This window comes from Achromobacter sp. RW408 (genome assembly GCF_003184165.1).
Lineage (GTDB): Bacteria > Pseudomonadota > Gammaproteobacteria > Burkholderiales > Burkholderiaceae_B > Achromobacter > Achromobacter xylosoxidans.
Genome location: NZ_QHHO01000046.1, coordinates 473,219 through 528,584, shown reverse-complemented (window position 1 = coordinate 528,584; position 55,366 = coordinate 473,219). Strand labels below are relative to the sequence as shown.

Here is a 55,366-nt window from a genome sequence, read left to right as displayed (position 1 = left end):
GCAGCGGCTGACCGTCGAGCAATCCGAACAACTGCACACCGAACTCAGCGCCTCCAAGCTGGAAAACCAGCGCCTGCAAAGCCAGCTCGAAGAAGCCACGCAGCAGCGTGACGCCAACAAATCCGGCCATGAAAAGCTCACCGCGGACCTGGCCGACGCCCGCGCCAAGCTGGACACGCTGAACAAGGAACTGGTGCTGTTCCAGGACGCCATGCCGCCCGATCCGCGCGGCGGCAACCTGGGCATCCGCTCGGCCACCTTCAAGCGCCAGCCCGGCCTGCTCGACTACCAGGTGCTGGTGATGCGCGAAGAGCGCACCGGCGCGCCCTTCAAGGGCACGCTCACCTTCTCGATCGATGGCAGCTACTCCAATGGCCGCGCCGCCACCGTCACGCCGGAAGGCCCCGCCCTCAACGTCGACCGTTACGACTACGCCCTGGGCCAGTTGAAGTTGCCGGACGGCTTCACGCCCAAGGTCGTGGTGCTGCGCGTCATGGACGGCAACCAGAAACAGCAGGCGATGCGCATCTATTACGTGCGCAACTGAAGTGCGCAACTGAACGCCATCGCGCCACACGGAACCCGCCCTCGCCGGCGGGTTTTTTTTGGTCCAGTCGAAATGGTTGCGCACTCAACCATTTCGATCATATAGTTGCGCAAACAACCAACTATCGGAGACCTGATGACACTGCCTGCCCACGTGCCCGTCCTGATCGTCGGCGGCGGTCCGGTGGGGCTCACCCTGGCCGCCCTGCTCGCGCACTACGGCATCGCCTCGCTCACGCTGGAAGCCGACGACGGCTATTGCGACGGCAGCCGCGCCATCTGCATCTCGCGCCGCTCGCAGGAAATACTCGGCTGGATCGGCGCCGACGCGGCGCTCAATGCCACCGGACTGCCGTGGACCGGCGGCCGCAGCTACTACCGCGACCGCGAAGTGCTGCACTTCGAAATGCCGCACGACCCGCTGCAGCGCTTCGCGCCCATGGTCAACATCCAGCAGTACTTCGTCGAGGAATACGCCCATCAGGCCTTGCAACGCCAGCCAGGCCCGGCGGCACTGCATTGGTCCGCCCGCGCCGTCGGCGTGCGCTCGACGGCGGACGGCGTGCAGGTCGATGTGGACATCGCCGGACACCGCCATGCCTTGCGGGCCGACTGGCTGGTGGCCTGCGATGGCGGGCGCAGCAGCGTGCGCGAAGCGCTCGGCCTGAAGCTGGAGGGCATGCAATACGAAGGCCGCTACGTCATCGTCGATATCGAACAGGCGTCCCACCGGCCGGTGGAACGCCTGGCCTGGTTCGATCCGCCCTCCAATCCCGGCTCGACGCTGTTGATGCACCGCCAACCCGGCAATGTCTGGCGGGTGGACTACCAGATCCGCGACGACGAAGACGCGGCCGACGCCGTCGCCCCCGGCAACGTGCTGCCCCGCGTGCAGAGCCATCTGGACATGATTGGCGAAACAGCGCCATGGAAGCCGCTCTGGATCTCGCTCTACAACGCCAAATGCCTGACGCTGGAGCGCTACCGCCATGGCCGCGTGCTGTTCGCGGGCGACGCCGCCCACCTGGTGCCGATCTTCGGCGTGCGCGGCCTGAATTCGGGCCTGGACGATGCCGGCAACCTGGCCTGGAAGCTGGCCTGGGTCCTGCGCGGCCAGGCGCCCGACAGCCTGCTCGACAGCTACAGCGACGAACGCGTCCACGCCACCCGCCAGAACCTGGCCTACGGCGCCAAGAGCACCGAATTCATGGCGCCCCCCGACTTCGGCTTTCGGCTGATGCGCGAGGCCGCGCTGCGGCTGGCCTTGAGCGACGAGCGGGCGCGGCCGCTGATCAATCCGCGCCAGTCCGCCCCCATCTCCTACGAGGGCTCGCCGCTGAACCTGGCGGACGATGCCGCCGCGCAGCCCCTGGCCGCCGCGCCCGGCCAGCCGGCTCCCGACCTGCTGCTGGCCGATGCCGACGCCGTGCCACGCTACCTCAGCGCTTGTTTCGGCCAGGGCTTCGTGCTGCTGGCCTGCGCGCCGGATGCGGCGATGGCCGCTGGCCTGCAAAGACTGGCCGCCGCCACCCGCCAGGCGCCCTGCCCGCTGGTCACGATCGTGGTGGGCGGGCCCGCGCCGGGCGCCTGGAGCGATCCGCACGGGCATCTGCACGAGCGGTTTGGCGCGCAACCCGGCACGGTCTGGCTGCTGCGCCCGGACGGCTACGTGATGGGCCGCTGGGCCATGCTCGACGCAACGGCCCTGCGCGCCGCACTGGCGCCCTACTACCCCATGCTCGAATCGTCCCGCCAGGAGACACAACCATGAACGACGACCAACTGGACCAGGTCTACACCCGGATGGCGCAGGCCCTGACACGGGTGGGCGAAGCGCGGGCGCCGCTGTTCCTGTCGATCCTGGGCCTGTCGGCGCTGGCGCGCCTGCCCGACGCCCAGGCGGCCTGCGCCTTGCTGGCGCAGGCCGAGGCCGCCTGCGCCGCCCCTGTGGCAAACTATCCCGCCGCCACCGCCGACAGCCCGACGTGACCACGCCCGCCCTCGAACGATTCCTGACCTATCGCCTCCACGTGATCAACAAGATCACCGACCGGGACACGAATCGCGCCTACCTGGAAGATTGCGGCATCCCGCTGGGGGAAGCGCGCTGCCTGGCGGCCATCGGCCGCTACGCGCCGCTATCGGTCAACGACCTGGCCCGGGCCGCCAACCTGAACAAGGGCCAGGCCAGCCGTTCGGCCCAGGCCCTGGCCGGGCGCGGGCTGATCGAGAAAAAGGATTCGGCCGCGGACGGCCGCGGCGTCGTGCTGTCCCTGACCCCCACCGGCCAGGCGCAGTATCGGCGCATCATCGACCTGATCGCGCGCCGCAACCAGGATATCTTCGGCTGCCTGAGCGCCGAAGAGCAGCGCCAATTGGGCGACATGCTCGACCGCCTGATCGCGCACCAGCGCGAGCGCCCCGAGGCGCCGCAAGACTGAGCGCCGCCGGCTCGTCCGCCCGCCGGTGGGCGGGCGGACTGCCTTCCCGCCGCCTCCTAGAGGCCCGCTTTCGGCGCGGTCGCGCCCATCTGCGCGGCGGCCTCGTCCATGAATTGCGCCATGCGCACATCCAGCTCGGTCACGCCGCCCGCGTCATGCGTGGTCAACATGACGTCCACCCGGTTATAGACATTGGTCCATTCGGGGTGGTGATTGAGCTTCTCGGCGAACATGGCCACGCGCGCCATGAAGCCGAAAGCGGCGTTGAAATTGGGGAACCGGAAGCGCTTTTCGATGGCGTCGCGCATCGCGACCGCCTGCCAACCGGACAGGGCGGCGACCGCGGTGTCGGTGCCAATGCGGGCTGGGGGAAACATGCTCATGGTGAACTCCGCTACGACTTGACCGCGTACAGATAGACTTCGACCCGGCGATTCAGCGCCCGGCCTTCGGCGGTGGCATTGTCGCCGATCGGATCGCTGGGTCCGCGTCCCTCGACCGAAAGCCGTGTCGCCGCCACGCCCTGGCGCGACAGATAATCCGTCACGCTGCGCGCCCGGTTCACCGACAGGGTCTGGTTGTGCGCCAACGCGCCCGTGCTGTCGGTATGGCCCACCACCTTGGCGCGCAACTCGGGATGCTGGTTGAGCGAACGCGCCACGCTGTCCAGCACCGGCAGCAACGCCGGCTTGAGGTCGGTCTTGTCGGTGTCGAAGGACACATTGCTGGGAATATTGACCTTCAGGCTGCCATCCGGCATTTCGACCACGTCGATGCCCAGCGAAGTCGCGCCCGACCGCTGCACATCGTCCTTCACCACCTTCCAGTTGTAGCCGATCAGGCCGCCGGCCACCGCGCCGATGCCGGCGCCCACGGCCGCGCCGGTGCCATGGCCGATCAGGGTGCCGATGCCGGCCCCCACGGCGGCGCCGGCCCCGGTCCCCACGGCGGTATTGGTTTGCTGCTGGGTGGCGCAACCCGCCAGCAGGGCGCCCGATGCCGCGACTACAGCGATACGCTTGAGCATTGTTCTTGAGTGCATGACAACCTCCACGATCCTGTCGGTGCGCCGGCACCATGCCGGCAGGATCATGTTAAGCCCAGGTCCGTCCCCCGTGTCAGCCGGCTACGCGCAACAGTTTGTACCGTCGCGGCCGGCCTCGCCGAACCGGGCCAGCCACGGCAACGCATCTTCCAGTCGCGCCGACTGCGCGGCGGGCGCCGGCGCGCCCTCCGGCAATGCCAGGCCGACACGATTGTGCCAGTAGGTGGCCAGCCCCACCTTGCTGGTGCCGAACAGGTCATATCCGGAACCCGCCACGAACGCCGCCTGCGATGCCGGCGTTTCCAGGCGCGCCAGCGCCAGCTGGTAGGGCCGCGGGTCCGGCTTGTAGTAGCCCGCCTCTTCCGAGGTCACCACCACGTCCCAATCCACGCCCAGCAGGTCCGCCGCGCGGTGTCCCAGGCGCCGCGAACAATTGGTCACCACGCCCAGTCGGCAGTGCGGCCGCAAGGCCGCCAGCAACTCCCGCGCCCCATCCCACGCCGCAAGCTGATCCCAACCCGCCTCCAACGCCGCCGGCGCGCTGGCCGGCAATCCGACCGCCACGGCCGCCGCCTCGACCAGTTGCTCATACGGCTGGTAGGCGCCGCAGCCATAGGTCAGGCGCAGATATTCCGCGCGCCAGGCCCGGCCTCGCGCCTCGGACCCCGCGGCGGCATTCCACACCGTCCAGGAATCCAGCAACGCGGTCAACAGATCGAACAGCACGACACGGGGATAGGCGGCGGGCGCGGCAACGGCGGACATGGCAATACTCCTTGGAATTCGATGGCACCACTATAGAGACATGGCCGCTAGCCGTGATTTAGCCTGGATGCAAGCACCTTTAAGTTGAACCTTAATGCTGGCAGACCTGCGCGAAGTTGGCACGGCCGGCGTGCGCGGCGCGATCCAGGGCAGTGCGGGCGATCGCCACGATCACGAAAACGTGCCGTCCGGCGGCGCGCGAACGCGCGGAGCGGCCGGGCTTGCAATTGAATCGGGTCACGATAAAATTGCCATCGAAACAATTGCAATTGCAATTATCTTGCCCGGCGTGGCGTGATTGGCCGCGGCCGGCCCTTCCCGCCCTTCTCCGGATCACGCAGCATGCGTCTCTTGAACATCGAATCCTCCCCGCGCGGCCGCCGCTCCGCGTCGATCTCCATCGCCAACGCCTTCATCGATGCCTACGGCAAGGCCTGCCCCGCGCTGCAGGTCGATACGCTGAATGTCTGGGAGGAAGACCTGCCGGAATTCGACGGCAAGGCGATAGGCGCCAAGTACAAAGGCGTGTCGAAAGAACCGCTGGACCCTGCCGAAGCGTCGATCTGGACACGCATCGGCGCGCTCGCGCGGCGCTTCCAGCAAGCGGACCGGATCGTCCTGGGGGTGCCGATGTGGAATTTCGACTACCCCTACAAGCTCAAGCATCTGATCGACCTGGTCAGCCAGCGCGGAATGTTGTTCGGCTTCGACGGCAAAGCCTACGAACCGCTGCTCGGCATCCCGCGCGCCTTGGTCATCCACGTGCGCGGACAGAGCCACGATCCATCCACGTACGCGGCCAGCCCCGGCTTCGCGCATCAGGCCGACTATCTCGACTTCTGGCTCCGCTTCATCGGCGTCAAGGAGATCCGGCGCCTGATGGTGGAACACACCTGGGATGGCAGGGCGACGGAGACCATTGCGCGCGGCCGGGCTGACGCCGCGACGATGGCGGCGGATTTCTAGCCGGGTCCGCCCCGCGTCCGCTGGTTCCGGCGGCAGTGTCGTCCGGCGGAGTACTGCCAGGCGTCCATGGCTACCCTGCCTGTCGGTACTTCCTGCTGGCGAGTGCCGGTGACTCCGTGGCGGCGCTATGCCCGTTCCCAGACCAGCTTTTCATTGGACAGCGTGTCTTCTCCGTCCCAACGGTACGCCACGAGGGGACCGCCCGCCGCGGCCGACCAATCCAGGCATGCGAGCTTCCCGCTCTCGATCCTGGGCTGCCCCTTGAACCAATGATGGCCGATGAAAATGGGCGCGCCGGTGGTGGGAGTCCGGTTGAAGCCCTCGGGCAATGCCAAACCGTGAATCTGTGCTTCCTGGCCAGCCGGCACCAAGGCGACCTCATGCAAAGCGCTCGCCCAATCGCGCCAATTGGCCAGCCGCACCTCGTAATGACGGTGCCCCTCCTTGTCCTCTATGTAGCGGCCGTCAGGCAAAGCCAACTCCGCGCCTGAAGTGAGCAGCTTTCTCGCTCGCTCCAGATCCGAGCCCTTTTCATGAGTGGCCACCAGCATGGCGTCATCCAGCGGCTGGCCAGGCAGCCAGCCCGCATCGGCCAACGCCTTGACGGCGCCGTCGTCCCAGCATGCATGGGCAACGCGAATGCCGCCCAAGTCCATGTAGGGCGGCAACTGGCGGAACCAGGCAACCCAGGCGGCATGCTCCGGGCTGCCTTCACCTATCTGATTGATGAAGGCACTGTGCTGCTTGCGGTTCTTTCGGCTCTTCTCCGAATCGCCACGATTGGGACGCAGGAACTCGCCCGGATTGTGCGGGTCTGCGGTGACATAGCCGATGGCGTTGAATTCATGGTTACCCATGATGCACAAAGCCTGGCCGTCATCCATCATGGCGCGGACGATTTCCAGGACACGGCGCTGCCCCGCGCCTCGATCCACCAGATCACCAAGGAATATCGCCTGATGGCCTTGGGGGGCCTTGTAGCCCCTGCCCGCCGGCACGTATCCGAGGCAGCGCAGCAACCCCTCGAGTTTCAGGTCCTCTCCGTGGATGTCGCCAATGATGTCGTACATGCATCCTCCTGTATGGCTTCCCCCTCTGCCGATCTGCGGGAAGCGCCTGACAGGCTGGGGAGATGACGCCAATCCAACAGCCGCTGCAGCCTTGTCGAGGACGATGATACACACGCGAAAAGGTCGGCGTTGTTCCAGACAACCAGGGGGTGCAAGGCCAAAACATGTGAGGCCAGAAGATGTATAGCCAAAACTGCGCGGTCGAAATACGCGCGGCGAAACTCCCGCGGCCAAAATTCCCGAAAAGCAAAAAGCAAAAAGCAAAAAGCCCACCGTTTCCGGTGGGCTAAGCGCTTGGTACTACTAGAGAATTCTGGTGGGCTGTGAGTGGCTCGAACACTCGACCTACGGATTAAGAGTCCGCTGCTCTACCAACTGAGCTAACAGCCCTGCATGCTCATCCACATCTGCTTGGGACCCGGCGCTTTCGCGTCGTTGCCGCTGCGTTTCGTTGTGTTTGAACTGCGAAGAAGCGAGATTATAGGGAGCTTTTTTTAAATGTGCAAGTCGGTTGTCGATCCGCCGCAAAAAGTTGCCAGCCGGGGACAACTGAAGCGCCGCGATCAGGCCGCGTAGCCGCCATCCACCGCCAGGCTGGCTCCCGTCACGTAGCGCCCGTCCGGCCCGGCCAGGAAGGCGACCATGCCCGCGATGTCGCGCGTCTCACCGTAATGTGGCAGTGACAGCACCGCCACCAGGTCGCCGGCGCGTTCGCCGTCGGCCGGGTTCATGTCGGTGTCGATGGGCCCCGGGTGCACCACGTTGGCGGTGATGCCGCGCGCGCCAAGGTCGCGCGCCAGTCCACGCGTCATTCCCAGCAACGCCGACTTGCTGGCCGAGTACAGCGTCACGCCCGCGCGGCCCGAGCGTTCCGCCAGGCAACTGCCGATATTGATGATGCGCCCGCCATCCGGCATCGACGCCTGCGCCGCCTGGATGGCCACGAATGGCGCGCGCACGTTGATGTTCATGGTGCGCTCGTAGTCGTCCAGCGTGACCTCGCCCAGCGGGCCGGCGAGGAAGATGCCCGCGTTGTTCACCAGCACGTCCACCGGCCCCAGTTCGTCGATGGCCTGCTCCACCGCCTGGCGCACCTGCGCCGGATCGGCCGAATCCGCCTGGATGGCCCGCGCGCGGCGGCCGCCGGCTTCCAGTTCGCGTGCCAGCGCGGCGGCGCTGTCGCGCGACGACGCGCTGACATAGGTGAAGGCGACGTCGGCGCCATCCGCCGCCAGGCGCCGCACGATCGCCGCGCCGATGCCGCGGCTGCCGCCGGTTACGAAAGCCACTTTTCCGTTCAGATTCTGCATGGTTCAACCTTAATTTGTAGTGATCAGTACAAATATGATCCGACGCCCACGAACGGACGTCAATGATTTTTTTATCGATCAACACAAAATATCTGTCCCGAGTAAAATCATGCGCATATGGCAGAACGTGGGCGCCCCCGGAACTTCGACCGAGCCCAGGCCTTGCGCAAGGCCATGGAAGTCTTCTGGTCGAAGGGATACGAAGGAGCATCGCTAACCGATCTGACGGCCGCGATGGGCATCAACTCGCCCAGCCTCTACGGCGCATTCGGCTCAAAAGAAGGACTATTTCGCGAGGCCGTGCAGCTTTATCGCGACACCGATGGCGCCGCTTCGCGCCGCGCGCTGGCCGCGGGCGCCACCGCCCGCGAAGGGGTCTGCGGCATGCTGCTGGCGGCGGCCGAGCGCTTCACCGCCCCTGGCGCCCCGCCCGGTTGCCTGATCGTGCTGGGCGCGCCGTCCGGCGCGGAAAGCCACGACGGCGTGGGCGTCTTCCTGGGCGACAACCGCCGCGAAATGCAAAGCCGCATCCTCGCCCGCCTGACCGCTGCCGCCAGCGCCGGCGAGCTGCCCGCGGGGGCCGACCTGAAAGGCCTCGCGGCGTTCTACACCACGATCCTTCACGGAATGTCGATCCAGGCGCGCGACGGCGCCAGCCGCAAGACCCTGCAAGCCGTGGCGCGCCAGGCAATGTGCGCCTGGGATGCGCTCACGGGCAGCGCGCCCCAATCCGACCCGCCCTCCGGCCGGGCTCACGCCTGACGCCCCCTTCCATGCTCCGCATCGACCTACGGCGCCTCATCCTCTGGATCAGCCTGCTGTCGATCTTCCTGGTACTGGCGGCGGGCCTGCATGCCAGCTACCTGGTGCAGCGCGACCTGCTGCTGCATAACGCGCTCGAGAGCAACCGGGTCTACGCGGCCAAGCTGGCGGCCACCACCGAATATTTCCTGGGCGACCTGCGCCGGCACCTGGCCTATAGCGCCGATGTGCTGGCGGACATGGAGACCCATCCCGGACTCATGGCGTCGGAAACCCGCCGCCAGGAAGAGCAGCTGGGCCATTTCAACTCCAGCTTCGTGGTATCGGCGCAAGGCGAGGTGCTGGCGGTGTCGACCTCGTATCCGCAGCTGCGGGGCCAGCACATGACCAGCGACGCCGCCAAGACGGCGCTGACCACGCGGCGGCCGTTCATCAGCGAACCGTTTCGCGCCAGCAACGGGCGCTGGCTGATCCTGTACACCCATCCCATCTTCTCGCGCGACTACCGCTATCTCGGCTATATCGCCGGCACGCTCTACCTGCACGAGGACAACGTGCTGGACCGCCTGCTGGGCCAGCATTTCAACCGCGACGATTCCCTGTTGTACGTGCTGTCGCGCGATGGCACCCTGATCTACCATCCGGACCGCAGCCGCCTCGGCCAGGCGTCCGCCGACAAGGCCGCGCTGGCCGCGGCGTTGCGCGGCGAGACCGGCGAAATCCGTTTCACCGACGCCTCCCGCAACGCGATCCTGGCAGGCTATGCGCCCGTGCCCAGCACCGGCTGGACCATCATCGCGCAACGGCCGGTCGCCAGCACCTTGCTGCCGCTGAACGATCTGCTGATGGCGACGGCGCGCAACACCCTGCCGTTGCTGGTGATGTCGATCGTGCTGATCTGGTTGCTGTCGCGCTGGATCGCCCGCCCGCTCGGCGAGCTGGCCGGCATTGCCAAGCGCATGCAGGACCCCGATTCCGCCGAGCGCATCCGCAAGGTGCGCTCCTGGTATTTCGAGGCCTCGCAGCTCAAGCGCGCGCTGTTGATGGGACTGACGTCGATCCAGCACAAGATCCGCGACCTGCGCCGCGCGTCCACCACCGACACCCTGACCAGCCTGCTGAACCGGCGTGGCCTGAACGAGGCCATGGCGTTGCTGCAGGCGGCCGAGACGCCGCTGGCCATCGTGGCGCTGGACATCGATCACTTCAAGAACATCAACGACCGCTACGGCCACGCCGCCGGCGACCGCGCCCTGCAGATTCTGGCGGCGTTGCTGACCGAAGGTTCACGCGGCGGCGACACCGTCGCCCGCAGCGGCGGCGAGGAATTCGTGATGCTGATGCCCGGCGCGTCGCTGGCGGCCGCGGTGGGCGCCGCCGAGCGCCTGCGCCTGAAACTCGAACGGCTGGGGACCGACACGGGCCTGCCCGCCCCCATCACCCTGTCGGCCGGCGTGGCCTGCTACCCCGCCCATGGCGCGACGCTGGACGAAGTCATGCAACGCGCCGACCGCGCCCTCTACTACGCCAAGAACCACGGCCGCAACGCGGTCTGCGTGGCGGACAACCATGCCGCGGACGGCGCGCGCATGGCGCTGCCGCGCTGACCGCGCCTACTTGCCCTTGGGCGCGGGCGCCTTGGGCGGTGTCCGCATCTGCTTGAGCAGCGTGCCGCAAGAATTGTCGTCGGTCGTGCTGGGCGCGATCAGGGCCAGCAGGCCGGCGGCGGGCGTCAGGATCACGCCCAACGCCACCATGCCCGCGCCGCGCGCCGCCAGCGGTCCCACGTGCACGCCCACGTCCGGCGATCCGAAGGTGCCGCGCACGTACAGCGGCGAACGCAGCGAGAAGATGCGAAAACCCTTGCTGTCCGGCGTGATGTCCAGATCCAGTTTCTCGTTCTTGAAATCGGTGGTGCCTGTGATGTTGATCAGCGCGTTCTCGGTGTCGAACACGAATACGCGCGGTGTCATCACGCCGTTCTTCATCGACAGATCGGCGGCGCCGCAGTTGATCTTCACCTCGTCGTCACCGAACAGTTTGGAGACCACATAATTGCCGACATTGAGTCCGGCGATCTCCATCAGGCTGCGACTGATCACCCCATCGTTGACCAGCATCTTCACATCACCGCTGGCCGATCCCAGCAGCGCAGCCACCGAATTGCCGGTGCCGGACAACGCCAAGTCGCCATTGAGTTCGCCCAGCGTCTTCTGCATGGCCTGCGCGGAGGGAAACAACTGCTTCAGGCGCAGCCGCCGCGCATGCATGTCGACGCGTCCCGTAAGCGTCTGCTGGGAACCGTCCAGCCGCACCGTCGCGGCCATGCTGCCGCCCGCCATGCCGAAGCGCAGCGGGTCCAGCGTCAGCTGGCCGTCCTGCAGCACCAGATGGACCGACAGATCGGACAGGGGCAGCTTGGCGTCATGCACGATGCGGCCGGCCTCCAGCGCCACGTCGGCGTCCATGTCGCGCCAGCGATCGGTACGAAACGCCTGGGTCGGCAGGACCTTGCCGCCGGCCCGCTTGGCCGGCGCATCCTTGGGCTTGTCCTGGGCCGGCGCCTGCTTGCCCGAGGGCACGCCGATCAGCGGCCCCAGGTCTTCCATGCGCAACTGCCTGGACGTCAGCTTGCCGGTCAGCTTGGGACGCGGCGCGCTCAACGCGAACGACACGTCGCCGTGCAGGTCGCTGCCGCCGACCCGGCCGTTGAAGTCGCGGTAATCGAAGACGGCGCCGCCGGCGTTGCGCAGCTTGGCCACCAGATGGCCGTCGGTCGAATACGGCGGCGTGTCCGGCAGGGTCACGCCGGTCAGCGGATACAGTTGCGCCATCGACCCCCCGGAGAGTTTCAGCCGCAGGTCCAGCGCGCCCAGGTTCACCGGGTCGGTCAGCGTGCCGGCGACCGCTGCCTTGGTGCCGCCGATTGTCACATCGGCCTGCACCGGGAAGGGCTGCCTGGGGTCCTGCAAGGCGAGCATGCCGCCCACCTTGCCTTCGCCCTTGGTCGCCAGGCCCTTGTATTTGCCCTCGGCCTTCCAGCCGAAAACGTAGTCGCGCGGCGCCGTGGCGGCCGCATCCTCCGGCACGAAGGAAGCGCCCGCGACATCGGCGAAAGGCACCGGTTTGCCCAAGGGGTCGACCACCACGGTCAGGTCGGCCTGCAGGATCGCGTCCGACAGGCCGACCCGCCCCTTGTCGAAGCCGATTTCATTGATATCCAGCACCCAGGGCGACGGCTCGCCCGACTCGGGCAGCGTGAAAACCCAATTGGCGCGGCCATCCGCCAGCCGCTCCAGGTCGGCGGCGGGCTCGGTCAGCTGGATCCGGCGTATCACCACCCGCTGGCTCAGCAACGGCAGCGGCGACAGGCTGAACTCGCCGCGTTTCAGGGTGGCGAACTGCGGCGCCTTGCCCCATTCGGTGTTGGCGACGCTGATGTCATTGGCCACGACGCGCGGCCATGGCACCCAGGCACGCCAGCCGCCTTCGTCCGATTCCCGCGACCATTCCACGCTGAGATCGCCATTGATGGCGAAGGGACGGCCGATGGCCGCGCTGACCCGCTCGTTGATCATCGGCCGGGCACGGTTCCAGTCGAAGGTCGCGACCACCACCACCAGCACCGCCACCAGGAGGACAATGCCCCCCACGATTCCGCCCGCTATTTTTGTTTTGCGTGTCATCGTTATGATCCTTGCCGTTGCCGCCGGAACGCCGATACCGGCCCTATTTACCCTCAAGGGTAGCGCGCCCGGCCAGGCGGGTTAAGCTTGCCGGCCCCATAATGTGTACGGATTTTTCCATGTCATAGAGAGCCCGGTCGGCAAAAGTTACAAAGCGGCCGGGCGAAAGCGGAGGTTTCGCTGGCATGGCAGGAATAATCCATACCGAATTTTTGACGCCGGCCCTGTTCAAATGCGCGGGGCGATCGACCCGCCGCGCGTTCGGCGCGGAACCGCGGCACTACCTGGAGGCCCGATGCGGCATTCAAGCTTGATTTTCGTGGTGGCGGCCTTTGCGCTGCTCACCCTCAGCCGCCTGGCCCTGGCCGCATGGCAATGGCAGCGCGTACGCAACGCGGGCGGCCTGCTGCCGCTGCTGCTGGGCGGCCTGCGCATCGACGCCCACCAGATCGGCGTCATGGCGGCGCTGCCGGCGGTGTTGTCGCCATGGTTCGGGCATTTGCCATTTGCCGCCACGGCCGCCGGCATCTGGTATCTGGTGGCTTTCATCCTGATGGCGTTCCTCGAGGTGGCCACGCCGCCTTTCATCCTGGAATACGACACCCGTCCCAACCGGCTGTTCGTCGAATACCTGAAGCACCCGCGCGAAGTCTCCGGCATGCTGTGGCGTGGCTACAAGGGTGCGCTGCTGGGCGGCTTCGGCGCCCTGGGGTTGATCGGCTGGGGCGCGTATGAGCTGTTCGGCCACGCCGTGCCCGATGCGCCGCTGGCCTGGTGGCAGATGCCGCTGGCCAGCCTGGCGATCCTGGCCGTGGTGATCCTGGCGATCCGCGGCACGCTGGGCCACCGTCCCATCAATCCGTCATCGGTCGCCTACAGTTCGGACGGCATGCTCAACACCCTGGCGCTGAACTCGCTGTACAACGTGTTCTACGCCGTCTACAGCATGAAGAACGAGAAGTCGGCCTCGGCCGTGTATGGCGGCATGGACGACGACGACATGCATCGCCGCGTGCTGGCGCAAGCCGGCCTGCCTTACCCGCCGGCCAATGCCGACCACCCCAGCCTGCATCGCCAGCCCGCCAGCCGTAAAACCGCCCGCCCCCTCAACCTGGTCATCATCCTGGAAGAGAGCCTGGGCGCCCAATACAGCGCCGGCCTGGGCGGCATGGACCTGACGCCCGAACTGGACGCGCTGGCGCGCCAGGCCTGGACCTTCACCCGCGCCTACGCCACCGGCACGCGCTCCGTGCGCGGCCTGGAGGCCGTGGTGACGGGTTTCCTGCCGACTCCGGCGCAGGCGGTGCTGAAGCTGCCGCGATCGCAGCGCGGCTTCTTCTCGCTGGCCGACCTGCTGGGCCGCCACGGCTACCACTCGCGCTTCATCTACGGCGGCGAATCGCACTTCGACAACATGAAAGGCTTCTTCCTGGGCAACGGTTTCAAGCAGATCGTCGACCGCGAGGACTTCGTCGATCCCGCCTTCGTCGGCACCTGGGGCGCGTCGGACGAGGACATGTTCAACCAGCTCGACCGCCTGCTGCGCGAAGATGGCGACCAGCCCACCTTCACCCTGGCCTTCAGCGTGTCGAACCATTCGCCGTGGGAATATCCGGCGGGCCGCATCCAGACCGACGGCAATCCGGCCACGGTGGAAAACACCGTGCGCTATGCCGACTGGGCGCTGGGCCGCTTCTTCGAGCGCGCCAAGGACGCGCCGTATTGGGAAAACACCGTATTCCTGATTGCCGCCGACCATGACTCGCGCGTGTTCGGCGCCAGCCTGGTGCCGGTGCGCCATTTCCATATACCGGCGGTGATCCTGGGCGCGGGTATCGAAGCGCGGCGCGACGATCGCCTGATCAGCCAGATCGACCTGGCGCCGACGCTGCTGTCGCTGATCGGCGTCGACACCGAGCACCCCATGCTGGGCCACGACCTGACCCGCAGCACCCCGGGCCGCGCCATCATGCAGTACGACAACACCTATGGCTACCTGAAGGAAAACGACCTGCTGGTGATGGCGCCGAACAAGACGCCCGTGCAATACCGCTACACCGCGCCCGAAGACTACGCGCCGGTGGCGCTGGACCCGGAACTGGCCGAGGAAGCGCTGGCACACGCGCTGTGGCCCAGCTGGGCCTACCGCGAGGGCCGCTACTGCATCCCCGCCGCGGCCGCGCCCGCGCAAACCGCGTCCGCGCCGCTGACTGCCACGCGCTGAGCCACGCGGCGGCCGATCACGGGCCGGCTGCCCCGCCCTTGTCCGCGGCAGCCTGGGCCGGCCGCCGGAACGCCTTGCGGGCCCGCTCACTCGGAGCGTGGCAATGGCAGTCGGGATGGTGGTCGTTGACCATGCCCACCGACTGCATGAACGCATAGACGGTGGTCGGCCCCACGAACTTCCAGCCCAGCTTCTTGAGCGCCTTGGACAAGGCCTCGGATTGCGCCGAGGTCGATGCGCCGCGCGTGGACGCGGCCCCGGCCGGGGCCTCGAAGCGCCACAGGAACGCCCCCAGCGAGCCCTCGCGCTCGATCATTTCGAGCGCGCGTTGCGCGTTGTTGATGACGGCCTCGATCTTGCCGCGATGGCGCACGATGCCGGCATCGGCCAGCAGCGCCTGGATCTGCGCTTCGCCGAAGCGCGCGACCTTGGCCGGATCGAAGCCGGCAAAGCCGCGGCGGAACGCCTCGCGCTTGTTCAGGATGGTGCGCCAGCTCAGGCCCGACTGGAAGCCTTCTAGGCACAATTGCTCGAACAGGGCGCGGTCGTCGCCTTGCGGGAAGCCCCATTCGGTATCGTGGTACGCCATGTATTCGGCGGATGTGTCGACCCAGCCGCAGCGGGCAAGGCCGTCGGAGAAGTCGGAATTGGCGTTCATGGAAGCGTCCTGGCGGCTGTCGGGTTTCCGATGCTACCGCAGCAACGTCCCCGAAAAAAGTCGTAGCGGCCGCAAGCCGAATCCAGCTACTATTTCCCACCCTGATCCCGCGCCGGCCGTGCCCGCGCGCCGTCCCGGATCGGCCTGGCGGGCTTGCGGCATGCAAGCCCGTTTTGCGTCCATGCCGGGGCCCGGACGGGGCTTTCGGATCCACCGCCATGTCCCTGCTCGAGACAGCCGCCCTGACCCTGGTGTCGCCCGCCCTGCTGGCCGGCGACAACAACCCCGCCACCAATCCCTGCCTGGACTGCGGCGCCTGTTGCTCGCATTTCCGGGTGTCGTTCTATATCGGCGAACTGGCCGGTGAAAATGGCGGCCAGGTGCCGCTGGATCTGGTCACCCAGATGAGCCCGCTGCGCGCCTGCATGAAAGGCACCGAAATGGGCGGCGGCCGCTGCATCTCGCTGCGCGGCGAACTGGGCCGGCCGGGCATCCATTGCGCCATCTACGAAAACCGCCCGACACCCTGCCGCGAATTCGACATCTGGCAGCCCGACGGCTCGCCCAACCCCGATTGCCAGCGCCTGAGGCTGGCCCTGGGCCTGCCGGCAGTGCCGCCGCGCCCCGATGCCGAAAACGACCCGCAGGGCCCTTCGCATCCCAATCAGCCCGACCAGCCCGCGGCCGCCTGAGCCCCCGCGCAAGGCGTCCCGGCCCTGCGCAGACAAGCGCCGCTAGCGGGCGGCCACCAGCAGGCCTTGCGCCTCGTCCGGCGCGGTTGCGCCGCGGGTCCGCCGCGATTCTGCGGCGCGCCGCCGCACACGCACGATGCCCGGATCCTTGCCCAGGAATGCCAGCACGCTCTGCATCACGCGCTCGCGCTCGTGATCCACGCAGATCATGTGGTAACTGTCCTGCAGCAACACCACCGACGCGCCGGGAATCCGCGCGCCCAGCAGGCGCGCCGAGCGCGGGCTGGTCAGCTCGTCCTCGACCGCGTGCATCACCAGCGTCGGGCAGCGCATCTGCTCCAGCCCGCGCTTGACCATGCCGCGCAACCGGTCGACCTGGCGCACGCAGGCCAGCGGCACCCATTGGTAATGGAAGCCGTCGCCCCGCGCGAAGCCGGCCTTGATGAAGGCCCGCACCAGTTCGCTCTTGACGCCGTAGGGGTCTTCTTCCTCGACCCGGATGCGGCGCGGCACCCCCGGCACGTGGTAAAGCAGGTAGCGCAGGCCGCGATACCACGGCGTGCTCCAGCCATCCAGGAACACGGGCGCGGACAGCGACACCAGCGCGCCCCGGGTATGCGATTCGCGTTTGCACAGCTCCACGGCCAGCAGCGCGCCCAGGCACATGCCGATGACGTGCACGACTTCGTACTGCTCGCACAACTCGCGGTAGCGGCGCGTCACCACGTCCATCCAGTCCTCGACCCGCACGTCCAGCAGGTCCTCGGGCCGGCCGGCGTGGCCGGGCAACGTCACGCCATGGGTTTCCACTCCCGCGCGCGCCAGCACCTTGTGCAGCGAGCCCATGTCGAATTCGGTGCCGCCCAGGCCATGGATCAGCAGCGCTCCGGTGCGAGGCGTCGTCACGGCGCGCTCCCGGCCACGGCGTCGAGCTGCCAGGCGTTGCGCGTGGCGGCCAGCAGGCGCGCCAGGACGTGGGCGAAGGCGATAACCGGGGCCGGCGCCGCGGCGCCGCCGGCGCTCCCGGCCGGCGGGAAAGCGAAGATTGGTTGGCAAGTCATGGAACACCCTTGATGCATGGAGGGCGGGACGAGAAGACCTGTCCTACCCTGGCGCCATGGTAGGCAAGGGGCGCGCGGGAAGATCCGCAAATCTGTCGGGAAAAAGTGAAGATGCGTAAAGGCTGGACGGCCACCGCGTCCGGGCATGGCCGGGGCAACCGGCTCGGCGGCCGGACGCGGCCGGCGGGAAATGCCGGCGGCCTATTCCCGGCCGGCCAGGTAGCGCGTGGGCGTCATGCCAAAAGCGCTGCGGAAACTGCCGATGAAGGCGCTGGTGCTTTCGTAGCCCACAGACAGCGCCGCCTCGGTCACCGACCCGCCGCGGCAGAGCATTTCCAGAGCGCGCAACAGCCGCGCCTGCTGGCGCCATTGGCCCAGCGTGACGCCGGTCTCCTGGCGGAAACGGCGCATCAGGGTGCGCGACGACATGTTCAACCGTTGCGCCCATTCGTCGATGCCGGAGGTGTCGTCGGGCGTGCCCAGCAGGGAATTGGCCAGGTCCTGCAGGCGCGGATCATGCGGCATCGGCAGCAACACCGGCGCGTGCTCGCGTTGCGTGATCTCGGCCAGCAGCACGTCGAACAGCTGTTCCAGGTAGACGTCGGACAGCTCGCCCGACTGGCTGGTGGTGAAGCGCTCGATCAACGCGTCGATCAGTCGCGACGATGGCCAGGAGCGGCAATGATCCGGCAGCCGGGCGCAGGCGTCGGCCCGCACGTACAGGAACGAACCACGCGCCTCGCCGAACCAGCGCGCGGCATGCTGCACCCCGGGTGGAATCCAGCCCAGGCTGCCGGGCAGCACCGTCCAGACCTGGGTGCCGACCTGCACCAGCACCAGACCCGCATGCACGAGCACCAGCATGCCCTCGTTGTGGGAATGGTCGGGCACGGAGATGCCCTTGGACGCCCGGGGGTGCTGGATGCTGAAGGGCGTCAACAAGACATCGGGGATGGCGTGGTGGACCACGACCAGGTCGGACATGGTTGGCAGATTTGAGCTACAGGTTGACGGGTTCCCGTTAGCGGGACTTTTTGAAAATGTACATCATTCTCATCATTCGGGCAGCAGCCCCGGAATGGAGAATCATCATGGACCATACCCGCCTGCGGGTGGCCGGCATCAAAGCCACCTTCCCGCGCCTGAAGATCCTGGACATCTTCCACCAGCACGCGGACCAGCACCTGAGCGCGGCGGACATCTACCGCAGCCTCATCTCGGAACACAGCAGCATCGGCCTGGCCACGGTTTATCGCGTCATCACGCAACTCGAGGACGCCGGACTGCTCAAACGTACTCAGCTCGACTCGCACTCCACCGTGTACGAGTTGAATGACAAGGGACACCACGACCACCTGGTCTGCCGCCATTGCGGCCGGATCCAGGAGTCCAGCGACAGCGCAATGACGCAACTGGTGCGCAAGATCGCCAGGCAAAGCGGCTTCGCGCTGGACTCCTACAGCCTGGTGCTTTACGGCGGCTGCGGCTGCCACAAGGGCGGTCCCGCCCTTTCCATCGGAGAATTCGAATGAACCGCGACCAGTTTTTCTTCCACGACCTATCCCAGTTCCCCATCGTCACCGCCAAGCACGGCAGCGCCCCGGCGGGCTATTCCGCCAGCTGGATCCGCGAGATGGAGATGCTGGTCAACAACCCGCAGACCTTCGTCATGGTGGTGCCCGACATGCGCAACGAAGCCAGCCACGACGATCGCAAGGCCATGATCGAATGGCAGACCAGCAACATGTCGCGGCTGAAGGCGCGCTGCCGCGCCTTCATCGCCGTCGAGCGCGACGCCGGCGCGCTGGACAAGATCCGCAAACGCGGCGAGAAAATGGCGCGCGCCTTCGGCATGCCGTTCCTGGCCGTGGCGACGGCCCACGAGGCGGTGCAATGCGCCCGTGAACTGCTGGGCCAGGCCGGCCCCGGCGGCTTCGTGCTGGACTGATCCGCCCTCCGCCACGGTCCACTTTGCAGGCGCGCCCTCCGGCGCGCTTTTTTTCGTCTTCCGCCCGCGCCCGGCCGCAACTCCAGCCACAGCGTCTTATTGCCGAAATTAGAATGCAATATTGATAAATTTGCGATTGTGGCAAAAGGTGTTGCTGGAATAAATTCCACCTCTGGCCCAATCGCCTGTCCCGCAGGCCCCGGGACTGGCATCCCCGCGCACCGGGCTCCCCGGACGGCGCACCCGTCCCGCCGGCCGCGCAACCCGCCATCGCTTCCGTGGTCCGACGCCGTTGGCCGCGGCGTTCACAAGACGCCACGGCGCGCGGCCGCCCCCGACGGGTATCGGTACGCTTTGCTTACCGGTATGTCAGGGGCCACCGTCTCGCGCGCTGCTTTTACGGTTGCCAGCCGCCCGGACTCGACACTGCGATTTACGGCACTCATATCAATGAAGCGATTCCAATTCGACAGCACCGCGCTTCGTTACTTTCTCGCCGTCGTCGACACAGGATCCGTCAATGGCGCCGCCGCGCGGCTCAATGTCGTCAGTTCGGCGGTCAGCCGCCAGATCGCCGGCCTGGAACAACGCCTGCACAACCAGTTGTTCGAACGCCATCCCAAGGGCATGCGGGTGACCGAAGCCGGCCGCATCCTGGCGGATCATGCGCGCCGGGTGGAAGCCGACGCCGCCCGCACCTATGCGGAGATCGACGGCCAGAACGGCCGCTATACCCAGACCGTGAAAGTCGCCGGCGCTCCCGGCTTTGCCACCTATGCGCTGCCACGCAAATTCGCCGCTTTCCAGGCCGAGCACCCCTCGGTCCGCTTCAACCTGCATATCCTGGACGCCGGCCAGGTCTCCGAGAGCGTCCGCTCGGCACAGGCCGACATTGGCGTCACCTATAGCCACATCGCGGAAAAGGACATTGCCGTCTTCTACGCGCATCCGGCGGAGATCGTCGCCGTGATGCGGCCCGACCACCCGCTGGCCGCCTGCGAATCCCTGCATCTCACCCAGCTGTCCGCGTATCCGCTGGCATTGCCCGACGGAGGCAGCGCCCTGCGCCAGATCCTGGACACGGCCTGCAGCCTGTACAACATCACGCTGTCGGCGGCATTCACCTCCAATCTGCCGGAAGCGGCCTATCACTATGTCCTGACGGGCGACGCGATCACCCTGTGCGCCCGCCTGACGGCCGCCGATCACCTGGCAAGCGGCCGGCTCATCTGCCGCCCGCTCAACGATGCCCTGCTCAACGCCGGCCAGCTGCAGTTCCAGACGCATGCCTCGCGTCCCTTGTCCGATGCCGCGCACCGGTTCCTGCGCTTCATCCGCAACGACACGCACCGGTTTTTCTAGCCGGCCGGCTGGCATTGCCGAAACCAGAATGCCCCGATGAAAAATGATCAATTGTTAAATATGTAATTCAAATTTACAGTCAATCCGGATTTTTCCGACACCGCGCTTTGACGGGTCAGCACCAAGACATACATAGGAGCCTGCGAGCATGCTGAAGAACCTGAAGATACGCACCGGCCTGCTGGCCGTCCTGGCCATCTTCGTCCTGGCGCTGGCGGTCGCCACCGGCATGGGCTGGCTGTATGCGCTCGACGCCGACACGGCGGTGGACGACCTGAACTCAGTCGCCACCGAGCAGACCCGCCCGCTCTATGACACCCAGACGTTGCTGCTGCGCAGCCGGCTGACGCTGGTGGCCGCCTACCTGGACATCGTGTCCGGCAAGGGCAGCCAGGCGCAAGGCAGCATCGACCAGGCCACGCAATACCTGCGCGAGGCGCGCAAGCGCTTCGCCGTCTACCAGCAGGTGCCCAAGAACACCGAGGCCGGCGCCAGGCTTGCCAGCGAACTGGACAGCGTCTTCAACGGCTACGTGCGCAGCATCGAAACCCTGGAGCAGGCGCTGCAGAAGCAGTCGGCGGAAGGCTACGCGGCCGCGGTCGCCGACACGCGCGGCGCCGACGCCCGCTTCGTCGAGCGGGTCAATGGCTTCCTGGAGCACACCGAACGCCGCAGTGCCGCCATCAACACGGCTTCCGACCAGCGTTACGACCGGGCGGAACTGTCCACCATCATCATGTTGGCCCTGGCCGCCGTCCTGGCGCTGGGCTGCTGGCGCTTCATCAGCCGCCAGGTGCTGCAACCGCTGAAAGACGCCGCCCTGCATTTCGACCGCATCGCGTCGGGCGACCTGACCCAGCGCGTCGCGGTGAACTCGGACAACGAAATCGGCGTCCTGTTCACGGCGCTCAAGCGCATGCAGGAGAGCCTGACCCGTACTGTCGCCGAGGTGCGCCGCAGCGTCACCGAAATCAATACCGGCGCCGCCGAGATCGCCTCGGGCAACACCAATCTGTCGTCCCGCACCGAGGAACAGGCCGCCTCGCTGGAGGAAACCGCCGCCTCCATGGAAGAGCTCGCCACCGCGGTCAAGCAGAACACCGAGCATGCGCACCAGGCCAACGGCCTCGCGGCCGAAAGCCGCGGGGTCGCGCTGCGCGGCGGAGTAGCGGTCGGCCAGGTGGTGGAAACCATGGCCCGGATCTCGGAAAGCTCGCGCCGCATCGCCGAGATCGTCTCGGTGATCGACGGCATCGCCTTCCAGACCAATATCCTGGCCTTGAACGCCGCGGTCGAGGCGGCCCGCGCCGGCGAGCAGGGCAAGGGTTTCGCCGTGGTCGCCGGCGAAGTGCGCACGCTGGCCCAGCGCAGCGCCCAGGCCGCCCGGGAAGTGAAAGACCTGATCGAGCAATCCTCCAGCAATGTCGACAACGGCGCGCAGCAAGTGCGCGTGGCCGGCGACACCATGCAGGAAATCGTCGCCTCGGTGCAGCGCGTCACCCACATCATGGCGGAGATCACCGAAGCCTCGACCGAACAGTCCCTCGGCATCGACCAGATCAACCGCGCCGTCACCCAGATGGACGACGTCACCCAGCAGAATGCGGCGCTGGTCGAGGAAGCCGCGGCCGCGGCCGCATCGCTGGAAGAGCAGGCCAAGCGCCTGGCGGCCACCGCGGCGTTCTTCAAGCTGCCGGCCGAGACCGTCATCGACGTGACGCCGCAGGCCATCGCCGCGCCGCTGCGCGCGGCCTATGTCGCCTGAAACACGCCTGGGGAGACGGCGATTTAAGACTTCGCCGAATCGGCCGTTGTCCTGTAGGTCAGGCCCGCCGCAGCCCTTGCCGCGGCGGGCCTCCACCCGACCACGAGCCCCGACGCATGAACCGCGCCCTCGCCTGCCATTTCTGCCTATCGACGCTGGCCCAAGGCGCGCCGCTGCTGGAAAGAAATGGCTCGTCCATCTGCAAATCCTGTGTCGACGCCTTCTCGGCCGAATTCGCCGAGCGGGCCTGGGCCATGGCGTCGTCGCTGGACGAGCAGCTCGACGTACTGCTGATCGAAAGCAAACGGGCGCTGGAACAAAGCGCCACCCTGGCCGAACGCGCGCGCGGCTGTGGCCTGAGCCTGGCCGACCTGTCGGCCATGCCGCCCCGCACCCTGTCCTGATCCTTGGGGCCCGCCGACGATTGCGGGCGATCGCTTGACCTCAACCGCGGTTTAGGTTCGATACTCCGGCTTCGCCAATACGGTTGTTCCCGGAGTCCCGCATGTCGTCCCGCATCACCCCCGCCTTGTCCTCGCTCGCCTTCATCAACCCGCCGGGCCTGTACGACCCCCGCCCCAATGGCTACTCGCATGTGGCCGTGGCCGACACGCCCGCCCGGCTGGTGTTCGCGGCCGGCCAGGGTGGCGAAAACAGCCGGGGCGAACTATCCCCTGACTTCCTCGTCCAGGTGCGCCAGGCGCTGGACAACGTGCAGACCGCCCTGCACGCGGCCGGCGCCACCCTGTTCGATGTGGCCAAGCTGACGGTGCTGGTGGTCGACCACACCCAGGAACGCCTGGCGCTGTTCTCCAACGAGATCAAGTCGCGCTGGGGCATCCACCTGGCGCCCGCCTGCACCCTGATCCCGGTGCCGCGGCTGGCGCTCGACGGCATGCTGGTCGAGATCGAGGCGACGGCGCTGCTGCCGCTCTGATCCCCCTGCCTCAGAAAGTGTATTTGGCGGTCAGCAGGAACGACCGCGGCGCGCCGAAATGGTTGTTGTCCTGGGTGCTGCCGATCGCCTGGTAGTAGTACTTGTCGAAGATGTTGTACACGTTCAGGCGCAGATCCAGGTTGCGGCTCGCCTGGTACGACACGACCGTATCGACAATGCCATAGCCCGCCTGCCGCACGTTGTAGCGCGGCAGGCTGATCGGACTTTGCAGGCGGACCGCGCCGCCCACGCGCCATGCGTTCAGCGCGCCGGGCAGCGTGACCATGGTGGACAGCTTGAACAGGTGGCGCGGCGTCTGCGTGTCATAGCGCGTGCCGGCGGGACCGTTCTCCGAATCCTTGAGGTACGTGGACTGGTTGTAGGTGTAGCCGGCCATGACCTGCCAACCCGGCGTCAAGGTGCCGGCCAGTTCCAGCTCCACCCCCCGGCTCCGCACCTCGCCCGCTTGCGAATAGCACGACTGGGTCGGATTCGCGCAGGTGGACTGCAACTGCGTGACCGGCAGGTTGCGCTGGTTGATCTGGAAAATCGCGGCGCTGGCGTTTAGCCTGCCGTCGAAGTATTCGCCCTTGATCCCGGCCTCCAGATTGGTGCCCGTCACCGGATCCAGCAACGCGCCCGTCGCCGTCTGGTAGTTCTGTGGCTGGAAAATCGAGGTCCAGCTGGCATACACCGAGTGGTGGGCGTCCAGGTCGTAGACCAGCCCGGCGTAGGGCGTGATCTCATTGCTCACCTTGTAGCCGGCCGGATCGACGTAGTCGCCGGACTTCAGCGTCATGCGGTATTCATACGAATCGACCCGCGCCCCCAGCATCAGCGTCAGGGGATCAGCCAGGCTGAGCCGGGTGGTGGCGTACGCGCTGGACAAGCGCTGGTGGCCCTTGCGCGACCACGGGTAGGTGAACGCGGGCTTGGGCACCGCGCTGGAATCCCAGTTCATGGGATCGACGATCACGTTGTAATCCGTGGGCCAGCCGCCCGGGCCGTCATCGTCCTTGTTGCGGCGAAAGCTGCCGCCCAGCACCAGTTCGTGGGTGCGGCCCAGCAGCTGGAACGGACCGCTCAGGTAGCCGTCGATGCTGTGCTGCGTCTTGTCGTAGGCGTATTGGCCCGCGCCCTGGCCGAAGTCCTCGGAATCCTCCAGGGGATAGAGATATGTGCCCAGCATGTCCAGCTTCGAGCGCAGCACGCGGGCCGTCACCCGGCCTTTCCAGCCGTTCGCGAAACGGTGGTCCAGCTCGGCGAACAGGCTGGAGTTCTCCTTGTTCCAGTAGGCCCAGTCGGGGGTCAGGCGGGTCGACCGATTGAAGTCATAGAACGAGCCATCACGCCGCGTCGGCAGGCCGTTCCAGTCGGCGCCCGGGTTGTCCTCGCGGTTGTAGTAGCCGCCCACGCTCAGCGTGGTGTTCGCGCCCAGGTCGGCCTCGATCGTGCCGTAGTACAGCTGCCGCTGATGCTCGTACGCCTTCTTGAAGGTGCGCGAATCCTGGTAGGCGACCACGCCACGCGCGCGCACGCTGCCGCTGGCGTTCAGGGGCCCCGACCCATCGACCTCGCCACGGTAGTTGTCCCAGCTGCCCGCGCTGGTCGTCACCGAGAATTGCGGCGTGGAGGTCGGCCGCTTGCGCACCAGATTGATCGTGCCCGACGGATTGCCCACGCCGGTCATCAGCCCGGACGCGCCTCGCAGCACCTCCACGTGGTCATACATCGCCAGGGTGGCGACGCCCTGCGTGTCGTAGTCATAGGCCAGCGGCACGCCATCGGCCAGGAAGGAGCTGATCTCGAACCCGCGCGAGAAGAACTGGGTCCGCTCGCCGCCGCCGATCTGGCGCGTGGTCAGGCCCGTGGTATCGCGCGCCACCTCATCCAATGACTGGAAGCCCCGGTCATCCATCTGCTGCCGCGTCACCACGCTGATCGACTGCGGCGTCTCGCGCTGGGACAACTGGAACTTGGTCGCGGTGCTCATCGAACCGATCGTGTACGCGCCCGAGCCCTCGGTGACCGGCCCCAGCGTGGCGCCTTCGACATTCACCGGCGCCAGCGTGGCAACGCCTGCCGCGCTCCGCCGCAGCGTCAGGGTGCCATCCGCCGCCGTGGACAGCTCCAGACCCGAGTCGGCCAGCGCGCGCCCGGCGGCCTGCCGCAGCGTCAGGTCGCCAGCGACCGCTGGCGCCATCTTGCCGGCCACCAGTTCGGGCGAATACGAGATCACCGCGCCCGCGGTCCGCGCGATCTGGGTCAGCGCGACGTCGAGCGGACCGGCCGCGATGCGATACGACCGGACCTCCTGGGCGACTTGCGCCTGGACCGGGACGGCGCTGGCGAAGGCGAGCGCGGCCAGCGCGCGGGAAGCCGGGGACCTGAAGCAGAACATGGAGCACTCCGTGATTGCGTGAAGACGCGTTCCATGTATGTGCAATGGCATCGCCAAAAAAACACCCGGCGCGGAAAATTTCCTGTGGCGCGGCAAGCGCGCCTCAGGCCTGCCGCGCAGCGACGTCGATCATCACCAGCCAGGCGCCGAAGCGGCGCAGGGTGATCGGCTGCGTGTGGCGCAGGGCCTCGAGGGCGCGCTCGGTATCATCCAGCGGGAACAGGCCGGACACCCGCAGGCGGCTGGCGGCGGCAGACACCCGGATCCAGCCCGGGCGATAGCGCGCCAGCGCGTCGACCACCCGTTGCAGCGGCTCGTCGTGGACCTCGATCCGCCCTTCCTGCCAGGCGGCCGCATGGGTCTGCGCCGCCTGGACCGGGTCGATCCTGTGCGCGTCGAACCACGCGCCCTCCCCCTCGGCCAGCAGGCGCTGCTGGCCGCCCACGCTGACGATCCCGGCCTGTCCGGTCAGCGCCACGCACTGGCTGCGGTCCTCGGCGCATCGCACCAGCACGCTGCCGCTGCGCGGCAGCACCGTGCCTTGCGCGGTCTGGATGCGCAGCGGTGACGCTCCGCCAACCGCGTCGGCGCCGTCGGCCAACCTCACGACGATGGCGCCCGCTTCCAGTCGCACCCGCCGCCGCCCGCCCGAAAAATCGACGCTGGCCGCGGTGCGCGCGTCCAGTTCCATGATGGCGCCATCGGGCAAGGCCACGGTACGGCGCTGTCCGGTGGCGGTCAGGTAGTCCGCCGCCACGTGGGTCAGCGGCAGGAACCGGTCCAGGCAGACGGCGCCGCCGACCAGTCCGCCAGCGGTCAGGAGCAGCTTGTTCAGCCGACGCCGCTGGGCCTCCTGCGGCCGCAGCAAGGAGCGCCGCAACGCGCCGGAAGCGCTCAACAGACGGGGATCGATGGCGTGCAGCGCGCTGCCGAGCGCCGCCTCCAGGTGGTGCCAGGCCGCTTGGTGCGACGGACTGGCGGCCAACCAGGCCTCGAATGCGCGCTGGTCGGCCTCCGTGGCCGCGCCCCCGGACAGACAGAGCCGCCAGGCAATGGCGGCTTCGCGCGCCGCGGCGGCGGGCGTGGCGCTCATGCGTCGAACACCGCGCAGCAGCGCTGCAAGGCCTGGGCGATGTACTTGCGCACCATCGTGGGAGACACATCCAGGCGGCCGGCGATATCGACGTGCGTCATGCCGTCGAGCTGGCTGTAGAGAAACGCCATGCGGGCCTTGGAGGACAGGCCATCGAGCACGGCGTCCAGGGCCTGCAATGCCTGCAAGGTCTGGTAGCGGCTCTCCGCCGAGGGTTCCACCAGTTCGGGCTGGATGCGCAGCATGTCGAGCCAGGCCCGCTCCAGTTCACGCCTGCGCCAGAGCCGCCAGGTGATGCGCCGCGCGATCGTGACCAGCATCGCGCGCGGCTCGTGCAACTGGTGCAGCGCCGGCGCCTGCAGCAGCTGGGTGAAGGTCTCGCTGGCGACGTCCTGCGCATCTTCCCGGTTGCGCAGGCCATCGCGCAAGCGCCGCTCGAGCCACGGATGATCGTCTTTGTAGATGCTGGCGAAGCGGGCGTTTCTGGCCAGATGGGAGTCCACGGCGCACAAAATAGGGAAATAGGAATCGTTATTGATTATGACACGATTCCCCCGCCGGGATGCGATGCTGGCCCTGCCAGAAGAAAACCGCGGCAAGGCCTGCGTCGCAAAAAAAAAACGCCGCTATGAAAGCGGCGTCTTTTCGATGCGGCGGCGCCAGAGGCAATCTGGCCGCCAGGAACAAAGACCTGAACAACCTCGCAGGCACTTGGCTCCAACAAATTTGGGGTGGTGGGCTGAGCGAGACTCGAACTCGCGACCAACGGATTAAAAGTCCGCTGCTCTACCGACTGAGCTATCAGCCCGACCGAAGCCAGAAATTATGGCTGATTTCGCAGACCTTGTCAAAAAATGGAGACGAGGCGCCTCAATGACGCAACATCCGTTCGCGCCCCGCCCAACGCGCCAGTGCACACGTCCCCGCGGTCGCGCCGGTGGGACCATGAAAAATGGCCGTCCCGCGCGCGCCAACGAAAAACGGCCGCTTGCGCGGCCGTTCTGCATCGGAGAGGCGATCCTGGCTTACCAGGCGGCGACCACCGCGCCCTTGAACTTGGTCTCGATGAACTGCTTCACGGCCGGGCTGTGGTAGATGCTCACCAGCTTGGCGAACTCGGGACGGTCCTTGTCCTTTTCACGCACCACCAGCACGTTGGCGTACGGCGAGTTGGGCGATTCCTGGGCGATGGCGTCGGTGGCCGGGTTCAGGCCCGCTTCCAACGCGAAGTTGGTATTCACGGCGGAGGCGTCGGTATCGTCCAGCGAACGCGGCAGCTGGGCGGCGTCCAGTTCGATGAAGCGCAGCTTCTTCGGGTTCTCGATGACGTCGATCGGGGTGGCCTTCAGGCCCGCTTCCGGACGCAGCTTGATCAGGCCATTGGCCTGCAGCAGCAACAGGGCGCGGCCGCCGTTGGTCGGGTCGTTCGGCAGCGCGATGCGGGCGCCGTCCTTCAGCTCGGACAGCGACTTGATCTTCTTACTGTAGATGCCGATCGGGAAGATCACGGTCTTGGCGATGCTGACCAGCTTGTAGCCGCGATCGGCGTTGGCGTTGTCCAGGTACGGCTGGTGCTGGTAGCTGTTCAGATCCAGGTCGCCCGAGGCCAGCGCGACGTTCGGCTGCACGTAGTCGGTGAACTCGATCACCTGGATGTTCAGGCCCTGCTTGGCGGCTTCCTGCTTGACCACGTCGAAGATCTGGGCGTGCGGGCCGGCCGTGACGCCGACCTTCAGCGGCTTGTCCTGGGCCAGCGCGGGCTGGGCGAATACGGCGGCGCCGAGGGCGAACGCGGCCAGCGACTTCAAAACCTTGATGCTCATGTTGCGAATTTCCCGAATGTCGGAAGGAGGAGAAGAATGTTCGGTGTGCTCAACGGTGCGAGATGCGGCGCACGTAGCGATCGCCCAGGCTCTGGATCAGCTGCACCAGCACGATCAGCACGATGACCACGGCGGCCATCACGTCGGACTGGAAGCGCTGGTAGCCGTAGCGGATCGCCAGGTCGCCGAGGCCACCGCCGCCGATGGCGCCCGCCATGGCCGAGTAGCCGATCAGGCTGACCACGGTGACGATGGTGGCGGCGATCAGGCCGGGCAGCGCCTCGGGCAACAGCACCTTCATGATGATCTGCATCGGCGAGGCGCCCATGGCGCGCGCGGCGGTGATCAGGCCCGGATCGACTTCGCGCATGGCGTTCTCGGCGATGCGCGCCATGAACGGGATCGCGGCCACCGACAGCGGCACGATGGCGGCGGTGGTACCGATCGAGGTCTGCGCCACCAGGCGCGTGAACGGGATGATGGCGACCATCAGGATCACGAACGGCACCGAGCGGGTGGCGTTGATGACCGCGCCCAGCGCGTGGTTGACGGCCTGGTTCTCCAGCATGTTGCCGCGCGCGGTGACGGTCAGGATCACGCCCAGCGGAATGCCGACCAGCACCGCGATGGCGCTGGCCACGCCCACCATCAGCAGGGTGTCAAGCAGCGACGTAATAAGCAGGTCGATCAGTTGCGGACTCATGGGCAATTTCTTCAACGGTGATGTCACGGGCGGTCAACGCGGCGATGGCGTCCCTGACCGCGGCGGGCGTGCCTTGGGCCAGCACGAACATCGTGCCGACGGCCACGCCCTGGATGTCTTCGACGCGCGCCTGCACCAGGCCCACGTCCAGCGAATACTGCGTCGACAGGTCGGACAGGAACGAGCCCGACGCGTCGGTGCCGGTCAGCGACAGGCGCAGCAGGCGCACGGCCTGGCCCGGCTTGGCGGCGGCCAGCGTCTCGATGCGCTGCTTGACGGCGGCCAGCGTGGCGTCGGTCAGGTCCGACGCGGTCGCGGCCGACACCATGGCGCGGGTCACTTCGTGGCGCGGCTGCGCGAACACTTCGCGCGTGCTGCCCATCTCGACCACTTCGCCCTGCGACAGCACGGCCACGCGGTCGCAGACCTCGCGCACCACTTCCATCTGGTGCGTGATCATGACCACGGTGACACCGGTCTTGCGATTGATGTCGCGCAGCAGCGCCAGGATGTTGTGCGTGGTCTCGGGGTCGAGCGCGGAGGTGGCTTCGTCGCTGAGCAGCACGTCCGGATTGTTGGCCAGGGCGCGCGCGATGCCGACACGCTGCTTCTGGCCGCCGCTGATCTGGCTGGGATAACGGTCGCGCAGGTGCTCCAGGCCCACCAGCGCCAAGAGGCGCTCGACGCGGGCCGGGATCTCGCTCTTGGCGACGCCGGCGATTTCCAGCGGCAACGCCACGTTGCCATACACCGTGCGGCGCGACAGCAGGTTGAAGCCCTGGAACACCATGCCGATGCGGCGGCGCTGGGCGCGCAACTGCGCCTCACTCAGCCCGGTCAGGGCCTGGCCGCCGATGGCGATGGAACCTTCGTTCGGGCGCTCCAGCAGGTTGATGCACTGGACCAGCGTGCTTTTACCGGCCCCGCTGGGGCCGATGATGCCGAAGACCTCGCCCTGCTGGATATGCAGGTTGATGCCACGCAGCGCCTGGAACTGGCCGTGCGGCGTGGCGTAGGTCTTGGATAGGTTCTCGATCTGAATCATGGCAAGCGATTTTGTATCTTTTCTCTTCTAAAGAGAACGACCGTTTTTTCCATTTTTAATAACTTACAGTAATATAAAAGACGTCCGCGCAAAGACGTAAAGGGCAGTCGGGAAGGAAAGCCTTCCTGACTGCCCTTTTTTTATCGGCGGCCGGCGCGCCGGCCTCGCCTGGCTTCAGCGAGCGCGCGAGATGCGGACTTCCGCGCCGCGGCGCTTGACCTCCAGCCCCTCGGACGGCGAAATGCGCAGGCCTTCCAGCCCCTTGATGTAGCTGGAGCCCTGCATCTGCATGACGCGGATCTTGTTGCGCATGACCACCGGGTTGTGCACCGGCATGCCGAACATCCAGACTTCGTCCAGGATGCGGGCCGAATTGAATTCGCCGGTATGCTGCGCCGCCGGGCCGAGACAGAGCATGTGCCCTTCGCGCCCGAACACCGGGTATTGTCCCGGCTCGCAGTCGATGGTCCAGGTGGTGCCGCCTTCATAGCGATGGCCGGTGTTCAGGTCCCACCACGCTTCGCCCTTGGGCAGATACACCCGCACCTGCTTGCCCGGCGCGGTGATCGGCGCCACCAGCAAGGCCGGCCCCAGCAGGTATTGCAGGTCCCATTCGTGGGCATGCGGATCATTCGGGAACGACAGCGCCATGGAACGCTGCACCGGCAGGCCGGTGCGCGCGGCATCCTCGATGGCGCCCAGCACGTAGGGCACCAGGCGGTAACGCCACTGCATCCAGGTCTTGACGTGGGCCAGGGTCTCGTCACCGAAGTCCCACGGCAGCAGGCCGGCCACGCCCTGGAACGAGAAATTCGCCGAGAACACGCCGGCGGTCAGCCAGCGCAGGTACAACTCGGGCGTCATGTCGGCGGTGCCGCGCCCGCCCGTGCCGATGCCGTGCACCTGGACCGGCAGGCCCGAGGCGCCGATCGACAGCGCGGTACGCAGGGTGTGGCGCAGGCCTTCCCAGGTGTTGTCGACCTGCGGCCCCACCTGCCACGGCAGGCGTTGCGCGGCCGGGAACAGGTCAGTGCTGGGCACCACGCCTTCGGGCGGCACCTTCAGGCCGGCGACGGCGTCGAACAGCGCGCGGCGCACCAGCAGCGGATACATGCTGCGCAGCGCCGGGCCGGTCTCGCCATTGCGGGCGGATACGCCGTCGGGGATGGCGATCTGGGCGTCGCAGGCCGGCGCGTCCAGGCCGTCCTCGACCAGTTGGCGATGGCGCTCGACCCACAGGTTGTAGATGTCGCGATAGGTCAGGTCCAGCAGGCCATAGGGCTGGCCCGAGGTGGCGGCATTGCCGTCGAACACCTGTGCCGAACCGTCTTCGCGCGTCAGCAGCCAGCCACGGTCCTCGAGTTCCTCGAACAGCGGACTGGTCTTGATGACACCCGGGAAACCCGAGGCCGCCACGTGCACGTTGTGCTTGTGGAACAGCGCCAGCATCTGCTTGGCGTCGGGGAAGCGCTGGGCGTCCCATTCGAACACGGTCTTGTCGGCCTGGAAGCCCCAGGCCGCCGGCTGCGCCAGCGTCACGGCGTCGACCGGGATCTGGTTCTCGCGCATGCGGCCCAGCAGCGCCACGGTCTGCGTCGGCATTTCGCCGCTGGCCTGCTGCAGCCAGGCGCCCATGGCCCACAGCACCGGCTGGCCGGCGCGGCCGGTCAGCGCGGTGTACTGGTTCAGGATTTCGGCGGGTTCGCCGGCGAACAGGAACACGTCCAGCACCACGTCGTCGACACTGACGACATAGGCAGAATCGGCCGGCGCCACGCCGACCGAGTGTTCGACCCGGCGCATCGTGTTGACGTACAGGCCCCAGCCGCGCGGACTCCATGCCAGCGGCAGGGCGCGATGCTCGGGGTCGTCGGACACGACGGATTCTTCGCGGCGATTCAGGTCGCCCGGGGTTTCGCCCAGGCCGTAGACGCGTTCGTCCGGCAGCAGGGTGAAACCGGCGGTCCAGGCTGCGGCGTCGGCCTGGTCCAGCGCGTTGTGCCCGAATGCGGGCGTATGCGCGGAAACCTCGGACTCGAACACCCGCTCTTCGTTGCGGTAGAGCGCGAAGCGGACGGGATTGGATTGGATTTCCAGGGCCACGTCGCCCTGGGTGATGCGCCAACCGTCGCCGCCGTCGCGCGGGGCGATGGCGGCCTCGCCCACCGCCTCCTGGCGCGCGAGCAACATCTCGGCCACGGCGCGCGCGCGCGCGCCGGGTTTGTCATCGGTAAGGTGGTTCGCCTCGCCGCAGCGCAGGCGGAACACACCAGGCGCATGCGCCTCGACTACCAGGTGCAACCCATCGCCCGCGTCGAAATCGATGCGACTGGGGCGGGACGTCAGCAGCTCGATGTTGTCGAGCTGGGTAGTATGGGCAAAGTCGAACTTGGGCGGCACAGAGCATCCCCCGGCTTAAGCCAAAAACCATCAAAAGACGCTATTTTGACGGATTTGAGCTTTGAAATAAACTCGGTCCCTCTTTTGGACGGCGATATCATCCAAAAAAGGGGTCACAAAGCCCCGGCGGGCCGGCATCCAGAGCGTTGCCGACGCGCCGCCGAAACGCCTGGTTTGTCCGCAACGCGAACCCATTTGGCGCCAAATCCTGGCATTTGCCACAATTCTACGCTAGCGGACGCAGCGCCCCGCGCCAGCCCGAAGTTTTTTTCAGCGGGGCGCGATCAGGCCAGCCAGATCCGTTTCAAGAGGTGACGGCTCGCCGCAGAGGCGGGCCGCGATCAGGTCGCCCATCAGCGCCGACCACGACAGGCCGCGCGAGGCATAGCCGACGGCCAGCCACAGGCCTGGCGCATGCGGCAATTCGCCCACCGCCGGCAGGCGCCCCGGCAACACCGCGCGCCACCCCGCCCAGCCCGGCAGGCTGCCCGGCGCCAGGGCATGGAAGGCGGCAAAACCTTCGCCGAGCAGGCCGGCCGCCTTGTCCAAGGTAACGCGCTGGCCCTCGGCGCCGATGCGCGCCTCGCTGGCGCCATGCACGTAGGTGCTGCCCGCCACGCAGCCGCGACCGGTGTCCGGCAGCAGATAGCCTTCGCCTCCCACCACGCAACGCGGGCCGCCGCCCAGCGCGGCCGCCGGCACCAGCGTGACTTCACCCGCCAGCGCATGCATCTGCGCCACCCGCGGCAAGGGCGCCAGCAGATTGCTGGCGGCCAGCACCTGTTGCGCGCCAAAAGCGTTGGCGAGGATCACATGATCGGCCCGCGCCAGCGTCGCCCCCGCCGCATCCAGCGCGCGCCAGCCGTCGGCGCCGCGCTCCACCCGGGCCACACTGCCCGGCACCGCCCGCACGCCCGGCGTTGCCAGCAAGGCCGGAATCAATTCGCTGGGCTGCACCAACATGCCCTGCCCAAAAAACACGCCGCCGCGCGCCAGCGGCAGGCCCGCCAGCGCGCTGGCTTCGTCGCGGCTCACCGCGCGCGCCCAGTCGGCGGGGAAGGCCAGGGTTGCCAGGGTGTCCGCCAATGCCGCCGCGCGGCCCGCATCACGCTCGAGCTGGACCGTGCCGCAGACCCGCGGCGCCGCGCCACCCGGCAGGCCGGCCCAACGCGCCAGGGCGCGGCCGCTGCCGGCGCGCGACAATCGCGCGCGGGCATTGTCGTCACGCGCCAGCACCGGCGTCAGCGCCGCCGCCACATGGCCGGCATGGGCCGGCACGCCCCGCGCCAGGCCGGCGTCCAGCACGGTCACGCCCCAGCCACGCAGGGCCAGCGCTTGCGCGATGCCCGCGCCGGCCAATCCGCCGCCCACCACCAGCGCATGCCGGGCGTTTTCGCCGACCGCGGCCGGCGCGGCGTCCGCGCCCGCAGTCGCCGTGCCCGCCGTCATGTGCCATTTGCCGCCGTAGCCCGGCGCGCGCCGCACCGCGAAACCCGCCTCCTGCAAGGCCCGCCGCAGCTCTCCCGTGCAGGCCCAGGTGGCGACCGTGGCGTCCGGCGCAGCCAGCCGCGCCAGGTCCTTGAGCAAGGGCGCTTCCCACATGCGCGGGTTGCGCTCGGGCGCAAAGCCGTCCAGGAAATACGCGTCCACGCGCGCCGACAGGCGCGGTGCCAGCGCCTGCGCGTCGCCGAACCCGAGCGTCAGCGTCACCGCGCCCCCCTCGAATTCGAGCCGGTGCAGCCCGGGCAGCAAGGGCGGCCATTGCGCCGCCAGCTGCGCCGCCAGCGGCGCCAGGGCCTCGGGCGCATGCCGCGCCAGCAGCGCCGCCAGGTCTTCACGACCGAAAGGATGCGCCTCCAGCGATACGACGTGCAGGCGATGCGCGCGTTGCGGGTCGTCGCGCCACGCGCGCCACAGCGCCAGGAAGTTCAGGCCCAGGCCAAAGCCGGTTTCGCACACCGTGAACGCATCGCGCCCGCGCCATCGCTCCGGCAGGCCGTTGCCGCGCAGGAATACATGCTCGGCCTGCCCCAGGGCGCCGGACGGCGAATGGTAGACATCGCCATACGCGGGACTGTAGAGCCGGCCCTGCTCGTCGAATCCGGCAACGGCGGGGGTCAGGGGCACATAGGACGAGGACATGGGACGGCGGCTCAAGTAAAAATCGGGAATATCGGCAAGGCGGGATTATCTGACGACGTGGCCGCGTGCGTTGGATGCGCACCACGCGCGGCGCGGCTTTTGCCCCGCCGCAACGGTCCTGACGCATACCTGGGCTTACACTGGTTTCATGGAAACCTACGACACGCCCCGCTCGCTGACCTCGCCCATCGACCTGTGCGCGGCACTGGACGCCGCGGTCACAGCGGCCCATGCCGGCGCGGCCATCCTGCAATCCTACGCGCACCACCGCGCCGACCTCGTGATCGATCGCAAGGCGCGCAACGATCTCGTCTCGCAAGCCGATCGCGAGGCCGAGGCGGCCATCATCGACGAACTGCGGGCGCGCACGCCCCGGTTCGGCATCGTCGCCGAGGAAACCGGCGGCCAGGCGCAGGGCGCCGCCACCTGGTACATCGACCCGCTCGACGGCACCACCAACTTCCTGCACGACATTCCCCACTACGCGGTCTCGATTGCCCTGATCGCGCACGCCGGCACCGCCATCTCGGCCAATGAACGCCTGGCGCAGGACATGCCGGTGGCCGGCGTGGTCTACGATCCCAGCCGCGAGGAACTCTTCACCGCGGTGTATGGCCTGGGCGCCTGGCTCAATGGCCGCCGCATCAGCTGCTCGCGCACCCGCACGATCGAAGACTCGGTGCTGGCCACGGGCTTCCCTTTCCGCGATTTCTCCTTCGCCAGCCAGTACATGCCCATGCTGCACGACGCCATCAACCGCGCCCGCGGCGTGCGGCGCATGGGCGCGGCGGCGCTCGACCTGGCCTGGACCGCCTGCGGCCGCTACGACGGCTATTGGGAAATGGGCCTGGCGCCGTGGGACGTGGCCGCCGGCACCCTGATCGTGCGCGAGGCGGGCGGCGCCTGCAGCGATATGCACCAGCGGGATTCCTGGCCCATCGGCGGACGCGTCGTGGCCGGCAACCCTGACATCGAACGCGCCCTGCACGCGATGATCGCCCCGCACCTGGACCCGCCGGACTGACGCCCGGCAGCCCACAGGGTCAAGCCGCCTGGCCCTGTCCGGCAGCGGCTTCGGCATCCGGACGCAACTCGCGCCGCAGGATCTTGCCGACATTGCTCTTGGGCAGCTCGTCACGGAACTCCACGAAGCGCGGCCGCTTGTAGCCGGTCAGCTTGTCCTTGCACCACTGCTGCACCTGGGCCTCGGTCAGCGCGGGATCCTTCTTCACCACGAACACCTTGACCGCCTCGCCCGAGTGCTCGTCCGGCACGCCGATGGCCGCGCATTCGAGCACGCCGGGCATCTGCGACACCGCCGCCTCCACCTCGTTCGGATAGACCTTGAAGCCCGACACGGTGATCATGTCCTTCTTGCGATCGACGATGCGCGTGTAGCCCTTGTCGTCCATGATGCCGATATCGCCGGTGCGGAAATAGCCGTCCGCCGTCATGACATGACGGGTCTCTTCGGGCTTCTGCCAGTAGCCGGCCATGACCTGCGGCCCGCGGATGCAGACTTCGCCGCGCTCGCCCAGCGGCACCTCGTTGCCCGCATCGTCCAGGATGGCGACATAGGTGGACGGCAACGGCAGGCCGATGGAACCCGAATACGCCGTGGCATCGCAGGGATTGACCGTGGCCACCGGCGAGGTTTCCGACAGGCCATAGCCTTCGATCAGGGGCCGCCCGGTGATCTTCAGCCAGCGTTCGGCCACCGCCTGCTGCACCGCCATGCCGCCCCCCAGCGCCAGGCGCAATCCCGAAAAATCCAGCCTGGCGAAATCCTCGTTGTGCACCAGCGCGTTGAACAGCGTATTGACGCCGGGGAACACGTTGATGGGCGTGTTGCGCCAGGCGTTGATCAGCGACGGCTGGTCGCGCGGATTGATGATGAGCACGTTGCGCATGCCCGCGTACATGCCATACAGGCCGCAGACCGTCATGGCGAACACGTGGTAAAGCGGCAGCGCGCTCAGCACGGTGATCTGCCGATCCGCCATGTCGCGCAGCGCCGGCGCCGCCACCGCCTCCATCTGCTTCACGTTGGCGGTCAGGTTGCGATGCGTCAGCATGGCGCCCTTGGGCACCCCGGTGGTGCCGCCGGTATATTGCAGCACCGCCAGGTCGTCCATCGAGATGGTCGGCGCGGTGAACGGCAGGCCGGCTCCCTTGGCCAGCACTTTCGGCAGCGTCAGCGCGCCATCGATCCGCCAGGGCGGCACCATCTTCTTGATGTAGCGCGCCGCCAGGTTCACCAGCGGCGCCTTCAGCCCGCCCAGCAGATCGCCCGGTCCGGTCACCACGATGTGCCTGAGCTGGCCGCGGTCGGCCACGCTCTGCAGCGTGTGGGCGAAATTCTCGAGAATGACGATGACCGCCGCGCCGCTGTCGAGCAACTGCCGCTGCAATTCGTCGGCCGTGTACAGCGGGTTGACGTTGACCACCGCATGACCGGTGCGCAAGGTGCCCAGCAGGGCCACCAGGTAGGCCGGCACGTTGGGCATCATCAGCGCGACCCGCGACCCCTTCGGCAGCCCCAGGCCCTGCAACCAGCCTGCGAATCCGCGGGCGTGCGCATCCAGCTGCGCATAGGTGATGTCGCTGCCCATGGCGGTGCAGGCGACGCGTCCCGCGTACTGCTTGCAGGCCCGGTCCAGCAGGTCGGTCAGCGATGCATAGCCGTCGATGGAGATGTCGGCGGGAACCCCTTGCGGGTAATGGGCAAGCCACGGGCGAGTCATGGTGTTTGTCTCCATTAAATTGGTTTTTGAATGATGATAACCTTGTTGCGTTCCCAAATTCCGCCTGGTTCTTCCCATGAAACTGCTCGATCCCATCGTTGCCTGGCGCGACGATATCTCCCAGATCCGGCGCGACATCCACGCGCATCCCGAATTGGCGTTCGAGGAATTCCGCACCGCCGACGTGGTGGCGGCCAAGCTCGAGGAATGGGGCATTGAAATCCATCGCGGCCTCGGCGGCACCGGCGTGGTCGGCATCATCCGCGGCGACCGTCCCGGCGAGCGCGCCGTCGGCCTGCGCGCCGACATGGACGCCCTGCCCATGCAGGAAGCCAACACCTTCGCCCACGCCAGCAAGCACGCCGGCAAGATGCACGCCTGCGGCCACGACGGCCACACCGCCATGCTGCTGGCCGCCGCGCGCTACCTGGCGCAGCACCGCGACTTCGCCGGCACGGTCTACGTCATCTTCCAACCCGCCGAGGAAGGCGGCGGCGGCGCCAAGCGCATGATCGACGACGGCCTGTTCACGCGCTTCCCCATGGAAGCGGTGTTCGGCATGCACAACTGGCCCGGCATGGCGCCCGGCCAGTTCGGCGTGACCGCCGGCCCCATCATGGCTTCCAGCAACGAGTTCTCCATCGTCATCAAGGGCAAGGGCACCCACGCCGGCATGCCCAACCTGGGCATCGACCCGGTCATGGCGGCGGTGCAGCTGGCGCAATCGCTGCAGACCATCATCACGCGCAACCGCAACCCGCTCGACGCGGCGGTGCTGAGCATCACGCAGATCCACGCCGGCAGCGCCGACAACGTGGTGCCCAACCACGCCGAACTGCGCGGCACGGTGCGCACCTTCACGCTGGAGGTGCTGGACCTGATCGAACGCCGTATGGAAGAGATCGCGCGCCACACCTGCGCGGCGATGGACTGCGAAGTGGAATTCACCTTCCAGCGCAACTACCCGCCCACCATCAACCATCCGGAAGAAGCGGCTTTCTGTGCCGAAGTCATGCGCGACATCGTCGGCGACGACAAGGTCAACGACCACGTGCAGCCCACCATGGGCGCCGAGGACTTCGCCTTCATGCTGCAGGAATTGCCGGGCTGCTACGTCTGGATCGGCAACGGCGTTGGCGATCACCGCGCCGCCGGCCATGGCCTGGGCCCGTGCATGCTGCACAACGGCAGCTATGACTTCAACGACGAACTGCTGCCGCTGGGCGGCACCTACTGGGTACAGCTGGCGCTCAAGCGCCTGGCCAAGGCCTGACGCGGCGCCGGGAAAGGCGCCTGCCTCACGAAGAAGGCAACGGCTTCCCCGCGCTAGATGACTCCCTGCCCCGCCCGCACTGCCTGGCACATCGCCAGGAAGCGCTGGGCGGCGCGCGCGGCCGCGTCGGCATGCGGCACCAGGATGCTCAAGGTGCGCGTCAATGGCCGCGGCAACAGCCGCAGCGCCGCCAGCGCGCCATCCTCGTGCCGCATCGACATGGCCGACACGAACCCCACGCCGAGGCCGGCGCGCACGGCCTGCTTCACGCCTTCCACCCCGGCCAGCTCCAAGCCGACCGAGGGCGCCAGGCCGGCATCGGTGAAAGCGCGCTCGACCAGCCGCCGCACGCCCGAACCGGGTTCGCGCATCACCAGCGGCGAAGCCGCCAGATCCCGCAGCGTGACCGCGCCCTTGCCCGCCAGGGCATGGTCGGCGCGCACGATGGCCACCACCTCGTCCTGCCGCCAGGCATGCACGGCGGTCTCGGCCGGCAGGCCCGCGGGCACGTCGCCTTCGATGAAGGCCAGGTCCAGCGCCGGCAGGCGTTCGACGATTTCCCGGGTATTGCCATCGGACAGGTGCAGGCTGACGGCCGGAAAGGCATGGCGGAAATCGGCCACCAGGCCTGGCAGCAGGTAGCTGGCCGGCGTGGTACTGGCCCCCAACCGCAGCACGCCGGTTTCCAGGCCGCGCCACGATTCGCGCACGGCCTGCGCCTGGCGGTACACCTGGCGCAGCTGGCGCGCCTGCTCGGCCAGGCGCTCGCCTGCCTCGGTCAAGGCGATGCCGTGGCCGCTGCGGCGATACAGCGGTTCGCCGAACCATTCCTGCAAGGCCCGCAACTGGCCCGAAACCGCCGGCTGCGACAGATGCAGCTGCTGGGCGGCGCGGCTGATATTGCCGGCGTCGGCCACGGTGGCGAAGGTGAGCAATTGATCGGGAGTCATGAGTTCCTGGCGAGCCGGCGGCCATGGCGGCATTGATATCAGAATTCTTGATATTTCATATCAAAAATAAAAATTTTCCAAATAACAGCGCCGAAATTAATATTTCGCCTAGTTATTTAGATATGCAGAAAGGCCCGCCATGAGCACCGCCACCACGACCGCCCCGCCACCCGCCGCCGCGCCTGCCGCAACTCCCGGCGCGTCGGCCGCCACCGCCACGCCCTGGCGCGACAAGCTCAACGGCGTCCTGTTCGTCGGCCTCATGTCGGCCGCGGTCATGCAGCTGGCGGACTTCCCCGCCATCCGCCAGCTGGGCTTTTCGCCGCTGGTGGTCGGCATCGTCTGCGGCATGCTGTACGGCAACTTCCTGCGCGGCACCATGCCGGTCGACTGGGGCGTGGGCGTCAACTTCACCGCGCGCCGCCTGCTGCGCATCGCGGTGGCCTTCTACGGCCTGAACATCAGCATCCAGCAGATCGCCGCCGTCGGCCTGCCCGGCCTGGCGGTGTCGGTGGCGGTGGTGGTGGGCACGCTGCTGCTGGGCACCTGGGTCGGCCAGCGCATGCTGGGACTGGACCGCGACACCGCCATGCTGACCGCCGCCGGCAGCGCCATCTGCGGCGCGGCCGCCGTGCTGGCCTTCGAGCCGACCCTGCGCGCGCAGCCGCACAAGAGCGCCGTGGCGGTGGCCACCGTGGTGCTGTTCGGCACGCTGTCGATGTTCCTGTATCCGGTGCTTTACCACGCGGGCTGGCTGCCTTTCGACACCCAGGCGCTGGGCATCTACATCGGCGGCACCATCCACGAAGTGGCGCAGGTGGTCGGCGCGGCCAGCAACATCGACCCCGCCACCACGGAAGTGGCCACCATCGTCAAGATGACCCGCGTCGCCCTGCTGGTGCCGGTGCTGCTGATCCTCGGCCTGTACCTGCGCAGCGCCGCCAGCCACGCCGGCGGCAACGCCAAGGGCGCCAAGCTGCCGATCCCCTGGTTCGCGGTCGGCTTCCTGGTCCTGGCCATCGTCAACTCGCTCAACATCATCCCGGCCGACGTCGTCGCCGCCATCCGCCGCCTGGACGTCTTCGCCCTGACCATGGCCATGACGGCGCTGGGCATCGAGACCCGCTTCGCCAACATCCGCAAGGCCGGTCCGCGCGTGATGGCGCTGGGCCTGATCCTGTACGCCTGGCTGCTGGTCGGCGGCTACGGCATCGTCAAGCTTGCGTCCTGATCCGCGCCGGCTTCGATAAAGCGCCTCGGCGGGGCGCCGGCCCGCGCCGGCGCCCCGTTTTTCCTGCATAATCGGCTGGTTGCCTTGCATTGGAGCCGGCCGCATGACCTCCAGCACCAAAACTCCCTTCACGACCTTGCCCGCCAATCGCGACGCCGTATTGCGCGTCATGCCGATGCCGGCGGATGCCAACATCCACGGGGACGTTTTCGGCGGCTGGATCATGTCCCAGGTCGACATCGCCGGGTCCATCCCCGCCGCCCGCCGCGCGGCGGGCCGCGTGGCCACCGTCGCCGTCAACGCCTTCCAGTTCAAGCAGCCCGTGTTCGTGGGCGACCTGCTCAGTTTCTACGCGTCCATCGTCAAGACCGGCAAGACCTCCATCACCGTGTCGGTCGAGGTCTACGCGGAACGCCAGCGCCTGGACGCCGAAGTCGTCAAGGTCACCGAGGCCACGCTGACCTACGTCGCCACCGACGAAGCGCGGCGCAGCCGCCCTCTTCCCATTCTTTGAGTCGTAACGCATGACGCAGTCCGCCGCCGCGCAGAAACCGCCCGCGACGCCCCGCCGCCTCGACCCGGAAGACGCGCAGCACGCCCTGGCCGAAGTCCAGGAACGCCTGCGCCGCCAGCAATTGGTCGCCGACCTGGTGCATCGCCAGGAAGAAGGCGACGCCAAGGCCAACCTGGTCGAGGACCTGGTGCACCGCCAGCACGAGGCGGAACTCAAGACCCTGCTGGACGGCCTGCATCCCGCGGATATCGCGTTCATCCTTGAGTCGCTGCCCAAGGACGAACGCCAGTCCATCTGGAAGCTGGTGAGCCCCGAGCACGACGCCGACGTGCTGCTCGAGGTCGAGGACTGGGTCCGTGAATCGCTGATCGAAGCGATGGACCGCCAGGACCTGGTGGCCGCCACCGGCAACATGGATGCCGACGAGCTGGCCGACCTGGCGCCCGACCTGCCGCCGGACGTGGTGGCCGAGGTGCAGAAGGGCCTGACCGAGGAAGAACGGGCCCAGTTGCTGGAAGCCATGGGCTATCCGGAAGACAGCGTCGGCGCCATCATGGACTTCGAAATGGTCCGGGTGCGCGAGGATGTCACGCTCGAAGTGGTGCTGCGCTACCTGCGCCGCCTGCACGAACTGCCTGACCACACCGACCAGATCTTCGTGGTCGACCGCCAGGACAAGCTGCAGGGCATCCTGCCGCTGTCGCGCCTGCTGGTCAGCGAACCCGAGACCGAAGTGCGCGCGGTCATGAACTCGGACTTCCTGACGCTCAACCCGCTCGACTCCGACGCCGACGCCGCCGGCGCATTCGAGCGCTACGACCTGGTTTCGGCCCCCGTGATGGACGACCAGGGCCGCCTGATCGGCCGCGTCACCATCGCCGACGTGGTCGACGTGATGCGCGAAGACTCCCAGGAACAGGCGCTGTCGCGCGCCGGCCTGCAGGAAGAGGACATCTTCGCTCCGGTCAGCACGGCGCTGCGCAACCGCGCGCCCTGGCTGCTGTTCAACCTCTGTACCGCCGCCACGGCCTCGTTCGTGGCCTCGCAATTCGAGGGCACGGTCAGCCAGATCGTGATCCTGGCGTTCCTGATGTCCATCGTCGCCGGCATCGGCGGCAATTCGGGCAACCAGACCATGACGCTGATCATCCGCGCCCTGGCCATGGGCCGCATCACCGGCCGCAACCTGTGGCAATTGGTCAAGCGCGAACTGTTCGTGACCCTGATGGTGGGCCTGTGCGGCAGCCTGGTGGCGGCCTTGTTCGCCTGGGCGATCTCGCACTCGATCTCGATCGCGCTGGTGATGATGGCCGCCATGGTCTGCAACATGCTGGTGGGCGCCTCGGTCGGCGTGCTGGTGCCGATGGTGCGGGCCCGCTTCGGCAAGGATCCCGCCATGGGTTCGTCGGTGCTGTTGACCTTCGCCACGGACTCGCTGGGCTTTTTCATATTCCTGGGACTGGCCACCATTTTCCTGCTGTAGCGCGTCCACAACGGACCTGCACGTGATTGTTTCACGGCATGTCCCAGGCCCGCATTTGACAGCTGCGTGACAGTAAAGATGACAGGCGCTCCGTTACAGTAACGGGGTTGTCATCATCTTTCGTGTTTCCGCAATGACCGCCAGACTCCGGGCAGTGCTTTTTTGCCTGCTGCTCTCGACCTTCAGCGCCGCCGCGCATGCCTGCGAAAACCTGCCCTCGTGGGCCCAATCCGCCTGCAACCGCCTGGACCAGATCTGGACGGAAGGCGGCAATGACCTCTATTTCAGCGGCTACGCCTGGCACAACCGCGCCATGTACAGCCGCGACAAGATCAACAGCTTCAACGAACTGGCGTGGGGCGGCGGCTACGGACGCAGCATCTACGACGAAGACGGCGACTGGCAGGGCCTGTACGCCATGGCGTTCCTGGATTCGCACAGCAAGGTCGAACCGATCGCCGGCTACGGCTTCCTGAAGATCGGACGGGTCAGCGAGAATTTCCGGCTCGGCGCCGGCTACACCGTGTTCCTGACGGCACGCCACGACATCATGAGCTACGTGCCGTTCCCCGGCGTGCTGCCACTGGTCTCGGCCGGCTACAAGGACACCATGCTGTACGCCACCTACATCCCCGGCTCGCGTGGCGCCGGCAACGTGCTGTTCATGTTCGGCCGCTGGTCCTTCTGACGGCCAGGCACCGCCGCGCCGGCGGCAGCCCGCGCGTTCAGCAGGGCTGCATGCCCAGGCGGCGCACCAGCTCGCCCAGGCGCCAATCGTCGATGCCGTGGGCGCGCAGCGCCTTCTCGGTCTCCACCACGTAGTCCAGGCACGGACCCGAATGTCCCACCGCATTGCGCACCGACGCCAGCAGGCGGTCATCGGTGAGGTCGGCGGCGTATTCCTGGCAGGCGCGATTGAGCAGGAACACCAGCCCGCGCACTGGCGCCTGGTCGGTATGGCAGGTCAGCCAGCGCGGCGTGTAGGCGCCGGTCACCATCTCGCGGCGCCACAGCGCCGCGAACACCGTGGGGACATCGCAGGCCGCGATCTGGAAGGCCACGCCGCGGCAGCAGCCGCCGCGGTCCAGCCCGAACACCAGGCCGGGATTGTCGGGCGAGCCGCGATGGTCGTGCGACCACAGGCAGAGCGAACGATGGTAGCCACGCACGGTGGCCAGGCGGCGTTCGCGCCACGCGAAGCCGGGATGCCAGATCAGGGAACCATAGGCGAACACCCACAGGTCGTCGGTGCCATTCCATCCAACCAAAAGATCTTCCACCGACGCGGGTAGCGTCTTCGCCAGTCCGGCGCAGCCGGCGGGTACTGCCAACGACATAGGGTCCTCTGATATCCCGGGTTCATTCCCATGGCGGGAACGATGGATATGCTACGCCGCCTGCCGCGCAAAAGAATTGCGAGATGGGGCGCCTGCAACACGCGGAAAGAAATTTGTATTCGCGGCGGCCGCGCGCCGGAGAAAAAAATTGCGTCCGGGCGCCAGGCCGCCGCCACGGGCCCGCGCGGCGCCGCGGCGCGGGGACACGCCGCCCGCGGGCCGGCAGCCGGTCAGAGCGCGTCCAGCGGCAGCTCGGTGGTGCTCTTGATCACTTCCATGGAAAAGCTGGCGCTCACGTCCAGCAGGTCCACGGCGGCGATCAGGCGGCGGTAGAAGCGGTCATAGGCCGCCATGTCCTCGACCACCACCTTGAGCAGGTAATCGATATCCCCGGCCATGCGATGGAATTCGACCACGTTGGGCAGCGCCATGACCGCGTTGATCAGGCTCTGGGTCCACTTCTCGTTGTGCTGGCTGGTCTTGATGGACACGAACACGGTCAGGTTCAGGCCCAGCGCGCGGGGATCCAGCAGGATCGCATTGCGCGCAATGACCCCGTCGTCCTTGAGTTTCTGGATGCGGCGCCAGCACGGCGTGACGGACAGGTTGACCTGCTCGGCGATTTCGGCGACCGAACAGGTGGCATCCTTCTGCAACAACGCCAGGATCTTGATGTCGGTCTGGTCCATGGAGGCTCCTCAAGCGGTATCGGCGCATCTTGCCTTGGCGCCTGCGCGCCGTCCACCCGAGGAACACCCTAGGCGGCCCTTGGCGCGGCGTCAGTACGTGCCCGGGTAGCCGCCGCCATCGAGCAGGATGTTCTGCGCTGTCATGTAGCCGGCCTGCGCCGAACAGACGTAGGCGCACAGCGCGCCCAGCTCCTCGGGCTGGCCATAGCGGCCGGCCGGGCTGGCGCGGCCGCGCTCGTCCCACAGCTGCTCGAAGGTCTTGCCGCCCTCTTCCAGCATGCCGCGGATGTGGCGAGCCTGCGCATCGGTGGCGAAGGCGCCGGGCAACAAGTTGTTGATGGTGACGTTGTGCCTGACGGTCTGCCGCGCCAGGCCGCTGACAAAGCCGATCAGCCCCGCCCGCGCGCCATTGGACAGCCCCAGTTCGGCATGCGGCGCCTTGACGCTGCGCGACACGATGTTGACGATGCGGCCGAAGCGCCGCTCGATCATGCCGTCGACCACGCGGCGGATCATGTCGATCGGGCCCAGCATCATCGCGTCCAGCGCCGCGATCCAGTCGTCGTGCGACCAATCGCGGAAATCGCCCGGCATGGGACCGTCGGCGTTGTTCACCAGGATGTCCGGACGCGGGCAGGCGGCCAACGCGGCATCGCGCCCTTCGGGACGGGTCAGGTCGGCCGCGACCCAGCCCACGCCGATGCCCGCCACGCGCGAGATCTCGGCCGCCGCCTGCTCCAGCGTCTGCGGATTGCGGGCGGCGATCGTCACCGCCACGCCCTCGCGCGCCAATTGCAGGGCGCAGGCGCGGCCCATGCCGCGGCTGCCGCCGAATACCAGTGCCGTCTTGCCGCTGATCCCGAGATCCATGCCAACCCCCTCCAGAGTGGTACCAAGAAGCGAACCAGTATAGGAGCCGGGGCGGCGCGCGGGGGTGGAATTTTTTTCTAAACATCGGTTCGACACGGGCCAATTTGGCAAAGGCATTCCAACCCGAATCCCTAAGATGAAGGCTTGTCCTTCAGGCGTGCCACCATGCCCAACCTTCCACTCGCCACCGCCGACCTGCGTACGCTGTGTGAATCGGTGCAGGCCGCCCAGATGAGCGCGGCGCGCGCCTTCCTGCGCGAGCTTGCCGCCAGCGTCGCCAATGCGGGCGACATGCTGCGCGCGCTGCCACCAGACCTGCGCGACGGCCGGCCCGAGCACTACACCCGCCACATCGCCTATGCCGATCCGCATGGCGCCTTCACCGTCGCCTACCTGATCTGGCGCCCGGGGCAATTCAGCCCGGTGCACGGCCACAAGACCTGGTGCACCTACCAGGTGCTGCAAGGCGAGCTGGTCGAAACCCATTACCGCTGGGATCCGGCGGCGGGCGCGGCCCGGCCCTGCGGCCAGGTCAGCCGCCGCCCGGGCGACATCGTCACCGCCACCCAGGGCCTGCATCAGATCCACCGCCTCGGCAACGCCGGCCCGGGCGTCGCCGTGTCGCTGCACATCTACGGAGTCGACCAGGCCGACCTCTGCACCGGCGTCAACCATCTGGTGCCCACGCCGGCGCCCCACTGAACGCGCGCCACGGCGCCCGTCCCACGGCATCGAGCCCATGAAAAAAGCGGGGCCAACCCTGGCCCCGCTTCGCATTCCCTGCCTGGCCTTCAGCCCATCCACTGGCTGACCGGCGCCGCCGCATCCTGCAACGGCTGCGCCACCACGTCGATCAACGCCGGGCCGTCATGCTCCATGGCCGCCTTGATCGCCGCGTCCAGCTTGGCCGGGTCCTCGACCCGCCAGGCCTTCACGCCATAGGCCTCGGCGATGCGGGCGTGGTCGGTGCGGTCGAAGTCCACGCTGTAATAGCGCTTGTCGTAGCCGGCCTTCTGGCTGGCCTTGATCCAGCCATAGACCGAGTTCGAAAACACCACCATCAGCAGCGGCGCCTTGTGGCGCACGATGGTCTCGAGCTCGCCGACCGTGAAGCCGAAGCTGCCGTCGCCCATCACCGACACGCACTTGGCATTCGGCCGCCCGACCCAGGCGCCCAGCGCCGCCGACATCGAGAACCCCAATGCGCCATGGGCGCGGTTGGTGATGAAATGGCGGCCGGGCCGCGACACATCGTAGTAGGCCGAGAAGTACGGGCATGGCGTGCCGGGGTCGGCGCACACCACCGCGTCGTCGGGCAGCAGGCGATTGAGCGATTGCACCACGCGTTCCGGACGGATCGGCGCGTCCAGGCTGCTCGCCAGCGGCTCCAGCTGCGCGCGCCGCGCGGCCTTGGCGCGACCCGCCAGCACCGCGCCATCGGCCGCGTCGGATGGCCGGTGCGCGAGGCGCTCGCGCACCTCGGCGCCCAGCGCCTGCAAGGCCAGCCTGGCATCGCCCACCATGCCGACCTCGGTCAGGTAGTTGGCGCCGATCACCATCGGGTCGATATCGATGTGCAGGATCGGCACGTCGCGGTTCGGGAAGCGCCAGTGCTCGGTCGAGGTCGAACCCGCGCGGCAACCGACGAACAGCACCACGTCGGCGGCGGCCACCACGTCGCGCGTGGCCATCACGCCTCCGTTCGACCCCACCACGCCCGCATTCAGCGGATGCGTGTCGGCCAGGCTGCCCTGGCCGCTGACGGTCACGCACACCGCCGCCTTCAGGCTCTCGGCCAGTTCCTGCAGCGCGCCGCTGGCGCCGGCGATCACCACGCCGCCGCCGCAGATGATGACAGGCGAACGCGCGCCCACCAGGCGCTGCGCCGCGCGCGCCACGTCCGCCGGATCCGGCGCGTAGCGCAGCGACGGGAATTGCGCGTGTTCCGGTTGGGCCCAGACGTCGGCGGCATCGACCTGCTGCTTCATCACGTCATAGGGAAAGCACAGGTGCGCCGAGCCGGGCTTGCCGGTGGTCATGGCGCGGAACGCGGCGCGCACCATGCCGGGAATCTGATCGGCGCGATCGATGGTGCGGTTCCATTTGGTCAGCGGCCGGTACAACGCCTCCTGGTCCAGCTCGGTCAGCGGGTACTTGCCGCGCGAGCCCACCGCCACATCGGACGTAATGCCCAGCACAGGAATGGACGACTCGTTGGCCTCCACCAGCCCCGGCAGCAGATAGGTCGCGCCGCCGCCGCTCGGCCCTTCGCACACGCCGACCTTGCCGGTCACGCGAGCGTAGGCGTCGGCCATGTAGCCGGCGCTGCGTTCGTCGCGGGTCAGAATGTGCTGCATGCCGTGATCGAGCCGGTAGAGCGCGTCGTAGAACGGCAGGCTGGTATCGCCGCACAGGCCGAAAATATGTTTGACGCCGTTGTGTTGCAGCATCCGCACCATTGCTTCGGCGCCGGTCAATGTATCCATGTCTTCTCCACGCGATGCGCGGACCGGGCGGCGCGCCATCGCGCCCCGCCCCGGCCGCTCAGTTATCCAGGTTGATGTTGCTGCTCTTGATGAACTTGCTCCAGCGGTCGTACTCCGCCTTCACGTAGGCATCCAGCGCCGGGCCGTTCGACGCCACGATCTCGAAGCCCGCCTCTTCCAGCTTCTTCTTGACGTCCGCATCGGCCAACACCGTGTTGAATGCCTGCGTCAGCTTCTTGATGGTCGCCTCGGGCGTGCCCTTGGGCGCGAACATGCCGCTCCACGAATAGGCCACGAACCCTGGGAAGCCAGACTCGGCCACCGTCGGCACGTTGGGCAGGTCCGGCAGGCGCTTTTCGCCGGCCACCGCCAGCGGCTTGATCTTGCCGGCCTGGATCTGGCCGCGCAGCGCGGCAAAGCTCAGCCAGGTCATGTTGGCCTGGCCGCCCACCACGGCCTGGATGGCCGGCCCGCCGCCACCATACGGCACGTGCAGCAGCTCCACCTTGGACAGGCGCTTGAGTTCTTCGGGCGCCAGGTGGTTCAGCGACCCCACGCCGGTGGAGGCATAGTTGAACTTGTTGGGCGGCTGCTTGGCCGCGGCCGCCAGGAATTCCTTCAGGTTGTCGCCCGGCACGCCCGGATTGGCGCCCAGCACCAGCGGAAAGCGCACGGTCTGGGTGATGGCGACGAAGTCCTTGAAGGTGTCGTACGGCAGCTTGGGTTTCACCGCCGGGTTGATGCCGTGGTTGTCGAAGCTGACCAGCAGCGTGCTGCCGTCAGGCTCGGCCCGCGCCACGAAGGCGGTGGCGATCTGGCTGGCCGCGCCCGGGCGGTTTTCCACCACCACGGCGCGGCCGCCCAGCTCCTTGGACAGCCGTGGCTGCAGGATGCGCGCCAGGATGTCGGTGCTGCCGCCCGGCGGATACGGCACCACCAGGATCAGCGGCTTTTCTTCCGCCCGGGCGGGCGCGGCGGCCAGGCCGCCCCCCAGCGCGGCGAGCGCGCAGACGGCCGCCAAGGCGCGCCGCATGGTTGTGTAGGTCATGTGTTTTCCCCTGCTGTTGTGGTGTTGGCCGGCACTGCGATAGCGGGTGCGGCCTGGTCCCGCATGTAAATCGTGGAAAAGCCGGTGCGGATGACATCGGTGATCTGGTCCAGCCGCCGGCCGATGTGGCTGCGCATCATGTCCGGCAAGGCGTCGACGTCGCGCCGCTCCAGCGCCTGGACGATGCGCATGTGTTCGGCCTGGGTATGGCTGCGGCGCCCCTGCTGCATGTCGATCCAGCGCACGAAATGGATGCGGGCATTGACGCTTTCCAGCGCCCGCACGAATTCGTCGTTGCGCGAGTAGCGCGCCAGGGTCAGGTGAAACGCCTCGTCCAGTTCCAGCAGGCGGGTCGCATCGCTGTCTTCGGGCACATCGCGGGACCGTTCGACAAAGGCGCGCAAGGCTGCCAGTTCCTCGTCGGTGGCGCGCTCGCAGGCAGCGCGCACGATGCCGGCTTCGAGCACCGCGCGGTATTCATAGAGACTGTGAATCTGCTTGGCATCCAGCAGGCGGGCGATGAACCCTCGGTTAACCGAGCGGGTCAGGAACCCCTCCACCATCAACTGGTTGAGCACCTCGCGCAGGGGCGTGCGGCTCACGTTGAGCCGCCGGGCCAGTTCGACTTCGTTGATGCGTTCGCCCGGCTTGAACTCGAAACTCACCGCCATCGCCTTGACGGCGTTGTACAGCTCGGCCTGGCCGGCCATGGTGCGGGCTGCGGGTCGGGATGAGGTCATGAGCGTGCGGGCCGCCAGGGCGCTCCGGGGTGGGGATGAAGTGCATACTAAAGTGCATACACTTCGCCTCACAACCCGGGTTTGCCCGCAACACGCATGGCCACGATCCGTCCCCCAAGAAGGGTGAGCGGGAAGATTTCAGGAAGGGGAAGGCGCCCGCCCGGCGATCGCGGGCGGGACAGGATCAGACGCCGGTATCGAGCGTGTAATGGGCGCCGTCGCGATTTTCCAGCGTCAGCGTGGACAACACCGGCGTCGCCGCCATGGCGTCTTCCCGCACGTGGATGCGCAGGTTGGCCAGCGGCACGTCCCAGCCGCCCGCGACGGCCTCGGCCGTCACGCCTGCCACCAGGGCCAGCCGCTCGGCCACCTGGCGCGGCTGCGCGGCACGGGCGTCGATGCGAAGCAGACTACGGGCGCCGTTGGGATGCGCCATCAGTTCGGGCGACCAGACGCACTCGGGCGTCAGGTGGCGGCAGAAATACATGCGGATGCCGGGCAGCGGCTGCTCGGCGAAACGCACGGTATGGAAACGGGCCTCGACTTCCTGGCCGTCCAGCATCGCCGGACGGGACAGTTCCTGCATCGGATTGACGGCGAAACCGGCCGCGAGCAGGCGCTCGCGGGTGGCCTCGGCGTCGTAGGTGCGGAACACCAGCGCTTCGAGCCCGAAGGGCGAATCGGCGATTTCCTTGCGCGCCGGCGGCGCGCCGGGCGGCCAGCCCAGCAGTTCGACGTAGGTGCCTTCGAGCACGATCAGGCGGTTGCACGAACCCAGGTTGTGCACCGCCTTTTCGCTCAGGTGAAAGCCCTGGCGCTCGAAGTGCGGCGCCAGCGCATCCAGCCGGTCGCGCACCATGACCACGGCGTGGTCGAACTCGGTCTGGCCGACGGCATGCAGCATGGCGTTATCCGCTCAGACCAGCTTGCCGTGGCACTGCTTGTACTTCTTGCCGCTGCCGCACGGGCACGGATCGTTGCGGCCCACCTTGGGCAGCGCGTTGCGCACCGGCTGGGCGCCCGTGTCGTCGGCCGACTGGGCCAGCGCCTCGTCGTAGTCGGAGTGGTGGTACTGCACGTTCTGCACGTGCGACTGGGCCGCTTCGGCCTCGGCCTGCTCGACCTGCTCGGACGACTGCACGCGCACCGTCATCAGCACGCGCACCACGTCGTCGCGGATGCGGTCCAGCATGCCCGAAAACAGTTCGAAGGCCTCGCGCTTGTATTCCTGCTTGGGGTTCTTCTGCGCATAGCCGCGCAGATGGATGCCCTGGCGCAGGTAGTCCAGCGCCGACAGATGCTCGCGCCAGTGCGTGTCGATCGCCTGCAGCATGATCGAACGCTCGAACTGCGACCACGATTCGGTGCCGACCTGGTCGACCTTGGCCTGGTAGACGTCGCGGGCCGCGGCGACCACGCGTTCGCGCAGGTCTTCGTCGGTCAGGGAAGCTTCCTTCTCGAGCATCTCGGTCAACGGCAGATGGATCTGCCAGTCGGCCTCCAGCGCCTTCTGCAGCGCCGGGATGTCCCACTGCTCTTCCACCGATTCCGGCGGCACGTAGGTATTGAACAGGTCGACCACGGCGGCATCGCGCAGGTTCTCGACCATTGCGCCGACGCTGGCCGCTTCCAGCACTTCGTTGCGCTGCGAGTACAGCACCTTGCGCTGGTCGTTGGCGACGTCGTCGTATTCCAGCAGCTGCTTGCGGATGTCGAAGTTGCGACCCTCGACCTTGCGCTGCGCGGTCTCGATGGAGCGCGTCACCATGCCGGCCTCGATCGGCTCGCCCTCGGGCAGCTTGAGGCGTTCCATGATGGCGCGCACGCGGTCGCCCGCGAAGATGCGCATCAGCGAATCTTCCAGCGACAGGTAGAAGCGCGACGAACCCGGGTCGCCCTGGCGGCCGGCGCGGCCGCGCAGCTGGTTGTCGATACGGCGCGATTCGTGGCGTTCGGTGCCGATGATGCGCAGGCCGCCGGCGGCCTTGACCTGCTCGTTCTGCGGCTTCCAGTCGGCGCGCACCTTTTCGATGCGGGCGGTCTTTTCGGTTTCGGACAGCGACTCGTCGGCGCGGATCAGGTCGACCTGCTTGTCGACGCTGCCGCCCAGCACGATGTCGGTGCCGCGGCCCGCCATGTTGGTGGCGATGGTGATGTGGCCCGGCTTGCCGGCTTCGGCGACGATCTCGGCTTCACGCGCGTGCTGCTTGGCGTTCAGCACTTCGTGGGGCAGCTTGGCCTTTTTCAGCAGGCCCGACAGCAGCTCGGAGTTCTCGATGCTGGTGGTGCCCACCAGCACCGGCTGGCCGCGCTCGTGGCAATCGCGGATGTCTTCGAGAATGGCGTTGTACTTTTCCGTGTCCGTCTTGAAGACCTGGTCGTTCTGGTCCTTGCGGATCATGGGCTTGTTGGTCGGGATGATGACCGTCTCGAGCCCGTAGATTTCCTGGAATTCGTACGCTTCCGTGTCGGCCGTGCCGGTCATGCCGGACAGCTTCTCGTACATGCGGAAGTAGTTCTGGAAGGTGATCGAGGCCAGCGTCTGGTTCTCGTGCTGGATCTTCACCCCTTCCTTGGCCTCGACCGCCTGGTGCAGGCCGTCGGACCAGCGGCGGCCCACCATCAGGCGGCCCGTGAATTCGTCGACGATGATGACTTCGCCGTCCTGTACCACGTACTGCTGGTCGCGGAAGAACAGCGTGTTGGCGCGCAGCGCCACCATCAGGTGGTGCATCAGCGCGATGTGGCGCGGGTCGTACAGCGATTCGCCTTCGGGCAGGATGCCCAGGCGCGCCAGGATGCCTTCGGCGTTGACGTGGCCGGCTTCCGACAGGTAGACCTGCTGGCTCTTTTCGTCGACCCAGTAGTCGCCCTCGGGTTCCGGCTCCTGCGGCTTGGGCTCGCTGGCCATGCGGGTCAGCAGCGGCGGCACCGCGTTCATGCGGATGTAGAGCTCGGTGTGGTCTTCGGCCTGGCCGGAGATGATCAGCGGCGTGCGCGCCTCGTCGATCAGGATCGAGTCCACTTCGTCGACGATCGCATAGAACAGCGCGCGCTGGCGCCGGTCCTCAACACGGTATTCCATGTTGTCGCGCAGGTAGTCGAAACCGAATTCGTTATTGGTGCCGTAAGTGATGTCGGCGGCGTAGGCGGCCTTCTTTTCCTCGTTCGGCTGCTGCGGCACCACCACGCCCGTGGTCAGGCCCAGGAACTGGTACAGGCGCCCCATCCACTCGGCGTCGCGGCGGGCCAGGTAGTCGTTCACCGTCACCACGTGCACGCCCTTGCCCGCGATCGCGTTCAGGTAGACCGGCAGCGTCGCCATCAGCGTCTTGCCTTCACCGGTGCGCATTTCGGCGATCTTGCCGCTGTGCAGGGCAATGCCGCCCAGCAGCTGCGCATCGAAGTGGCGCATGCCGAACACCCGCTTGCCCGCCTCGCGCACGACGGCGAAGGCTTCGGGCAGCAGGTCGTCGAGCGACGTGCCCTGGGCATGACGGGAGCGGAACTCCTCGGTCTTGGCCGCCAGCTCCGCATCGGAGAGCGCGGAGATCTTGGGCTCCAGCCCATTGATCTGGGTTACCAGCTTGCGATACTGCTTAAGCAGCCGGTCGTTGCGGCTGCCTATGAGTTTTTTGAGCAGAGAAACCATGCGTATGTCGGCCGCACGAGCCCCGCCGCGCCCGCGATGGGCAGAGGGCGGCGTCGCCCGTGACTTGATGTTATTGGTTGAGCGGGGGTCCGCTGGGAAACGAACCAGTTTAACGCACCTGGCGCGTAATAGCCTGGCACTATGGCCAGGCAGGCACTGTAGCCCGGATCGGGATTCAGCGCGCGGCCGTGCCGGCGCCGGCCTGGGCCACCGTCGGCGGCGCGTTCTGCTGCGGCCCCAGGAACAGGCGCGGATCCAGCGGCTGCCCCGCCAGCCGGACCTCGAAATGCAGGTGCGGCCCGGTGGAACGGCCCGAGGATCCGACGCGCGCCACTTGCTGGCCGCGCTCGACCAACTGGCCCTGCTTGACCATCAGCGACGAGGCGTGGGCGTAACGCGTAATCAGACCATCGCCATGGTCGATTTCGACCATATTGCCGTAGCCGGGATGGAATTTGGCTTCCAGCACCACCCCTCCCGAGGCGGCCAGGATGGGCGTGCCCGGCGGCGCGGCGAAATCCAGCCCTTCATGCATGGCGGAACGTCCGGTCACCGGATTGCGGCGCCAACCGTAGGAAGAACTCAGGTAGGGATAGTCGGTGATCGGCATCGCCGTCGGCATGCGGGCCTGGTCGGCCGAGCGCCGGGTCAGCGCCGCATCCAGCAGCTTGAGGTTGTCGGTCTGCAGGGCCAGCCGTTCCTGGATCTCGTCCAGCTGGCGTCCCAGCTCCTCGGCCGAGGCCGCGGAAGGCGGCGTGCCCTCGGTGAAAAGATCATCCATGACCTGGGTGGCTTCGGGCGCATGGGGCGCCTCGGCTGGCGCGGAGGCCAGTTGCTTGGCCACTTCAGGATCGGTGTAGGCCACCCCGGCGACCTGGGCCACCCGCTGGCCCAGCCCGTCGATGCTGGCCAGCTTGGCCTGCAGCGCGCCCACCTTGGCGGCCAGCAGGTTCATGTTGCCGCGCAGGAAATCGGCGTCGCGCCCCGGCTGTTCGGACAAAGGCCATCCCACCGTATGTACGGCGGGCAGGATGGGAGTAATGTAGCGCTGTAGCGCGGCGCCGAAGATGGCGGCCGTCACCAGGGCGCCCCCCAGAAACAACGCCAAGCGCGCGCCTCCCAGGGTGAAATGCCCGTCCTGCCCGTCGCGGGCGTGCATAATCACGATTTTCAAGGTTTGCTTCCTAATTCTCAGAGCCGGGATGAATAGACCCACTTCATACCGTCAACGTTCCAGTTCCAGCCGGCGAGGGGAAAATACCGCCCTGGGATGGCTGGGTCATGACATGCGGGGCGCCGGGGTACTGGCGACCGCCCGCAAGCACTTGCAAATCCAATATGCGGTGGCGGCGATCCTGCCCGCCCCGTTGGGCTCCGTCTGCCAGGTAGGCAAGCTGGAAAACCAGCGCCTTCAACTGGTGGTGCCCAGTGCCGCGCACGCGGCGAAGATGCGTCAATTGGCCCCGCGCATCGCGCAGGCCTTGGCCGACCAAGGCTGGAACCT

At 67.4% G+C, this 55,366-nt stretch carries 53 protein-coding genes and 2 tRNA genes (2 of these 55 cut by a window edge); 24 read left to right on the top strand and 31 right to left on the bottom strand.

What is annotated here, in order from left to right; all coding sequences use genetic code 11:
• The 4 genes from DK459_RS12550 to DK459_RS12535 form a co-directional block, all read left to right on the top strand.
• Positions 1-547: the 3' portion of a DUF6776 family protein gene (locus DK459_RS12550; protein ID WP_006388844.1), read on the top strand. Its footprint begins 152 nt before the window's first position; 547 of the gene's 699 nt are visible here — the last part of the coding sequence; its start codon lies off the left edge, out of view; its stop codon occupies positions 545-547.
• Between the two features lie 135 nt (positions 548-682).
• Positions 683-2,317, top strand: coding sequence for an FAD-dependent monooxygenase (locus tag DK459_RS12545; RefSeq protein WP_006388843.1), 1,635 nt, complete (start codon positions 683-685; stop codon positions 2,315-2,317).
• Entirely contained in the window at positions 2,314-2,535 is a 222-nt protein-coding gene (locus DK459_RS12540) for a hypothetical protein (protein WP_006388842.1), read from the top strand. The genes DK459_RS12545 and DK459_RS12540 overlap by 4 nt, the downstream gene beginning before the upstream one ends.
• Positions 2,532-2,987: a MarR family winged helix-turn-helix transcriptional regulator gene (locus DK459_RS12535; protein WP_006388841.1), complete on the top strand. Its 456-nt coding sequence runs from the start codon at positions 2,532-2,534 to the stop codon at positions 2,985-2,987. Before DK459_RS12540 ends, DK459_RS12535 begins: the two co-directional genes overlap by 4 nt.
• Positions 2,988-3,043: 56 nt before the next feature.
• Here the strand turns inward: DK459_RS12535 and DK459_RS12530 are convergent, their stop codons facing one another.
• The 3 genes from DK459_RS12530 to DK459_RS12520 form a co-directional block, all read right to left on the bottom strand.
• A complete protein-coding gene (locus DK459_RS12530; RefSeq protein ID WP_020925100.1) occupies positions 3,044-3,370 on the bottom strand; it encodes a 4a-hydroxytetrahydrobiopterin dehydratase in 327 nt (108 codons plus the stop codon).
• An 11-nt stretch (positions 3,371-3,381) separates the two neighbouring features.
• Positions 3,382-4,029 carry an OmpA family protein gene (locus tag DK459_RS12525; protein ID WP_110134784.1) on the bottom strand — a complete coding sequence of 216 codons (648 nt, stop codon included), beginning with the start codon at positions 4,027-4,029 and terminating at the stop codon, positions 3,382-3,384.
• Positions 4,030-4,113: 84 nt separating this feature from the next.
• Complete coding sequence (locus DK459_RS12520) at positions 4,114-4,797, bottom strand: HAD family hydrolase (protein ID WP_110134783.1); 684 nt, start codon at positions 4,795-4,797, stop codon at positions 4,114-4,116.
• A gap of 94 nt (positions 4,798-4,891) precedes the next feature.
• Between DK459_RS12520 and DK459_RS30415 the strand changes: the two genes are divergently transcribed.
• Positions 4,892-5,095: a hypothetical protein gene (locus DK459_RS30415; RefSeq protein ID WP_006388836.1), complete on the top strand. Its 204-nt coding sequence runs from the start codon at positions 4,892-4,894 to the stop codon at positions 5,093-5,095.
• 44 nt (positions 5,096-5,139) lie between these two features.
• A complete protein-coding gene (locus tag DK459_RS12515; protein ID WP_006388834.1) occupies positions 5,140-5,763 on the top strand; it encodes an FMN-dependent NADH-azoreductase in 624 nt (207 codons plus the stop codon).
• Between the two features lie 125 nt (positions 5,764-5,888).
• On the opposite strand, the gene DK459_RS12510 is transcribed toward DK459_RS12515, so the two are convergent.
• The 3 genes from DK459_RS12510 to DK459_RS12500 all read right to left on the bottom strand — a co-directional run bounded on the left by DK459_RS12510 (position 5,889) and on the right by DK459_RS12500 (position 8,143).
• The gene (locus tag DK459_RS12510) at positions 5,889-6,833 is read right to left on the bottom strand and encodes a metallophosphoesterase (protein ID WP_006388832.1); all 945 of its coding nucleotides are present in this window, start codon (positions 6,831-6,833) and stop codon (positions 5,889-5,891) included.
• A 314-nt stretch (positions 6,834-7,147) separates the two neighbouring features.
• Positions 7,148-7,223, bottom strand: a tRNA-Lys gene (locus DK459_RS12505).
• A gap of 173 nt (positions 7,224-7,396) precedes the next feature.
• Complete coding sequence (locus DK459_RS12500; protein ID WP_006388831.1) at positions 7,397-8,143, bottom strand: 3-oxoacyl-ACP reductase family protein; 747 nt, start codon at positions 8,141-8,143, stop codon at positions 7,397-7,399.
• A gap of 117 nt (positions 8,144-8,260) precedes the next feature.
• Here DK459_RS12500 and DK459_RS12495 point away from each other — a divergent pair, with 117 nt between their 5' ends.
• Together DK459_RS12495 and DK459_RS12490 are read left to right on the top strand one after the other, a co-directional pair.
• Complete coding sequence (locus DK459_RS12495; RefSeq protein ID WP_006388830.1) at positions 8,261-8,905, top strand: TetR/AcrR family transcriptional regulator; 645 nt, start codon at positions 8,261-8,263, stop codon at positions 8,903-8,905.
• Between the two features lie 11 nt (positions 8,906-8,916).
• Positions 8,917-10,512, top strand: a complete 1,596-nt coding sequence (locus DK459_RS12490; protein ID WP_006388829.1) for a sensor domain-containing diguanylate cyclase — start codon at positions 8,917-8,919, stop codon at positions 10,510-10,512.
• A 6-nt stretch (positions 10,513-10,518) separates the two neighbouring features.
• On the opposite strand, the gene DK459_RS12485 is transcribed toward DK459_RS12490, so the two are convergent.
• Positions 10,519-12,591, bottom strand: a complete 2,073-nt coding sequence (locus DK459_RS12485) for an AsmA family protein (RefSeq protein WP_020925109.1) — start codon at positions 12,589-12,591, stop codon at positions 10,519-10,521.
• A gap of 295 nt (positions 12,592-12,886) precedes the next feature.
• On the opposite strand from DK459_RS12485, the gene DK459_RS12480 reads away from it, so the two are divergent.
• Positions 12,887-14,815, top strand: a complete 1,929-nt coding sequence (locus DK459_RS12480) for an LTA synthase family protein (RefSeq protein ID WP_024067769.1) — start codon at positions 12,887-12,889, stop codon at positions 14,813-14,815.
• Positions 14,816-14,831: 16 nt separating this feature from the next.
• Here the strand turns inward: DK459_RS12480 and DK459_RS12475 are convergent, their stop codons facing one another.
• On the bottom strand, positions 14,832-15,473 hold the full coding sequence (locus DK459_RS12475; RefSeq protein WP_054439587.1) for a DNA-3-methyladenine glycosylase I: 642 nt from the start codon (positions 15,471-15,473) through the stop codon (positions 14,832-14,834).
• Between the two features lie 218 nt (positions 15,474-15,691).
• On the opposite strand from DK459_RS12475, the gene DK459_RS12470 reads away from it, so the two are divergent.
• A complete protein-coding gene (locus tag DK459_RS12470; protein ID WP_006388825.1) occupies positions 15,692-16,165 on the top strand; it encodes a YkgJ family cysteine cluster protein in 474 nt (157 codons plus the stop codon).
• A 42-nt stretch (positions 16,166-16,207) separates the two neighbouring features.
• On the opposite strand, the gene DK459_RS12465 is transcribed toward DK459_RS12470, so the two are convergent.
• The 3 genes from DK459_RS12465 to DK459_RS12460 all read right to left on the bottom strand — a co-directional run bounded on the left by DK459_RS12465 (position 16,208) and on the right by DK459_RS12460 (position 18,210).
• Positions 16,208-17,071, bottom strand: coding sequence for a carboxylesterase (locus DK459_RS12465; protein ID WP_110134782.1), 864 nt, complete (start codon positions 17,069-17,071; stop codon positions 16,208-16,210).
• Positions 17,068-17,226 carry a hypothetical protein gene (locus DK459_RS30615; RefSeq protein ID WP_020925112.1) on the bottom strand — a complete coding sequence of 53 codons (159 nt, stop codon included), beginning with the start codon at positions 17,224-17,226 and terminating at the stop codon, positions 17,068-17,070. The genes DK459_RS12465 and DK459_RS30615 overlap by 4 nt, the downstream gene beginning before the upstream one ends.
• 201 nt (positions 17,227-17,427) lie before the next feature.
• On the bottom strand, positions 17,428-18,210 hold the full coding sequence (locus DK459_RS12460) for a helix-turn-helix domain-containing protein (RefSeq protein ID WP_006388823.1): 783 nt from the start codon (positions 18,208-18,210) through the stop codon (positions 17,428-17,430).
• A 107-nt stretch (positions 18,211-18,317) separates the two neighbouring features.
• Here DK459_RS12460 and DK459_RS12455 point away from each other — a divergent pair, with 107 nt between their 5' ends.
• The 6 genes from DK459_RS12455 to DK459_RS12430 all read left to right on the top strand — a co-directional run bounded on the left by DK459_RS12455 (position 18,318) and on the right by DK459_RS12430 (position 23,238).
• Complete coding sequence (locus DK459_RS12455) at positions 18,318-18,758, top strand: Fur family transcriptional regulator (protein ID WP_006388822.1); 441 nt, start codon at positions 18,318-18,320, stop codon at positions 18,756-18,758.
• Positions 18,755-19,174: a hypothetical protein gene (locus tag DK459_RS12450; protein ID WP_006388821.1), complete on the top strand. Its 420-nt coding sequence runs from the start codon at positions 18,755-18,757 to the stop codon at positions 19,172-19,174. Before DK459_RS12455 ends, DK459_RS12450 begins: the two co-directional genes overlap by 4 nt.
• A 450-nt stretch (positions 19,175-19,624) precedes the next feature.
• Positions 19,625-20,536, top strand: coding sequence for a LysR family transcriptional regulator (locus tag DK459_RS12445; protein ID WP_006388820.1), 912 nt, complete (start codon positions 19,625-19,627; stop codon positions 20,534-20,536).
• Between the two features lie 148 nt (positions 20,537-20,684).
• Complete coding sequence (locus tag DK459_RS12440) at positions 20,685-22,301, top strand: methyl-accepting chemotaxis protein (protein WP_006388819.1); 1,617 nt, start codon at positions 20,685-20,687, stop codon at positions 22,299-22,301.
• A 116-nt stretch (positions 22,302-22,417) separates the two neighbouring features.
• The gene (locus tag DK459_RS12435) at positions 22,418-22,705 is read left to right on the top strand and encodes a hypothetical protein (protein ID WP_006388818.1); all 288 of its coding nucleotides are present in this window, start codon (positions 22,418-22,420) and stop codon (positions 22,703-22,705) included.
• Between the two features lie 101 nt (positions 22,706-22,806).
• Positions 22,807-23,238, top strand: coding sequence for a RidA family protein (locus DK459_RS12430; RefSeq protein WP_006388817.1), 432 nt, complete (start codon positions 22,807-22,809; stop codon positions 23,236-23,238).
• Between the two features lie 10 nt (positions 23,239-23,248).
• Here the strand turns inward: DK459_RS12430 and DK459_RS12425 are convergent, their stop codons facing one another.
• The 9 genes from DK459_RS12425 to mnmD all read right to left on the bottom strand — a co-directional run bounded on the left by DK459_RS12425 (position 23,249) and on the right by mnmD (position 34,845).
• Positions 23,249-25,639 (bottom strand): TonB-dependent receptor, encoded by a 2,391-nt coding sequence (locus DK459_RS12425; protein WP_104413885.1) that lies wholly within the window; start codon positions 25,637-25,639, stop codon positions 23,249-23,251.
• A 103-nt stretch (positions 25,640-25,742) separates the two neighbouring features.
• Positions 25,743-26,732, bottom strand: a complete 990-nt coding sequence (locus DK459_RS12420; RefSeq protein ID WP_110134781.1) for a DUF4880 domain-containing protein — start codon at positions 26,730-26,732, stop codon at positions 25,743-25,745.
• The gene (locus DK459_RS12415) at positions 26,729-27,235 is read right to left on the bottom strand and encodes a sigma-70 family RNA polymerase sigma factor (RefSeq protein WP_006388814.1); all 507 of its coding nucleotides are present in this window, start codon (positions 27,233-27,235) and stop codon (positions 26,729-26,731) included. Before DK459_RS12415 ends, DK459_RS12420 begins: the two co-directional genes overlap by 4 nt.
• Positions 27,236-27,464: 229 nt before the next feature.
• Positions 27,465-27,540 (bottom strand) — tRNA-Lys (locus tag DK459_RS12410).
• Between the two features lie 217 nt (positions 27,541-27,757).
• Positions 27,758-28,555: a MetQ/NlpA family ABC transporter substrate-binding protein gene (locus DK459_RS12405; RefSeq protein WP_006388813.1), complete on the bottom strand. Its 798-nt coding sequence runs from the start codon at positions 28,553-28,555 to the stop codon at positions 27,758-27,760.
• 49 nt (positions 28,556-28,604) lie between these two features.
• The gene (locus tag DK459_RS12400; RefSeq protein ID WP_006388812.1) at positions 28,605-29,258 is read right to left on the bottom strand and encodes a methionine ABC transporter permease; all 654 of its coding nucleotides are present in this window, start codon (positions 29,256-29,258) and stop codon (positions 28,605-28,607) included.
• Complete coding sequence (locus DK459_RS12395; RefSeq protein ID WP_006388811.1) at positions 29,215-30,303, bottom strand: methionine ABC transporter ATP-binding protein; 1,089 nt, start codon at positions 30,301-30,303, stop codon at positions 29,215-29,217. The genes DK459_RS12400 and DK459_RS12395 overlap by 44 nt, the downstream gene beginning before the upstream one ends.
• Before the next feature lie 174 nt (positions 30,304-30,477).
• Positions 30,478-32,703 carry a glycoside hydrolase family 31 protein gene (locus tag DK459_RS12390; RefSeq protein WP_024067760.1) on the bottom strand — a complete coding sequence of 742 codons (2,226 nt, stop codon included), beginning with the start codon at positions 32,701-32,703 and terminating at the stop codon, positions 30,478-30,480.
• A gap of 270 nt (positions 32,704-32,973) precedes the next feature.
• A complete protein-coding gene (gene mnmD, locus DK459_RS12385; RefSeq protein WP_054444387.1) occupies positions 32,974-34,845 on the bottom strand; it encodes a tRNA (5-methylaminomethyl-2-thiouridine)(34)-methyltransferase MnmD in 1,872 nt (623 codons plus the stop codon).
• Between the two features lie 148 nt (positions 34,846-34,993).
• Here mnmD and DK459_RS12380 point away from each other — a divergent pair, with 148 nt between their 5' ends.
• Positions 34,994-35,869, top strand: a complete 876-nt coding sequence (locus DK459_RS12380) for an inositol monophosphatase family protein (RefSeq protein ID WP_054499951.1) — start codon at positions 34,994-34,996, stop codon at positions 35,867-35,869.
• A 19-nt stretch (positions 35,870-35,888) separates the two neighbouring features.
• Here the strand turns inward: DK459_RS12380 and DK459_RS12375 are convergent, their stop codons facing one another.
• Complete coding sequence (locus tag DK459_RS12375) at positions 35,889-37,589, bottom strand: AMP-binding protein (RefSeq protein ID WP_054499952.1); 1,701 nt, start codon at positions 37,587-37,589, stop codon at positions 35,889-35,891.
• A 76-nt stretch (positions 37,590-37,665) separates the two neighbouring features.
• On the opposite strand from DK459_RS12375, the gene DK459_RS12370 reads away from it, so the two are divergent.
• Positions 37,666-38,862, top strand: coding sequence for a M20 aminoacylase family protein (locus DK459_RS12370; RefSeq protein ID WP_006388805.1), 1,197 nt, complete (start codon positions 37,666-37,668; stop codon positions 38,860-38,862).
• 53 nt (positions 38,863-38,915) lie between these two features.
• Here DK459_RS12370 and DK459_RS12365 read toward each other — a convergent pair whose 3' ends face one another.
• Entirely contained in the window at positions 38,916-39,812 is an 897-nt protein-coding gene (locus DK459_RS12365; RefSeq protein WP_058666121.1) for a LysR family transcriptional regulator, read from the bottom strand.
• Between the two features lie 139 nt (positions 39,813-39,951).
• On the opposite strand from DK459_RS12365, the gene DK459_RS12360 reads away from it, so the two are divergent.
• The 4 genes from DK459_RS12360 to pagP all read left to right on the top strand — a co-directional run bounded on the left by DK459_RS12360 (position 39,952) and on the right by pagP (position 43,728).
• The gene (locus DK459_RS12360; protein ID WP_024067755.1) at positions 39,952-41,043 is read left to right on the top strand and encodes a YeiH family protein; all 1,092 of its coding nucleotides are present in this window, start codon (positions 39,952-39,954) and stop codon (positions 41,041-41,043) included.
• A gap of 103 nt (positions 41,044-41,146) precedes the next feature.
• Positions 41,147-41,557: an acyl-CoA thioesterase gene (locus DK459_RS12355; protein WP_006388802.1), complete on the top strand. Its 411-nt coding sequence runs from the start codon at positions 41,147-41,149 to the stop codon at positions 41,555-41,557.
• 10 nt (positions 41,558-41,567) lie between these two features.
• Complete coding sequence (gene mgtE / locus DK459_RS12350; protein ID WP_006388801.1) at positions 41,568-43,040, top strand: magnesium transporter; 1,473 nt, start codon at positions 41,568-41,570, stop codon at positions 43,038-43,040.
• Between the two features lie 133 nt (positions 43,041-43,173).
• Complete coding sequence (gene pagP / locus DK459_RS12345; RefSeq protein ID WP_006388800.1) at positions 43,174-43,728, top strand: lipid IV(A) palmitoyltransferase PagP; 555 nt, start codon at positions 43,174-43,176, stop codon at positions 43,726-43,728.
• A gap of 37 nt (positions 43,729-43,765) precedes the next feature.
• Here pagP and DK459_RS12340 read toward each other — a convergent pair whose 3' ends face one another.
• The 3 genes from DK459_RS12340 to DK459_RS12330 all read right to left on the bottom strand — a co-directional run bounded on the left by DK459_RS12340 (position 43,766) and on the right by DK459_RS12330 (position 45,936).
• Complete coding sequence (locus DK459_RS12340; protein WP_006388799.1) at positions 43,766-44,377, bottom strand: gamma-glutamylcyclotransferase; 612 nt, start codon at positions 44,375-44,377, stop codon at positions 43,766-43,768.
• Positions 44,378-44,607: 230 nt separating this feature from the next.
• Positions 44,608-45,066, bottom strand: coding sequence for an Lrp/AsnC family transcriptional regulator (locus DK459_RS12335; protein ID WP_006388798.1), 459 nt, complete (start codon positions 45,064-45,066; stop codon positions 44,608-44,610).
• Between the two features lie 90 nt (positions 45,067-45,156).
• Positions 45,157-45,936, bottom strand: a complete 780-nt coding sequence (locus DK459_RS12330; RefSeq protein WP_110134780.1) for an SDR family oxidoreductase — start codon at positions 45,934-45,936, stop codon at positions 45,157-45,159.
• Positions 45,937-46,101: 165 nt separating this feature from the next.
• Between DK459_RS12330 and DK459_RS12325 the strand changes: the two genes are divergently transcribed.
• On the top strand, positions 46,102-46,638 hold the full coding sequence (locus DK459_RS12325) for a cysteine dioxygenase family protein (RefSeq protein WP_026382384.1): 537 nt from the start codon (positions 46,102-46,104) through the stop codon (positions 46,636-46,638).
• Between the two features lie 89 nt (positions 46,639-46,727).
• On the opposite strand, the gene DK459_RS12320 is transcribed toward DK459_RS12325, so the two are convergent.
• From DK459_RS12320 to DK459_RS12295, 6 genes are all read right to left on the bottom strand, one after another.
• A complete protein-coding gene (locus tag DK459_RS12320; RefSeq protein WP_020925128.1) occupies positions 46,728-48,422 on the bottom strand; it encodes a thiamine pyrophosphate-binding protein in 1,695 nt (564 codons plus the stop codon).
• 58 nt (positions 48,423-48,480) lie between these two features.
• Entirely contained in the window at positions 48,481-49,470 is a 990-nt protein-coding gene (locus DK459_RS12315; RefSeq protein WP_006388793.1) for a tripartite tricarboxylate transporter substrate binding protein, read from the bottom strand.
• Positions 49,467-50,210, bottom strand: coding sequence for a GntR family transcriptional regulator (locus DK459_RS12310; protein WP_054499954.1), 744 nt, complete (start codon positions 50,208-50,210; stop codon positions 49,467-49,469). The genes DK459_RS12315 and DK459_RS12310 overlap by 4 nt, the downstream gene beginning before the upstream one ends.
• Positions 50,211-50,394: 184 nt before the next feature.
• Positions 50,395-51,114 carry a VOC family protein gene (locus tag DK459_RS12305; RefSeq protein ID WP_006388791.1) on the bottom strand — a complete coding sequence of 240 codons (720 nt, stop codon included), beginning with the start codon at positions 51,112-51,114 and terminating at the stop codon, positions 50,395-50,397.
• A 12-nt stretch (positions 51,115-51,126) separates the two neighbouring features.
• A complete protein-coding gene (secA, locus tag DK459_RS12300; protein WP_006388790.1) occupies positions 51,127-53,862 on the bottom strand; it encodes a preprotein translocase subunit SecA in 2,736 nt (911 codons plus the stop codon).
• Between the two features lie 175 nt (positions 53,863-54,037).
• Positions 54,038-55,021 (bottom strand): M23 family metallopeptidase, encoded by a 984-nt coding sequence (locus DK459_RS12295; RefSeq protein ID WP_006388789.1) that lies wholly within the window; start codon positions 55,019-55,021, stop codon positions 54,038-54,040.
• Between the two features lie 127 nt (positions 55,022-55,148).
• Between DK459_RS12295 and DK459_RS12290 the strand changes: the two genes are divergently transcribed.
• Positions 55,149-55,366, top strand: partial view of a flagellar hook-length control protein FliK gene (locus DK459_RS12290; protein ID WP_006388788.1) — the 5' portion only. The gene runs 190 nt beyond the window's last position; the window shows 218 of its 408 coding nt (coding positions 1-218); it begins with the start codon at positions 55,149-55,151; the stop codon falls past the right edge of the window.

Bases quoted from the DNA above. Each gene is read 5' to 3' on its own strand.
- DK459_RS12545 (WP_006388843.1), top strand. From the start codon at position 683: ATGACACTGCCTGCCCACGTGCCCGTCCTGATCGTCGGCGGCGGTCCG.
- DK459_RS12540 (WP_006388842.1), top strand. From the start codon at position 2,314: ATGAACGACGACCAACTGGACCAGGTCTACACCCGGATGGCGCAGGCC.
- DK459_RS12530 (WP_020925100.1), bottom strand. From the start codon at position 3,370: ATGAGCATGTTTCCCCCAGCCCGCATTGGCACCGACACCGCGGTCGCC.
- DK459_RS12525 (WP_110134784.1), bottom strand. From the start codon at position 4,029: ATGCACTCAAGAACAATGCTCAAGCGTATCGCTGTAGTCGCGGCATCG.
- DK459_RS12520 (WP_110134783.1), bottom strand. From the start codon at position 4,797: ATGTCCGCCGTTGCCGCGCCCGCCGCCTATCCCCGTGTCGTGCTGTTC.
- DK459_RS30415 (WP_006388836.1), top strand. From the start codon at position 4,892: ATGCTGGCAGACCTGCGCGAAGTTGGCACGGCCGGCGTGCGCGGCGCG.
- DK459_RS12515 (WP_006388834.1), top strand. From the start codon at position 5,140: ATGCGTCTCTTGAACATCGAATCCTCCCCGCGCGGCCGCCGCTCCGCG.
- DK459_RS12510 (WP_006388832.1), bottom strand. From the start codon at position 6,833: ATGTACGACATCATTGGCGACATCCACGGAGAGGACCTGAAACTCGAG.
- DK459_RS12500 (WP_006388831.1), bottom strand. From the start codon at position 8,143: ATGCAGAATCTGAACGGAAAAGTGGCTTTCGTAACCGGCGGCAGCCGC.
- DK459_RS12495 (WP_006388830.1), top strand. From the start codon at position 8,261: ATGGCAGAACGTGGGCGCCCCCGGAACTTCGACCGAGCCCAGGCCTTG.
- DK459_RS12490 (WP_006388829.1), top strand. From the start codon at position 8,917: ATGCTCCGCATCGACCTACGGCGCCTCATCCTCTGGATCAGCCTGCTG.
- DK459_RS12485 (WP_020925109.1), bottom strand. From the start codon at position 12,591: ATGACACGCAAAACAAAAATAGCGGGCGGAATCGTGGGGGGCATTGTC.
- DK459_RS12480 (WP_024067769.1), top strand. From the start codon at position 12,887: ATGCGGCATTCAAGCTTGATTTTCGTGGTGGCGGCCTTTGCGCTGCTC.
- DK459_RS12475 (WP_054439587.1), bottom strand. From the start codon at position 15,473: ATGAACGCCAATTCCGACTTCTCCGACGGCCTTGCCCGCTGCGGCTGG.
- DK459_RS12470 (WP_006388825.1), top strand. From the start codon at position 15,692: ATGTCCCTGCTCGAGACAGCCGCCCTGACCCTGGTGTCGCCCGCCCTG.
- DK459_RS30615 (WP_020925112.1), bottom strand. From the start codon at position 17,226: ATGACTTGCCAACCAATCTTCGCTTTCCCGCCGGCCGGGAGCGCCGGC.
- DK459_RS12460 (WP_006388823.1), bottom strand. From the start codon at position 18,210: ATGTCCGACCTGGTCGTGGTCCACCACGCCATCCCCGATGTCTTGTTG.
- DK459_RS12455 (WP_006388822.1), top strand. From the start codon at position 18,318: ATGGACCATACCCGCCTGCGGGTGGCCGGCATCAAAGCCACCTTCCCG.
- DK459_RS12450 (WP_006388821.1), top strand. From the start codon at position 18,755: ATGAACCGCGACCAGTTTTTCTTCCACGACCTATCCCAGTTCCCCATC.
- DK459_RS12445 (WP_006388820.1), top strand. From the start codon at position 19,625: ATGAAGCGATTCCAATTCGACAGCACCGCGCTTCGTTACTTTCTCGCC.
- DK459_RS12440 (WP_006388819.1), top strand. From the start codon at position 20,685: ATGCTGAAGAACCTGAAGATACGCACCGGCCTGCTGGCCGTCCTGGCC.
- DK459_RS12435 (WP_006388818.1), top strand. From the start codon at position 22,418: ATGAACCGCGCCCTCGCCTGCCATTTCTGCCTATCGACGCTGGCCCAA.
- DK459_RS12430 (WP_006388817.1), top strand. From the start codon at position 22,807: ATGTCGTCCCGCATCACCCCCGCCTTGTCCTCGCTCGCCTTCATCAAC.
- DK459_RS12425 (WP_104413885.1), bottom strand. From the start codon at position 25,639: ATGTTCTGCTTCAGGTCCCCGGCTTCCCGCGCGCTGGCCGCGCTCGCC.
- DK459_RS12420 (WP_110134781.1), bottom strand. From the start codon at position 26,732: ATGAGCGCCACGCCCGCCGCCGCGGCGCGCGAAGCCGCCATTGCCTGG.
- DK459_RS12405 (WP_006388813.1), bottom strand. From the start codon at position 28,555: ATGAGCATCAAGGTTTTGAAGTCGCTGGCCGCGTTCGCCCTCGGCGCC.
- DK459_RS12400 (WP_006388812.1), bottom strand. From the start codon at position 29,258: ATGAGTCCGCAACTGATCGACCTGCTTATTACGTCGCTGCTTGACACC.
- DK459_RS12395 (WP_006388811.1), bottom strand. From the start codon at position 30,303: ATGATTCAGATCGAGAACCTATCCAAGACCTACGCCACGCCGCACGGC.
- mnmD (WP_054444387.1), bottom strand. From the start codon at position 34,845: ATGTCCTCGTCCTATGTGCCCCTGACCCCCGCCGTTGCCGGATTCGAC.
- DK459_RS12380 (WP_054499951.1), top strand. From the start codon at position 34,994: ATGGAAACCTACGACACGCCCCGCTCGCTGACCTCGCCCATCGACCTG.
- DK459_RS12375 (WP_054499952.1), bottom strand. From the start codon at position 37,589: ATGACTCGCCCGTGGCTTGCCCATTACCCGCAAGGGGTTCCCGCCGAC.
- DK459_RS12370 (WP_006388805.1), top strand. From the start codon at position 37,666: ATGAAACTGCTCGATCCCATCGTTGCCTGGCGCGACGATATCTCCCAG.
- DK459_RS12365 (WP_058666121.1), bottom strand. From the start codon at position 39,812: ATGACTCCCGATCAATTGCTCACCTTCGCCACCGTGGCCGACGCCGGC.
- DK459_RS12360 (WP_024067755.1), top strand. From the start codon at position 39,952: ATGAGCACCGCCACCACGACCGCCCCGCCACCCGCCGCCGCGCCTGCC.
- DK459_RS12355 (WP_006388802.1), top strand. From the start codon at position 41,147: ATGACCTCCAGCACCAAAACTCCCTTCACGACCTTGCCCGCCAATCGC.
- mgtE (WP_006388801.1), top strand. From the start codon at position 41,568: ATGACGCAGTCCGCCGCCGCGCAGAAACCGCCCGCGACGCCCCGCCGC.
- pagP (WP_006388800.1), top strand. From the start codon at position 43,174: ATGACCGCCAGACTCCGGGCAGTGCTTTTTTGCCTGCTGCTCTCGACC.
- DK459_RS12340 (WP_006388799.1), bottom strand. From the start codon at position 44,377: ATGTCGTTGGCAGTACCCGCCGGCTGCGCCGGACTGGCGAAGACGCTA.
- DK459_RS12335 (WP_006388798.1), bottom strand. From the start codon at position 45,066: ATGGACCAGACCGACATCAAGATCCTGGCGTTGTTGCAGAAGGATGCC.
- DK459_RS12330 (WP_110134780.1), bottom strand. From the start codon at position 45,936: ATGGATCTCGGGATCAGCGGCAAGACGGCACTGGTATTCGGCGGCAGC.
- DK459_RS12325 (WP_026382384.1), top strand. From the start codon at position 46,102: ATGCCCAACCTTCCACTCGCCACCGCCGACCTGCGTACGCTGTGTGAA.
- DK459_RS12320 (WP_020925128.1), bottom strand. From the start codon at position 48,422: ATGGATACATTGACCGGCGCCGAAGCAATGGTGCGGATGCTGCAACAC.
- DK459_RS12315 (WP_006388793.1), bottom strand. From the start codon at position 49,470: ATGACCTACACAACCATGCGGCGCGCCTTGGCGGCCGTCTGCGCGCTC.
- DK459_RS12310 (WP_054499954.1), bottom strand. From the start codon at position 50,210: ATGACCTCATCCCGACCCGCAGCCCGCACCATGGCCGGCCAGGCCGAG.
- DK459_RS12305 (WP_006388791.1), bottom strand. From the start codon at position 51,114: ATGCTGCATGCCGTCGGCCAGACCGAGTTCGACCACGCCGTGGTCATG.
- secA (WP_006388790.1), bottom strand. From the start codon at position 53,862: ATGGTTTCTCTGCTCAAAAAACTCATAGGCAGCCGCAACGACCGGCTG.
- DK459_RS12295 (WP_006388789.1), bottom strand. From the start codon at position 55,021: ATGCACGCCCGCGACGGGCAGGACGGGCATTTCACCCTGGGAGGCGCG.